The sequence below is a fragment of the Halobacillus litoralis genome, from assembly GCF_009856355.1.
Taxonomy (GTDB): Bacteria; Bacillota; Bacilli; order Bacillales; family Halobacillaceae; genus Halobacillus; species Halobacillus litoralis_B.
In genome coordinates, this window is the sequence record NZ_WMEW01000003.1 from 1 (window position 1) to 57,671 (window position 57,671).

At 48.1% G+C, this 57,671-nt stretch carries 52 protein-coding genes and 2 riboswitches; of the genes, 23 read left to right on the plus strand and 29 right to left on the minus strand.

Annotated elements, in window-relative coordinates:
- Window positions 1–33: 33 nt before the first annotated feature.
- A complete protein-coding gene (locus GLV97_RS06185; RefSeq protein ID WP_160889287.1) occupies window positions 34–945 on the minus strand; it encodes a LysR family transcriptional regulator in 912 nt (303 codons plus the stop codon).
- A 112-nt stretch (window positions 946–1,057) separates the two neighbouring features.
- Between GLV97_RS06185 and GLV97_RS06190 the strand changes: the two genes are divergently transcribed.
- Window positions 1,058–1,612: a flavodoxin family protein gene (locus tag GLV97_RS06190; protein WP_160841378.1), complete on the plus strand. Its 555-nt coding sequence runs from the start codon at window positions 1,058–1,060 to the stop codon at window positions 1,610–1,612.
- Between the two features lie 440 nt (window positions 1,613–2,052).
- Here GLV97_RS06190 and GLV97_RS06195 read toward each other — a convergent pair whose 3' ends face one another.
- A complete protein-coding gene (locus GLV97_RS06195) occupies window positions 2,053–3,345 on the minus strand; it encodes an NCS2 family permease (RefSeq protein ID WP_160889288.1) in 1,293 nt (430 codons plus the stop codon).
- Between the two features lie 59 nt (window positions 3,346–3,404).
- A riboswitch (purine riboswitch) is annotated at window positions 3,405–3,505 on the minus strand.
- Window positions 3,506–3,729: 224 nt separating this feature from the next.
- Between GLV97_RS06195 and GLV97_RS06200 the strand changes: the two genes are divergently transcribed.
- Window positions 3,730–4,524, plus strand: a complete 795-nt coding sequence (locus GLV97_RS06200; RefSeq protein WP_160889289.1) for a helix-turn-helix domain-containing protein — start codon at window positions 3,730–3,732, stop codon at window positions 4,522–4,524.
- A 39-nt stretch (window positions 4,525–4,563) separates the two neighbouring features.
- Here the strand turns inward: GLV97_RS06200 and GLV97_RS06205 are convergent, their stop codons facing one another.
- Window positions 4,564–5,331, minus strand: coding sequence for a SurA N-terminal domain-containing protein (locus tag GLV97_RS06205; RefSeq protein WP_160839184.1), 768 nt, complete (start codon window positions 5,329–5,331; stop codon window positions 4,564–4,566).
- A gap of 404 nt (window positions 5,332–5,735) precedes the next feature.
- Between GLV97_RS06205 and GLV97_RS06210 the strand changes: the two genes are divergently transcribed.
- Entirely contained in the window at window positions 5,736–5,993 is a 258-nt protein-coding gene (locus GLV97_RS06210; protein WP_027955811.1) for a hypothetical protein, read from the plus strand.
- Between the two features lie 37 nt (window positions 5,994–6,030).
- Here the strand turns inward: GLV97_RS06210 and GLV97_RS06215 are convergent, their stop codons facing one another.
- Window positions 6,031–8,232 (minus strand): Z1 domain-containing protein, encoded by a 2,202-nt coding sequence (locus GLV97_RS06215; RefSeq protein WP_160889290.1) that lies wholly within the window; start codon window positions 8,230–8,232, stop codon window positions 6,031–6,033.
- A gap of 71 nt (window positions 8,233–8,303) precedes the next feature.
- On the minus strand, window positions 8,304–8,738 hold the full coding sequence (locus tag GLV97_RS06220) for a YkvA family protein (protein ID WP_160839066.1): 435 nt from the start codon (window positions 8,736–8,738) through the stop codon (window positions 8,304–8,306).
- A gap of 225 nt (window positions 8,739–8,963) precedes the next feature.
- Between GLV97_RS06220 and GLV97_RS06225 the strand changes: the two genes are divergently transcribed.
- Together GLV97_RS06225 and GLV97_RS06230 are read left to right on the plus strand one after the other, a co-directional pair.
- Entirely contained in the window at window positions 8,964–10,223 is a 1,260-nt protein-coding gene (locus GLV97_RS06225; protein WP_160889291.1) for an ATP-grasp domain-containing protein, read from the plus strand.
- A gap of 30 nt (window positions 10,224–10,253) precedes the next feature.
- On the plus strand, window positions 10,254–12,215 hold the full coding sequence (locus GLV97_RS06230) for a hypothetical protein (protein ID WP_160889292.1): 1,962 nt from the start codon (window positions 10,254–10,256) through the stop codon (window positions 12,213–12,215).
- Window positions 12,216–12,261: 46 nt separating this feature from the next.
- Here GLV97_RS06230 and GLV97_RS06235 read toward each other — a convergent pair whose 3' ends face one another.
- Both GLV97_RS06235 and GLV97_RS06240 read right to left on the minus strand, forming a co-directional pair.
- Window positions 12,262–12,573, minus strand: coding sequence for a hypothetical protein (locus GLV97_RS06235; protein WP_160839072.1), 312 nt, complete (start codon window positions 12,571–12,573; stop codon window positions 12,262–12,264).
- Window positions 12,574–12,654: 81 nt separating this feature from the next.
- The gene (locus tag GLV97_RS06240) at window positions 12,655–13,863 is read right to left on the minus strand and encodes a GNAT family N-acetyltransferase (RefSeq protein WP_160889293.1); all 1,209 of its coding nucleotides are present in this window, start codon (window positions 13,861–13,863) and stop codon (window positions 12,655–12,657) included.
- A 117-nt stretch (window positions 13,864–13,980) separates the two neighbouring features.
- On the opposite strand from GLV97_RS06240, the gene GLV97_RS06245 reads away from it, so the two are divergent.
- Window positions 13,981–14,862, plus strand: coding sequence for a dimethylarginine dimethylaminohydrolase family protein (locus GLV97_RS06245; protein ID WP_337194081.1), 882 nt, complete (start codon window positions 13,981–13,983; stop codon window positions 14,860–14,862).
- Window position 14,863: 1 nt separating this feature from the next.
- The gene (locus GLV97_RS06250; protein WP_160889294.1) at window positions 14,864–16,018 is read left to right on the plus strand and encodes a M14 family metallopeptidase; all 1,155 of its coding nucleotides are present in this window, start codon (window positions 14,864–14,866) and stop codon (window positions 16,016–16,018) included.
- 30 nt (window positions 16,019–16,048) lie between these two features.
- Here GLV97_RS06250 and GLV97_RS06255 read toward each other — a convergent pair whose 3' ends face one another.
- Together GLV97_RS06255 and GLV97_RS06260 are read right to left on the minus strand one after the other, a co-directional pair.
- Entirely contained in the window at window positions 16,049–16,900 is an 852-nt protein-coding gene (locus GLV97_RS06255) for a pirin family protein (RefSeq protein WP_160889295.1), read from the minus strand.
- A gap of 59 nt (window positions 16,901–16,959) precedes the next feature.
- Window positions 16,960–17,388 carry a MarR family winged helix-turn-helix transcriptional regulator gene (locus GLV97_RS06260; RefSeq protein ID WP_160889296.1) on the minus strand — a complete coding sequence of 143 codons (429 nt, stop codon included), beginning with the start codon at window positions 17,386–17,388 and terminating at the stop codon, window positions 16,960–16,962.
- 234 nt (window positions 17,389–17,622) lie between these two features.
- Here GLV97_RS06260 and GLV97_RS06265 point away from each other — a divergent pair, with 234 nt between their 5' ends.
- Genes GLV97_RS06265 through GLV97_RS06275 form a run of 3 tightly spaced genes read left to right on the plus strand, consistent with a single transcriptional unit; the run spans window position 17,623 to window position 20,169 of the window.
- A complete protein-coding gene (locus tag GLV97_RS06265) occupies window positions 17,623–18,168 on the plus strand; it encodes a DUF4247 domain-containing protein (RefSeq protein WP_160889297.1) in 546 nt (181 codons plus the stop codon).
- 23 nt (window positions 18,169–18,191) lie between these two features.
- A complete protein-coding gene (locus GLV97_RS06270; RefSeq protein ID WP_160839084.1) occupies window positions 18,192–18,614 on the plus strand; it encodes a DUF350 domain-containing protein in 423 nt (140 codons plus the stop codon).
- A 19-nt stretch (window positions 18,615–18,633) separates the two neighbouring features.
- Complete coding sequence (locus GLV97_RS06275) at window positions 18,634–20,169, plus strand: polyamine aminopropyltransferase (RefSeq protein ID WP_160889298.1); 1,536 nt, start codon at window positions 18,634–18,636, stop codon at window positions 20,167–20,169.
- A 111-nt stretch (window positions 20,170–20,280) separates the two neighbouring features.
- On the opposite strand, the gene GLV97_RS06280 is transcribed toward GLV97_RS06275, so the two are convergent.
- From GLV97_RS06280 to GLV97_RS06335, 13 genes are all read right to left on the minus strand, one after another.
- Window positions 20,281–20,688, minus strand: a complete 408-nt coding sequence (locus GLV97_RS06280) for a nuclear transport factor 2 family protein (RefSeq protein WP_160889299.1) — start codon at window positions 20,686–20,688, stop codon at window positions 20,281–20,283.
- Between the two features lie 293 nt (window positions 20,689–20,981).
- Window positions 20,982–21,587: a sortase gene (locus GLV97_RS06285; protein WP_160889300.1), complete on the minus strand. Its 606-nt coding sequence runs from the start codon at window positions 21,585–21,587 to the stop codon at window positions 20,982–20,984.
- Window positions 21,588–21,614: 27 nt separating this feature from the next.
- Window positions 21,615–23,126, minus strand: a complete 1,512-nt coding sequence (locus tag GLV97_RS06290) for an alkaline phosphatase (RefSeq protein WP_423784963.1) — start codon at window positions 23,124–23,126, stop codon at window positions 21,615–21,617.
- Window positions 23,127–23,325: 199 nt separating this feature from the next.
- Window positions 23,326–23,505, minus strand: a complete 180-nt coding sequence (locus GLV97_RS06295) for a hypothetical protein (protein WP_160889301.1) — start codon at window positions 23,503–23,505, stop codon at window positions 23,326–23,328.
- 70 nt (window positions 23,506–23,575) lie between these two features.
- Complete coding sequence (locus GLV97_RS20260; RefSeq protein WP_160889302.1) at window positions 23,576–24,415, minus strand: cupin domain-containing protein; 840 nt, start codon at window positions 24,413–24,415, stop codon at window positions 23,576–23,578.
- 102 nt (window positions 24,416–24,517) lie between these two features.
- Entirely contained in the window at window positions 24,518–25,966 is a 1,449-nt protein-coding gene (locus tag GLV97_RS06305) for a protein adenylyltransferase SelO (protein ID WP_160889303.1), read from the minus strand.
- A gap of 187 nt (window positions 25,967–26,153) precedes the next feature.
- Entirely contained in the window at window positions 26,154–26,891 is a 738-nt protein-coding gene (locus GLV97_RS06310; protein ID WP_160889304.1) for an amino acid ABC transporter ATP-binding protein, read from the minus strand.
- Window positions 26,892–26,904: 13 nt separating this feature from the next.
- A complete protein-coding gene (locus tag GLV97_RS06315; RefSeq protein ID WP_160839190.1) occupies window positions 26,905–27,606 on the minus strand; it encodes an amino acid ABC transporter permease in 702 nt (233 codons plus the stop codon).
- The gene (locus GLV97_RS06320) at window positions 27,593–28,429 is read right to left on the minus strand and encodes an amino acid ABC transporter substrate-binding protein (RefSeq protein ID WP_160889305.1); all 837 of its coding nucleotides are present in this window, start codon (window positions 28,427–28,429) and stop codon (window positions 27,593–27,595) included. Before GLV97_RS06320 ends, GLV97_RS06315 begins: the two co-directional genes overlap by 14 nt.
- Before the next feature lie 198 nt (window positions 28,430–28,627).
- The gene (locus GLV97_RS06325) at window positions 28,628–29,815 is read right to left on the minus strand and encodes a cation:proton antiporter (RefSeq protein WP_160839102.1); all 1,188 of its coding nucleotides are present in this window, start codon (window positions 29,813–29,815) and stop codon (window positions 28,628–28,630) included.
- A gap of 95 nt (window positions 29,816–29,910) precedes the next feature.
- Complete coding sequence (locus GLV97_RS20125; protein ID WP_263620904.1) at window positions 29,911–30,033, minus strand: hypothetical protein; 123 nt, start codon at window positions 30,031–30,033, stop codon at window positions 29,911–29,913.
- A gap of 31 nt (window positions 30,034–30,064) precedes the next feature.
- Entirely contained in the window at window positions 30,065–30,529 is a 465-nt protein-coding gene (locus tag GLV97_RS06330; protein WP_160839104.1) for a divergent PAP2 family protein, read from the minus strand.
- 73 nt (window positions 30,530–30,602) lie between these two features.
- Window positions 30,603–31,589, minus strand: a complete 987-nt coding sequence (locus GLV97_RS06335; protein ID WP_160839106.1) for a DUF3231 family protein — start codon at window positions 31,587–31,589, stop codon at window positions 30,603–30,605.
- Window positions 31,590–31,892: 303 nt separating this feature from the next.
- Here GLV97_RS06335 and GLV97_RS06340 point away from each other — a divergent pair, with 303 nt between their 5' ends.
- From GLV97_RS06340 to GLV97_RS06350, 3 genes are all read left to right on the plus strand, one after another.
- Entirely contained in the window at window positions 31,893–33,230 is a 1,338-nt protein-coding gene (locus tag GLV97_RS06340; RefSeq protein ID WP_160889306.1) for a sugar porter family MFS transporter, read from the plus strand.
- A gap of 206 nt (window positions 33,231–33,436) precedes the next feature.
- Window positions 33,437–34,957: a BCCT family transporter gene (locus GLV97_RS06345; RefSeq protein ID WP_337194082.1), complete on the plus strand. Its 1,521-nt coding sequence runs from the start codon at window positions 33,437–33,439 to the stop codon at window positions 34,955–34,957.
- Between the two features lie 228 nt (window positions 34,958–35,185).
- Entirely contained in the window at window positions 35,186–35,335 is a 150-nt protein-coding gene (locus tag GLV97_RS06350; protein ID WP_160889307.1) for a hypothetical protein, read from the plus strand.
- Between the two features lie 138 nt (window positions 35,336–35,473).
- On the opposite strand, the gene GLV97_RS06355 is transcribed toward GLV97_RS06350, so the two are convergent.
- The 3 genes from GLV97_RS06355 to GLV97_RS06365 all read right to left on the minus strand — a co-directional run bounded on the left by GLV97_RS06355 (window position 35,474) and on the right by GLV97_RS06365 (window position 37,728).
- Window positions 35,474–36,673 carry a DUF819 domain-containing protein gene (locus tag GLV97_RS06355; protein ID WP_160839110.1) on the minus strand — a complete coding sequence of 400 codons (1,200 nt, stop codon included), beginning with the start codon at window positions 36,671–36,673 and terminating at the stop codon, window positions 35,474–35,476.
- 206 nt (window positions 36,674–36,879) lie between these two features.
- Entirely contained in the window at window positions 36,880–37,341 is a 462-nt protein-coding gene (locus GLV97_RS06360) for a flavodoxin (protein ID WP_160889308.1), read from the minus strand.
- Between the two features lie 3 nt (window positions 37,342–37,344).
- Window positions 37,345–37,728 carry a hypothetical protein gene (locus GLV97_RS06365; RefSeq protein ID WP_160841359.1) on the minus strand — a complete coding sequence of 128 codons (384 nt, stop codon included), beginning with the start codon at window positions 37,726–37,728 and terminating at the stop codon, window positions 37,345–37,347.
- A gap of 193 nt (window positions 37,729–37,921) precedes the next feature.
- Here GLV97_RS06365 and GLV97_RS06370 point away from each other — a divergent pair, with 193 nt between their 5' ends.
- Window positions 37,922–38,230, plus strand: a complete 309-nt coding sequence (locus GLV97_RS06370) for a hypothetical protein (protein WP_160889309.1) — start codon at window positions 37,922–37,924, stop codon at window positions 38,228–38,230.
- Window positions 38,231–38,731: 501 nt separating this feature from the next.
- Here the strand turns inward: GLV97_RS06370 and GLV97_RS06375 are convergent.
- A complete protein-coding gene (locus GLV97_RS06375; RefSeq protein ID WP_160889310.1) occupies window positions 38,732–40,921 on the minus strand; it encodes an ATP-dependent helicase in 2,190 nt (729 codons plus the stop codon).
- Window positions 40,922–41,119: 198 nt separating this feature from the next.
- Between GLV97_RS06375 and GLV97_RS19780 the strand changes: the two genes are divergently transcribed.
- From GLV97_RS19780 to GLV97_RS06385, 3 genes are read left to right on the plus strand one after another with little or no spacing between them, the layout of a single operon-like run.
- Window positions 41,120–41,293 (plus strand): hypothetical protein, encoded by a 174-nt coding sequence (locus tag GLV97_RS19780; protein WP_202409778.1) that lies wholly within the window; start codon window positions 41,120–41,122, stop codon window positions 41,291–41,293.
- A 60-nt stretch (window positions 41,294–41,353) separates the two neighbouring features.
- A complete protein-coding gene (locus GLV97_RS06380; RefSeq protein WP_160889311.1) occupies window positions 41,354–42,676 on the plus strand; it encodes a glycosyl hydrolase family 18 protein in 1,323 nt (440 codons plus the stop codon).
- Between the two features lie 59 nt (window positions 42,677–42,735).
- Window positions 42,736–43,911, plus strand: a complete 1,176-nt coding sequence (locus tag GLV97_RS06385) for a DUF4317 domain-containing protein (protein ID WP_160889312.1) — start codon at window positions 42,736–42,738, stop codon at window positions 43,909–43,911.
- A 595-nt stretch (window positions 43,912–44,506) separates the two neighbouring features.
- Here the strand turns inward: GLV97_RS06385 and galE are convergent.
- Together galE and GLV97_RS06395 are read right to left on the minus strand one after the other, a co-directional pair.
- Window positions 44,507–45,556: a UDP-glucose 4-epimerase GalE gene (gene galE / locus GLV97_RS06390; protein WP_160889313.1), complete on the minus strand. Its 1,050-nt coding sequence runs from the start codon at window positions 45,554–45,556 to the stop codon at window positions 44,507–44,509.
- A 177-nt stretch (window positions 45,557–45,733) separates the two neighbouring features.
- Window positions 45,734–46,576, minus strand: coding sequence for an endo alpha-1,4 polygalactosaminidase (locus tag GLV97_RS06395; protein ID WP_160889314.1), 843 nt, complete (start codon window positions 46,574–46,576; stop codon window positions 45,734–45,736).
- A gap of 35 nt (window positions 46,577–46,611) precedes the next feature.
- Window positions 46,612–46,698: riboswitch (cyclic di-GMP riboswitch) on the minus strand.
- 68 nt (window positions 46,699–46,766) lie between these two features.
- Here GLV97_RS06395 and GLV97_RS06400 point away from each other — a divergent pair.
- From GLV97_RS06400 to pelG, 5 genes are read left to right on the plus strand one after another with little or no spacing between them, the layout of a single operon-like run.
- On the plus strand, window positions 46,767–48,002 hold the full coding sequence (locus GLV97_RS06400) for a hypothetical protein (RefSeq protein WP_160889315.1): 1,236 nt from the start codon (window positions 46,767–46,769) through the stop codon (window positions 48,000–48,002).
- On the plus strand, window positions 47,995–48,921 hold the full coding sequence (locus GLV97_RS06405) for a hypothetical protein (protein WP_160889316.1): 927 nt from the start codon (window positions 47,995–47,997) through the stop codon (window positions 48,919–48,921). Before GLV97_RS06400 ends, GLV97_RS06405 begins: the two co-directional genes overlap by 8 nt.
- Complete coding sequence (locus tag GLV97_RS06410) at window positions 48,918–50,756, plus strand: DUF2194 domain-containing protein (RefSeq protein ID WP_160889317.1); 1,839 nt, start codon at window positions 48,918–48,920, stop codon at window positions 50,754–50,756. The genes GLV97_RS06405 and GLV97_RS06410 overlap by 4 nt, the downstream gene beginning before the upstream one ends.
- A complete protein-coding gene (pelF, locus tag GLV97_RS06415) occupies window positions 50,753–52,171 on the plus strand; it encodes a GT4 family glycosyltransferase PelF (protein WP_160889318.1) in 1,419 nt (472 codons plus the stop codon). Before GLV97_RS06410 ends, pelF begins: the two co-directional genes overlap by 4 nt.
- Window positions 52,152–53,624 (plus strand): exopolysaccharide Pel transporter PelG, encoded by a 1,473-nt coding sequence (gene pelG, locus GLV97_RS06420; RefSeq protein ID WP_160889319.1) that lies wholly within the window; start codon window positions 52,152–52,154, stop codon window positions 53,622–53,624. The genes pelF and pelG overlap by 20 nt, the downstream gene beginning before the upstream one ends.
- 117 nt (window positions 53,625–53,741) lie before the next feature.
- Here the strand turns inward: pelG and GLV97_RS06425 are convergent, their stop codons facing one another.
- Window positions 53,742–54,506: a PAS domain S-box protein gene (locus GLV97_RS06425; protein WP_160889320.1), complete on the minus strand. Its 765-nt coding sequence runs from the start codon at window positions 54,504–54,506 to the stop codon at window positions 53,742–53,744.
- 407 nt (window positions 54,507–54,913) lie between these two features.
- On the opposite strand from GLV97_RS06425, the gene katG reads away from it, so the two are divergent.
- Window positions 54,914–57,160: a catalase/peroxidase HPI gene (gene katG, locus GLV97_RS06430; RefSeq protein ID WP_160889321.1), complete on the plus strand. Its 2,247-nt coding sequence runs from the start codon at window positions 54,914–54,916 to the stop codon at window positions 57,158–57,160.
- Window positions 57,161–57,671: the final 511 nt, after the last annotated feature.

The following is a 57,671-nucleotide window of genomic DNA, read 5'->3' on the forward strand; positions in this document are numbered from 1 at the left end:
TGTCGGAGGCGGGGGTTGAGGCTCCGGGGGTTTTTAAACAAATCCCTCCGTCCTCTCTTGCTTAAGAAATTCTCTTGATATATCTATGAAATCCTTTAATGGGGGTGAAAGCCATTTATCCTTATGCCACGCCAGCTGGGTAAATATTGGTGGCTGGGGGCTCTTCCATCCCAAATCAACAATCTTCCCTTCCGTAAGCTCACGTTCAACAACCATTTGAGGAAGCGCAGCGATCCCAAGGCCGGCGATGACACACTGCTTAATCGCCTCAATACTCCCAAATTCCAGCTTATTGACGGGATAGACCTCTGAAGCGGTACACGTCTGCTCCAGGAGATTTCTGTACGAGCATCCATCTTCTGTAAGAAGAAGAGGCTCGCGTTCAATATCGCTCAGCTGAAAGCCTTTCGATCCTGCTAATGGGTGATCACTGGCAGCCACAAGCTTGATATCCTCCTGAAGCAGCGTTTCAATGGTCAGGGAGTCTCGCGGACTGGACCTGTCCATAATAAAAGCCGCATCCAGGCGTCCGTCCATTAAATCCCTGCGGGCATATTCATCAGAGTGGGCAGGCTTGAAGATTAATTCCACGTGAGGATGACGGCTTTTAAATGCTTTTAAAACAGGAGGAAGTCTGTATGTACATTGACTTTCCTGGGCTCCGATGGTCAGTCTTCCGCCATTTCCCCTTTCCCCGTTAACCGCCATCCGGGCTTCCTCACTGATTTTCACCATCTTTTCAGCATACCCTTTAAACTGATGCCCGGCCTCGGTGAGCACAAGCTTTCTCCCAAGCCGTTCAAATAATGGTCTTCCCAGCTGCGTTTCCAGCGATTTAACCTGCGCTGTCACACTGGATTGAGCAAAATTGAGCATAGAAGCGGTTTTCGTGAAATTCAAGGTTTCTGCTGCCGTTAAAAATGTGAGCAGCTGTTTTTCATCCATTCTGCATCCCTCCATCGTTTTTTTCGATCATAACAATTCAAATCATCCGTTTTTATGATGGATAGCTTTAGTATATGCTAAATGAAGAAGAGAAACAAAAGGAGGTAAAGAAATGAAAATTGCTGTATTGAATGGCGGAAGCCGGCAGGGCGGAAACACACAAATGCTTACTGAAAAGTTGGTTGAAGGGCTGGAAGTCACCACTTTTCACCTCGAAACATATACCATCCTGCCCATCATGGACGGCCGGCATGACGAAGGCGGTTTTCTGCCGGTGGATGATGACTACAAAGCCTTGATGGAACAAGTGATGAGCTATGATCTTCTTATTTTTGCAACACCTGTATACTGGTATTCCATGTCAGCGGCAATGAAGCTGTTCATCGACCGGTGGTCCCAGACGATGAGGGATTCTGAGTACGGGGATTTCCGTGAGCGGATGGCTGAAAAACAAGCGGTTGTACTTGCGGTTGGAGGCGATTCTCCTTATATGAAAGCTCTTCCGCTTCTGCAGCAGTTCCAACATATTTTCCAGTTTGTACACCTGCCCTTTTCCGGTTACGTCCTTGGACAGGCAAACAAACCCGGGGAAATACTAGAGGACTCTCAAGCCTTATTCGCTGCAGAGGAATGGAACAAGAAACTCCATACCTTGATAAAGGCATAAAAAAACCTGGAGCTCACATGCTCCAGGTATTATAGTGTAGAAATATCCTATTTTTCGTCCGATGTCTCAGGAACTGTCAACAGCAGTTGTTCACGAACATGACCTTCCTCACAACAACGACGCGATTGCTGTTCTATTCAGTCTGGAAACCTGTGCTCAGCATTCTCTCTTATACATGGCAGATCTATTTCAGTTCTATCTATTCCGACGTTGGCACGAGGAGCGTTCGGTGGTGACGCCTGCGGGACCAGCACGAGCCGAAGATCCACTTGGTCAAATGGTTTCTTGACCAAGTCAGCTGAGGCCGTGCCCACGGCAAGCATCCACCGGTAAGCGGAACGTCCTCCTCACATGAGACATACGGCCAACTCTAACTGGAAAACGCAGCGTTTTCTAATGACGGAATCCTGGAGCTCACATGCTCCAGGATTATTCGTTTTTTATAGAAAGACGAAATACATGATAAACAATCCGCCCAATGTATACATAATCGGGTGCACCTGCTTCCATTCTCTGCGGGCAATCATCGCAAATGGATAAAGAATGAATCCAAGAGCGATACCTGTAGCTACACTATACGTGAGCGGCATCATAATAATCGTAACAAACGCCGGTATTGTAACTTCCAGACGGCTCCAGTCAATTTCTTTGACTTCTACGGCCATCAGCGCTCCGACAATGATCAACGCCGGCGCCGTGACTTCAGGTGTTACCACACCAAGAAGCGGCGAAAAGAACAATGCGATGAAGAAACAAGCGGAAATGATGACACTTGTAAAACCCGTTCTACCTCCAACCGCGACGCCTGCCGATGACTCCACGAACGATGCCGTCGTCGATGTTCCGAAGATGGCTCCAAGTACACCGGACGATGAATCCGCAAGCAGGGCACGGCCAGCATTCGGGATTTTGTTATCCTTCATCATCCCGGCCTGACTGGCTACCGCGATCAACGCTCCGGCTGTATCAAAGAAAGCTACGAACAGGAACGTGAAAATCACAGCAATGACTTCGGGCTGGAATATATCACCCAGGTGCTGGAATACGACGCCGAATGTGGGAGCCATACTCGGAACTTCCCCGACAATAGAACCCGGCACATCCATAAGACCGAAAACCATACCGATGATGCTTGTCACCACAATGCCGTAGAAAATCCCACCACGTATACCGCGGACAAGCATCATCAACGTCACAACAAAACCAAAGCCTGCCAGAGCTGTTGTTGGTGATGTCAGGTCACCAATGGTCACAAATGTTTCCTCATTAGAAACGACCAGTCCGGCATTTTTCAACCCTACAAAGGCGATGAAAAAACCGATTCCACCCGCAATGGCATGCTTCAAATCCTTAGGAATGACATTGATAATCTTTTCCCGGATCTTAAACAAACTTAAAATCATAAAGATAATGCCTGCAATAAATACCCCGGTCAGGGCAACCTGCCATTCAATTCCCATACCGATGACAACAGAGAAGGTGAAGAATGAATTCAACCCCATACTCGGCGCGATGCCTACTGGGAAGTTAGCCATCAGACCGATCAGCAGAGAACCAAAGATAGCGGATAAAGCCGTTGCTGTGAACAACGCGCCCTGATCCATCCCCGCCTGACTGAGTATGATTGGATTCACAACGAGAATATAAGCCATAGACAAAAACGTGGTCACGCCGGCCATCGTTTCTTTTTTTATCGTTGTCCCTCTTTCTTCAAACTGAAAGAAGTTTTTCATGGTGTTCCCTCCTAAACAAAAAAACACCGGCAGCTGCCGGTGCGTATACCAAGGGAAAGATCCATCTGTTTTCCCCTTGTAGACGAGCTATTTCCGGTAGCTGGTAGAGACGCTCAGGCCGTATTCCTGAACTTATACAAGGTGTTTCGTCAATTAAATTATAGAGAGAATCATAACAACGGAAAAGTAGAGGGTCAATCCTTTTGCAGGATGTTCTATTATTCTCATTTTTCTTATAAATCCAGAGTTTCCAAGGTTAACAGCAGATGTAACCCCCTCATTTCCCATTTGCAACGGTTCGTTGACAAACTTCCACCCTACCGATATAGAAAATAATTCCAATGTTTTCTATACTGGATGTAACAAATATGAAGGAGGCTTTCCATGGAGTTTGGTGAAAAGCTGTTTCAATTAAGAAAAGAAAAAGGGTTGTCGCAGGAAGCGCTCGCTGAGCAGCTGAAGACCTCCCGGCAGGCCGTAAGTAAATGGGAAAATGGACAGGGGTATCCAGAAATGGAGAAACTGCTGTGCATAGGCAGCAGTTTCAATGTATCGATGGACTACCTATTAAAAAAAGAGTCAGAACGAGGACCCGAGGAAGAACAGGGGTATTACGTCAGCCGTGAATTGGCTGAAGCTCATTTGACCTACGTACACTCCATGGGACATTCACTGGCCGTAAGCCTCAGCCTGTTTCTGCTTGGTCTGGTACCATACTTTCTTTTTAAAGGATCTCCCGAAATTCTTGCGGTCATGATTGCAGGCTTCGCTGCTGCAGGGGTGATTTTCTTTATTAAAGCCATGACGACCAAAGGTGCAGAAAACTATGAAATCATAAGCAGCAGGGAATTGATCTTTGACCCCGGATTCAAAACCGAAATCACGGATCGTTTTGAATCTGTCCGAACACGCCTCGTCTCTTTTCTCATGCTTGGGGTAGTTCTTGCCGGTATGGGATTTGTCACCCTGCTTCTTGAAGAAAATGATGTGACCAACGGGGCTCTGTCTGCGTACTATCCCGTGATTACCACATTATCAGCAGCCGGGGTGTTTATCCTTACCCGTGTCATTGCAGCTTTCACAGCATACGACCTGTTGATCCATAGTGAAAAGCATAGTCAGAAGAGAAAGGAAAAATCCGAAAAGAAGCTGCGTAAGAAATGGAAAGAATGGATCTGACCCACACAAAAAAAGCTGTCCACAATGGACAGCTTTTTTTTATAGATTTACAGTAACTTCGCCTTCTTCACGAAGCTTGTCTACAAGCTTTTGAGTTTCCTCAGACTGCTTCTGCGTTTGAAGGTTCTGTTTGATTGTATCTTTCACATCTTCATAGGCAGGAATTTCCTGTTCTGTTTCCGCACTTTCCTGCTGCTCGACAGCTTTGTCGTACTCCGCTTTGACTTCATCATCTGTCGGAGCTTCTACACTGACTTCTTCTTCAAGAAGTTGATCGACTTTCAGCTGGGAACGGACCTGGGAAAGGACTTCGTCTTCTTTCATTCCCTGGTTGGCAAGCTCTTCAAGAAATTTATCCTTGGATTCCATCTGGTTCTGCTCGGCAAGGTCTGTCAGCATTTGATTGACTTCTTCATCGGATACCTCGTAATCACGGCTTTCAGCTTCCTGTACGAGCAGCTCCTGACCGACAAGGTTGTTGGCGACATCTTTCTTCAGCTGTTCCTGATCAAGCTCTGTACCTGTCATTTGTGACTGCATAGCCATCTGTTGGAATTGGCCTTGATACGTCGTTTCGAAATCCTCTTTCGTAATTTTCTCTCCATTGACTTCTGCGACTACGTCCGGAACGTTTTCAAGATCCGGCTCAGGCGTTTCGGCCTGTTCGCCTTCCTGCTGTTCCTCCTGTGTCGTCTCTGTCTCTTCTTTATTATCATCAGAGGCCCCTTCATCTTCCCCGCACGCAGCAAGTAGAGCAACAAAGGCAGCCAGCATTAAACTCAATAACCATTTTTTATTCAATGTCATTTCTCCTTTTTTCATCTGGTTGTGTTAGCCATTGTAACACGCGACCGGCTTCTGTAAATAGAGCGCAGCCGCTCCACTGTCCAGATTGCAGTTTGGTTGCATAACTAAGAACCGGGAATACAGCTTTTACAGGCAGAAGCGTGTTCATGGATGAACAAATGTGGAAAATGTGTAAAAAAACGATGACACGTTGTCACAGACCCGCTGCCTCGTGTATAGAAGCCCGGGTTCATTCGTTCTTCCATAGTTTAACAAGGATTCATATCTCTTAAAAGCCTTCTCTCATAAATAGGTCCTTTTTCACGTTTGATTTTTTCGAATAGTTGAAATTATCGACGACCTCTTATAGTATAATGTCTATAAATGGTTTACTAGTTTTCTGATTTCCGTAGAGGAGTGAGCACATGTTAAAGGAATCTGACTTCCCGACTCAAGAACTAAAAGAGCAGTGGATCAAAGTACGAAACAAAAAACTGGAGGAAATGGCTCAGTATATCCAGCGGTACTTCCACCTGACGAAGGTGAGGGAAAATCCAAGCAGCTATGAGGTTCAAGGCTACTTTTATCAGCCTGGGTTCGGAGAAGTGAGAATGGCGTTTGAGTTCAGCTACGAGAACGTCGCCAAATTCACGGATCTATTCGACGAACCGATTGAAAAATAACAAGCATTAAAAAAGGACCTTCATTCAAGGTCCTTTTTTAATGCTTTCCTTTCACAGTCCGCCCCGCATAAATGGTCGGAGCTGCTTCGGCTGGAGCTACGAGGACCGGCCACCAAAACGGTGATCCCCGCCATCCCTGCTCTTTCTTCCCTTCCTGTCTCAGCATGATTAAAGCTGGAAATTCACGAGCCAGGCGGCGGGCCTCCGCCAGCTCTCCCCGCCCGCGCCCAGGAGTATCCGGAGAATTTTCATAACTGCCATCCTGTTTCCGGCGCTGGATGTTCCTGTTTTTTCTGGCAAGTATCCAGACATACGCCCCTTTTTCTGATCCTGCGCTTAGATAATCCAGCGCACTCTCATACTCATCGATAGAAAAGTCATACCCCTCTTCCATTTCAAGGGTTTCATGAACAAGTCTGAGCATTTGCCGAGCCTCATCGACAGGGACAAGATACGCTCCGTCCCGTTCTTTTACGGCTGTCATTTTCAACTGTTCTACCCGATCATCCAACTGCCGGATCTGCTTTTGTATATGGGTCTTATAACCGGTCTGGAACCCGACAGGCAGCATCCGCTTATGCGGCTTCATCGTCAGGACATTGGATAGCAGGATTTTGTTCGGACTGCAGGGGATGATTTCTTCTGTTCCATCTCTTTGAATGAATACAACCCCCTGATCATGCCCTCCTCTCTCAAACGCGCGCCGCAGCTCTGAGTCAAATTCGTGGATCCGTTTCATCACCGTGTATATCCGGGCCGTCGTATAAAACCGAGTGACCGCAAGATCAGCGGCAGGCCTGGCTCCGTACATCCGTGAATGCTGAAGTACCGTATCCTGCTGAAAGGATTTCGGGTTTCTTCCATAGAAAAATCCGATCAGGTTGTGAATAGTTACTCCCCTGTCCAGAATCTGGCCCCCGATAAATATATTCATTGGTGCACGCAGCTTCAACTCTCCCTTGTAGTCCAGCAGCTCCTGAACATCCTTTTCTGAATTGACGACACTGCTTACGATGTATTCCTCATCAAAGGAACGGCGGACTTCCTCATAAACCTGATTGAAATCCGGGCAAGGCGATTTTTTCAATTTGTTCACCGAGCGTACCAAATCATCATACGATTCACGAACAAGCGTCTGGAATGTCCCGCTTTCCTCCCTGGATGCTTCCGTAAGCAGTGTTTCAAAGCCTACAATCAACTCGGCCTGCCAGGCATGGGCGCTCTTGCCCCGTTCCGTATGAATGATAAAGGAGTACTTCTCCTCACGCTTGCCCATCATGCGCTGCTGACAGCGTCGTATAGACGCCCCCACAATAAAATTCACAACAGCCCTCCGGATGTTGGAGATGTTCTTCTGTTCAAGGAGCTGGTCCATTTTCACCCTGCGGCCGTCCATTTTTTTCATGACTTCCAATTCTTTTTCGTTCACTTCGTGGAAAAGGTACGAAGCCAGGTGGTCTTCCTTTTCACTCATCTCGAAGTAGACCTCCCCGCCGATGTACCGGTTATGAACCGGAACCAGTTCCGTAAAAGACGGCCGGATCGGTTCAAACACCTTCCCCTCGTGAATCGTCATATCCTCCGGCTGCAGGTACAGCGAATACGGAGTCGCGGTCACTTGTAAAAATGCGGTGTGCTTGAGGTTTTTGCGGAGTTCATTGATTTTTGTCGCAATGACACGCATCTGCTTAAGGTTTTGATCCCGCTTATATTCATAAGCGACACTGGCAAAATCCGCTTCATCGTCGATAAAGAGCACCCGTTTCTCCTTTAATTCGGGATATTTCTCTTCCAATGCAGCCCTCAGGCGCTCCAGGTTATTCGTCTCCTTTTTTACGATCAATGCGAGCTTTTGAGACCACTCATATTTTCTAAGATTATCAGGCATCGACATAATGTCATAGACTCGCATCGCATCCTTTTCCACAGCTCCTGAGAATTCCTCCTCCAGACGGGCATATGTCTGGCGGACGAGTGCGTTCGTTCCTTTCGTCAGAAGGATCACGACATCAAAACCGTTATCGTACATCAACCCCATAACCCCGATAAAAGTACGGGTTTTACCAGACTGCACTTTTCCTAAAAGCATCCCCGGCCGCTGCTCGGAAGTGACGGATGACGTAAGCTTGGCAGCTGTACGGACCATCGTCTCACGAACCTGCTGTTTATATTCATTTTTCTTATTCAAATATTTAAAAAAGGCCCCATCGGTTTTGAGGTCCTGTATGCTTCCAGTCATATTGAAGTCTCCTTTTCACAAAAACATCCTTATTATACAAGAGACTTCCACATAAAAAAAGCGGGGATGCCTTATAAGCCGGCTTCCCCGTCTTCTTCCGGATCTTTCAGTTCATCCTTCGACACATGACGTCCGAAAATCGTACTGACTTTCTCTCCCGCCTGTTCTTTCACTTCATCATCGATATGGGAAAGCACCTGATAGACCGCATACAAAATCACAGCACTGTCGTCAGTAAAGCCGACAGCCGGAAGCACATCTGGAACAGCATCCACCGGCAGAATTAAATAACCGAGAGCCCCCGCAATCGTGAGTTTTGCCTTCTTCGGTGTATTCGGACTTTGAAATGCATAGTACAACAGCAGACTGTAATAGACGAACTGAGTTCCCAGCCGGCTGCTGTAGGCTTTCAATTTCTTCAGCGTTTCCTTTTCTGAAAAGTAGCCCCGGCTTCGGGCGATCAACTGCGTCGGTCGTAAATTTTTCCACGAACGCTTCTCAGCCATACTTCTTCCTCCTTTTTGTTTACTATTCACGGATTTCCCTTTCCTCAATCATTTCCCAGGAAATAGATCATTCTCCGACAGGAAATGCGAGTTTTGTAAAACGTTCACTAGTTTTGTCGAAGAGCTATATATCGCTTACAGTTTTCTCTCTACTTTGATACGTTTAACTTACGATTGTCAAAGTTTCCTAAATTTAGATTTTCAATGACAAAGGAGAGGAATCGAATGGAATTGGATCAACTGGAATTGAATACATCAATAGAAGAATCTGAGAAGACAAAGCCTTATTACACAGCGTTGGTGGGCTGGAGTGTCCAAGCCATTGAAGCGGCCGCACGGATGAACCGCCCGTTCATCGTCGTAGGTCCCGCAGAGTTCAAATCATATGCCGAAAAGCATGAGATTCCTTTTGTAGGTTGGGACTTCAATAAGCTGAATGAAGGTTCCGATCAATTGTACAAGCAGCTCCGGGACATGGGAGCCGAGCTGGCAGTCCCTTTGTATGAAGAGTGTGTCGAATGGGCAGGCGCCCTGAACGCCCGGTTCAGGGAAGATCCTAAAGTCTTTAACCGCTCCCTGCTGCTTCGTGATAAAGGAATGATGAAGCGGAAAGCGCAGATCTCCGGTATTAAAGTCGGAGTTTTTGAAGAGGCCAGAGATAAAGATGATGTGGAACGATTCTTAAAAAGAGTGAATGAAGCTTTATTGAAGCTGGAAGGTGACCACTATGACCCCATTCACGTGAAGCCTCTGGACAAAGCCGGGTCCGTCGGCCATTTGACGGTCTATACGAAAGAAGATATCAATCAGATTCAGGAGACGGACTTCCCTCTATTGATGGAAAGCCATCTCGACGGCCAGGAATTCTCCTGCGAAGCGTTCATTCATAAAGGAAAAGTCCGGTTCCTGAATATTACCGAATATGTGCGCCTCGGGTACTCCAATTTCGTTCCTGCCTCTCCTTCTCTGGAAGAAAAACGTCCATTGATTGAAAAGGCCGTTCAGCAGCTGGTCGATGCGTTCGAAATCGAATACGGCGTCATCCACCCGGAATACTTCATTACGCAGGACGGAACGCTCCACTTCGGTGAAGTGGCCGCACGTGTGCCGGGAGGACATATTTTTGAACTGATTGAACGTGCCTACGGGTTCAGTGCTTATGAAGCCCAGATCTTATGCAGTGATCCGGGTACGACGGAGGAAGAGCTTAAAGAATTCTTCCCGGATCCTTATGATTATCAAAATTATGCAGGCTGCCTGATGGTTCATCCAAGTATTGATTATGTCGAAGACTTGAAAATCCCGGAAGAGCTTGAGGACCACCCCTACTTTGAAAAGCATGACATGTTCACACCTCCGCAGGGGAAAGTAGCGGAACGTGTCGGCTTCGGGAACCATTATGGGACCATCTTCTTCTACGGCCGTGAGAGTGAAGAAATGCGTGACCTTCTCGAAACGTACGAAACGTATAATTTCTACATTTAAGTTCTCTCAAAAAGAGAAAGGAGTAGTCACATGCCGCAAACCACAGGTGCTCTTGCTGAACGATTTATTTACGCTCTGGAACAGCTCGACCAGGCTCCTTCCTTTGTGAAACCGAAATACCAGACCGATGTCTATCAGGAGGCCAACCGTCTGATTGATGCGGACGACGGTTTTGAAAACTTATACCAGCATGCCGCGCGATTTGAAGAGGCCGGTGTTTTTCAGGATGGGCCATGGGAATCCGCGGAGAAGCTTCAGCCTCCTCTCGTAGCGGGTTCCTTGAAAGCGAAAGGGCTGCCTATGATCATCGAGGTGCTGAGTGAGCTGCGTATGCTTGCCATTGCTGAAGGAAAAGCGTCCAATCCTGGTGTGACGCGCACGATGGCTGAAGAATTTTTAAATGAAGTCATGGTATTGAACCTGAACCTGCTTTTTCCGGATGCCAGTGAAAGCGCGCGGATGGAGAAACACGAAAATGACGAAAAAGCCGAAAAGCTTTTTACGTTTCTTTCCACACACTTATCGTCGACCGCCCTCATCCAGACCCTTATTGACGAAATCAAGCGCCTGACCGCCCAGCGTCCCATCATGATCAAACGAGTCGTATCGATGATCAAGATGGCTAAAGAGATGGTCAATCTGGACACGGAAAAGAATGACATGTCTGAACTCGTGCAGTTTATATCGGCGATTGAAGGACCGTCACCACTGAGTGACCAATATAAAGATGTCCATGCCTACCGCAGCCAGCTGAAGACGATCCCGAGAGCGGAGCTTATCTCAGAGAGTACAGCACTTGCCAAATCGATGCGCGACACCGGGCTTGTCGCTCCCCATCATGCGACACTGCTACGATTTTTAAGCAAGCAGAACCCCGGCCTGTTATCTTATGCCCTGAGCCTCAACAGCAAAGGCAGTGCCAACCTTGAAGAAAACCGGGAGCTTGTGATCCAGCTGATCCGTTCGTCCATTTTCCCGGGAACGAGACAGTCGGTTTACGGACTTGCCATGATGCTTGAACGCGGGATACTTTCTCATTCACCAGTGGCTCCGGGCCTGCGCAGGCTGATAGAGCTGGATATCCGTCCGGACGTCCGGAACGCCCTTTACTCCACAACCAATACGGGCGAAGGGGTGACAGCCAACAGCATTCTCGTTGCAGGAGCCATCCAGGTCCTCGGTCAGCCGCTGGGCGTCGGCCAGGGATTCAATCCGACGTGCCAGGCCGCACGAGGCATCAGCTTATGGGCCCAGCATGCCCCCGGGTTCCTGCTTGAAATCATTCCAAGGGCAGCCAGGGATGGTGATCTGGATTTCACTTTTGAAGGCGCACAAATCCATTCCAAAGATTTAAAAGGCGGCCTCGCCCCTGACTTGGATAAAGAGCTTGATCCTGTGTCACTCGTCCTCGTCCCGCATCTGGATAAGATTTACAGCGAGATGATGACCCGTGTCGCCCTCCGCGGAGAGGACGGCCACCGCTGGGTAAACCCGGCCTTTTACGGCAACTGGGTGCAGAAAGGATTCAGTTCCGTATTTGATCCGATAACAGGGTATGTCCTGGACTACAACGGATTCCTGAAACTCTTTTATGCCACTCACCACCCGGACTATAATGATGACTATGAGCTGATCTATCCAAACCCCGTCGGCATTTTCATAACCAACGTCCACGGAAAGCTGCTCGGTCTTCATGCTGTTTCCATTACAAGAATTGCAAAAGACCCGCATGGGATGTACCGCATTTACTTTTACAATCCCAATAACGACGGCTCCCAGAACTGGGGACAGAATATTGAGCCGAGCGTCAACGGGAATGGCGAACAAGAAGGAGAAAGCTCCCTGCCTTTTGAGGAATTCACCTCAAGGCTGTACGCTTTTCATTACAACCCTTATGAACAGGGAGACGCTTACGCTGTCGAAAACACGATTGTCCAGAGTATACGAACTCTCGCTCAGGAAAGCTGGGGCAGGGATTATACGTGGGTATAACAAAAAGCCGGACTCATTCTGAATGAGTCCGGCTTTTCATAAGGCTTCACCCATGTTCATCCTGGGCACCCCTGAAATATTCTTCAAGTAAATCCCCTAAGGTTATCCCCCATCGCTCCATGATCCGCCGCTCAAAACGGGAAATGGAAAATTTCCGCTTTAAATCCAGCGCATGCTCGGACATTCCCATGAACTCAGCCAGAGCCAGCAATTCCTTGTAGGCGAGCTTCTCGGTCATGATTGTCCCACCAGCTTTTCCATATGCTTCGTACTTCACGCGGGCCGCTTCCATTACATGAATCAGGGGGCGCATCTTGAAGTAATGAACAGCTTCTGCCAGTCTGCTCTTGTTATTCACTCCCTCCACTCCGTTCCATCATTTTCCTTAATGTACTATATGTATGCAGAGGTTTCTCTGTTCAATCCTTCTAAATATGCTTTAGAAAAAGGTCCAGCACTGCGGTTTTTCCAGTTGATTGAAAAGATCCACCGGCTTCGATACATTTGCTTTTCCGGCTTTTTCGAGTGCAGGTAATGAAACACACCCCATCATTAAGGAAGAAAAGGAACCTATATCAAGTTCAATCTGTACCTCTGCTTCTTCTTTCGTCACAGATGGTCGTCCGGCTGCAAACTGCCACACCTCTTTGTAGGTTTCCCCAAGCAGGCTGTCTTTCACAGTCCACCCTATCCGGATGGTATCTCTGCCGAACGTATGGTGTTTAACAGATTCAAGGAACGCCGGGATATCGATGATCCGGTACATTAGACCACGTCCCTGCTCGGCGGTCTTATGATAAATGGAATGGATCAACCGGTTCTCCACGTGGACAGGGTTATCGAGTGTAAAACTGAAATCTTCGTCGAACGTTGGGAAGCTTACAGACCGAACCTGGTCTTTTTGGTTATGAAGCTGAGTAAGCAGCGCTTGATAGGCGGCTTTTGTTGTATAAAAGAAGTTTCTCACATGCAGATCGTTCTCCAGGAAATGGGACCCTGCCTTGAATTCAAAGGACATGTACCCCTCCAGCTTCCCCTCATTTTGAACCCCGATCGTATGCTGCTCCGGCTTCTCCAGAAAGGCAAAGCCATAAGAGGGGATGTCTGTAGCGCCGTGAGTCTGATCCACCCACGTGTGGTAGCACCTACGAACATCGTCTAAATGGTCCCTCGTAAGCACCTGAACGTCTAAGGTCGTTTCAAAGGTCGGAAGCTGAGAAGGATGGAACTGATACACAGACAGCTCCGGACCGATGCCAAAGCCCATTTTCTGATAAAAACCCGGCTGGAAAGGGTAAAGGTGAGCCAGTATACGGCCGTTCTTTCTGGCATCCAGCAAAAACTTCGTAATGATCCGCTTGGCATGTCCCTGTTTTTTATAAGGAAGGTCTACCGCTACAGTCCCGATCCCCGCTCCTTTCACTTTCGTGTCATAGACCTGGATCTTATGATCGTAAGCAAAATAACCACCGACAAGAGAGCCGCCATCATATAAACCGACCGGGTGGACATCCTTATGGCCGGCCATTTTCCGACGATGCTCTGTATAGCGTTCCTGTTCCTCCGCTGATGTAAGATTCATCCCGGGGTAACAGCGGTGGGACAAACCTGTAAAAGCTTCAAAATCCTTCAACTCTTTAAACTCCATCGAATCCCTCCTTCATTCTCACTCTACCATTTTCTCTCATTTAACGGAGGAATTCTATTGTTTCGCCTGCTCCGAGTTGGGGAAAAATACAGCAACGAAAGAATGGAGGTTTGCCCCGTGAAAGATACGGCTGCTAAAACAGAATTGAACTGCTCCTCTGAATACGGGCAGCTGCTGGATGTTCTCGTCTCGGAGCCCCGTCATATGAGAATCGAAGCCAAAATCAATGAAACGCAGAAGCATTTTGAAGAAATTGAGACGAATATCGCCTTACAGCAGCACCGGGATTTTGTTCATCTTCTAAAGGAAGAAGGGGTTAACGTTCACCAGCTTCCTTCTAAATCTCACCTCCATGAACAAGTCTTCACCCGGGATATTGGATTTGTTATCGGAAGCCGGTTTTACATCTGTCAAATGAAAGAAGAAGTGCGCAAAGGTGAATCCAAGGAGTTAGCGGAGTGGTTGAAAGGTATGGAGACCTATACCTTCCAGTCCCCGATAGAAGGTGGAGACGTCCTTGTTGATCGAAACACGATATGGGTCGGATACAGTGGACGGACTTCAATGGAAGCCATTCAAGAACTCAAACAACAGGAGCCGGAGAAGGACGTGCACCCCCTCCCGCTCGCAGATGGTGTCCTTCACCTTGATTGTGTATTGAACATTCTGGATGCTCATACGGCTCTGGCATTTCCGGAGGCGTTCACGGATGAGGGCTGGCAGATGATTCAAAACCGATTCCGGGTGATTCCTGTTACAAAGGATGAAACGTTCCATATGGGTCCGAACGTTCTTTCCATCGGCTTAAACAAAGTGATCAGCCTCTCCCGGCACACCCGTTTGAATAAGAAACTGGAAGCAGAAGGATTCACAGTGCTTCCCGTTGATTTTTCAGAGATCATTAAATCAGGGGGCGCTTTCCGCTGCTGCACTCTTCCACTGCATCGGAAAGATCCCAGAGACCATATAGATGACATTCCAAAGAAAGGTTGTAGATAGGATGGATACACAGCAGTACTTCAGTAAAACGTATCAGGAGTCCCGCGAACGTTTCCGCGGTCTGCTTCCCCAGGTAAAAGAGTTGTGGCCGGATGCTGCCCTCCATACCGAAAGCATTGGGAATGAAGAAGACTTAACCATCGATTTCATCTATGCCGATGCCCGCGTGTCCAATGATCAGGTCATGTTCATGACGACAGGGGAGCACGGTATTGAAGGGTATGCAGGAGCGGCTGTTGTACAAATGTTTATAGAAAACCACAGCCACGCCGTAGATGCTGATTACACGGGCCTCTGTCTTGTTCACAGCATCAATCCGTGGGGGATGAAGCACTTCCGGCGTGTCACAGGGAACAATGTGGACTTGAACCGGAACTACATTTATAAGACTGAACACGTGCCTGAGGATTTGAACACAAACTATCGTGATGCCAGCCGTCTTTTTCAGCCGAATGGGAGCCTGAAGGAAATCCCAAGAGAAAAGACAGTGCTCTATGAATATTTAACGAAAGGGATGGCTGAACAAGGGTATAAGGCGGTCAAGACCGCCAAAGGCATGGGACAATATGAGTTTGAAAAAGGCGTTTATTATGGCGGGAAAGAGGAAGAACGTTCTGCTTCCATTATGAAATCGTGGCAGAGAAAGATGCTGAGAAATTACAGCCGCGTTATTCATATGGACTGGCACACAGCACTTGGACCGACCAATGAAGTGACGATGGTCATCTCCGATCATGAAGAAAGAGATGTAGACACACTTCGAAACGATTACCATATGGAGAACGTAGAAAAATTCAGCCCTTCAAAAGTCAAAGGAGATTCAACCAATCATTTTTATGAACTGCAGCAACATGAGTTTCCTGACCGTCGTCTTTTATCAGCCCTGTTCGAGTTCGGCACATTCGGAACGGACCGCGAGGCAGAGCTGAGAGAATTCACGACCATCATCCTGGAAAATGAACTGTATTGGGAAGGAGCAGAGCGTGAAGAAGACCGGCGCTGGATCCTGCAGGAACTCCGGAATATGTTCTACCCCGTGGAACAGGAGTGGCGGGAAGCTGTCCTCACAGAGGCGGAAAAAGTGATTGTTTCTGTGATGAAGCATGAAAACATGATGAAGGATGCGTCAGCGGTAAGTTCTATTAGAAAAGCCTGAGAGGCTGTGTCCTCACAGGCTTTTTTCCTTTTACACAGCTGGAGGTCCGAACTTCCCGTTCCGGAAATCTTCAAAGGCCTGATTGATCTCCTCCATGGTATTCATCACGAATGGACCGTGGGGGACGATTTCCTCGCCAATCGGTTGGCCGGAATAAACGAGCACCTTCGTCCGGCGTTTTTTGGACCGGATCGCCAGAGTGCTTTCCCCTTCCCCTGTTTCACGGAAAGTCAGCAGCCCAGCCTCGTGTTTTCTCATTGCCTGTTTTTCAGTCCCGATTTCCGCCTCCCCTGCCAGCATATAAATAAAAGCATTATGGTTTTCAGGGAGATGGATCGTATAAGAACTCCCTTCTCCCATCGTCCATTCCGTTAACGTAATCGGAACGATGGAATCCAGAGGCCCGGCCACCCCAGCGGTATGACCGGAGAACACTTTCAAACGTCCTCCTTCAAAAGAAACAACCGGGACGTCTTCCTGATACACATTCTGGTACACCGTGTCGGAATTCTTTTTATCCTTCGGAAGGTTCAACCATAACTGCAGTGTATGGGCAATATCATTCTCCACACCGTCTTCTGCGTGACGGGCGGCCCAGCCGGCATTCATGTACTGGACATCTCCAGGTTCAAGAATCTCCCGTCCGCCTGCGTTGTCTATGTGCTCAAGCCGGCCATCCACGACGTACGTGACAGTTTGAAAACCTCTGTGGGGATGATCAGGGAACGTGCCCTTTTTGAACCAGTCCTCCGCCATCAGAATGAATGGATCGAGTTCACGCCATCGTTCTACAGGAAGCACCCATCCTTTCTGAATGGCCGGAAACTTCATCTCTGTATATTCGACCCTCCATTTTTCCTTAAGTTCTCTTTGGAATGTCATTCGATCATCCTCCCTCTAATTAGTTGCTACACATACTATACAGGTAAAAAAAGGGGCCCTTACCCTTTTATATTGTTCAGGATTTTCGTCAGCACTTGATCCAGATGTTCCAAATCCTGCGTACTCAGCCCCTCCGTCACATCCGCGTTGAACGCTTCGGAAACAGGGACCACTTCTTCTTTCAGTTTCCGTCCGCTTTCGGTCAGGTACACTTCAAGGGAACGGCGGTCTTTCGGACAGAACTTCCGTTCAATAAAGCCTTTTCCTTCGAGGTTGACGACCATTCTGGCAATATTGGTTTTGTCCTTGCCCAGCTTTTCAGACAACTGGTTCTGCGTCAAGCCATCCTTTTCCCATAACAACATCATGACTAAATTCTGTTCAGGAGCAAGGTTGTAGGGCTGGAGACGCGATTTGATCTCACTGGTCAGCTTCAAGTCTGTCTGGTGGAGCTTAATGCTGATGTAATCCTCTACGCGTAAATTCATACTATCTCTTCTTTCCTTGTCTAGGCTGCAGTTTCTATGTTCAGTATAAAGGGCGGTACTTCTCGAAGTCAAAAGACTTGAAACGAAACATTATTGAGTCCTCGTTCGTACATAAGTATAATAGAAGAGGATGAAATGGGAAATTGTCCCTGGGTCTGCCTTCTTAACCGGGCCTTATAAACACCTGCGGCTTTTTCAACCGATACTTTACTATGGCTTACAGGAGGTGAACCAATGAAGCGATGGATCAGCTACAGCTTTTTTCTTCTCTTGATCATCATGGGCGGCTGTTCCTCTGTCCAGGGAGCCGTTGACAACACGTATCCCCTCGAAGACATCGTGTATGATGACAGGGAAAACAAATCGGAAATCTACCGGGCTTCCAATCAGACGGTGGATACGGTCGCCGATCAGATCATGGATACCAACGAGCCGATGTATGAGGCCTCGAAGAACGGCCGTCACCTTATGATTTATGATGATCTGCTCGTACAGGTTTTTGAAGATCCAAAAGACGCCAATGATTCTCTCGTTGAAATGTCCGGTGAAGAATTTGTACGAAACAACTATTCCACCGCTTTCTTTTCTGATTACGGCATTGCCCGTGAGGCCGAAGAGGAGTTTGATATGGATTTTGAATCCAGAGGTGGAGGATTCATTTACACCGGGTATATCCTTGGCGGCGGTTATGTGAAAAACAGTGGAAAGCTTCCGACCCTGAGATACTCCTCTGATTCACCAGGGGGGATCCGCGGCGGAGGACCAGGAACAGGAAAATAAATAAAGACAGGAGTGAATCACCTATGTTTGCCTTCGAATTTTCAGAGATCCTTGATGCCACAGAGCTGCTGCTTACCCTCGTCTACTGGGTGCTCATGCTTGTTATAGCCGGTATCTGCATGGCCGTTTTTGAAAAATTCACCCCTTACGATGACCGAAAGGAGCTGCTGAATGGGAATGTAGCTGTCGGTACACAGTTTGCTGGTAAATTGATCGGCCTTGGTATCATTACTCAAGCGTCCATTGCCCACAACTTGAGCATCTGGGGCGCAGCCATTTGGATTTTGATCGGCTTTGTATTAATGATTGCCGGGTACTATCTCTTTGAACTGGTCACCCCTTTCAAAGCTGAAGACGAAATCCGCAAAAACAATACAGCTGTCGCTATTGTTGCTGCTGCTGTAAGTATTTTTATCGGCTTCGCCGTGGCCGGCAGCATTACGTAAGCCATTTGGAGGGACCTATATGAACGCCCAGAGATACTTATACTTATCATCAGGAATTGTCTCCATCTGTGGCATTGTCTTTCAAGTTCTCTACGGGGCGGCTGGAAGTTATTTGTTCGGAGACAGCGTTCTTTACTACTGCATTACCATCGGTCTTTTTTTAATGGCCATGGGAATCGGCGCGGCCGTTAGTGAGCGCTTGAAAAACTGGCTCGTGACCCGGTTCGTACAGGCTGAGTTTCTAATCGCCATCATTGGCGGCTTTTCCGTATTCGGTCTTTTCTTTTTCTCTTCCTTTTTCGACCAGGGAACCGCACAGGTCTATTTGTATATCGTCATTTCCCTTACCGGTTTCCTGACCGGACTGGAACTGCCGATCTTAATCAGGCGGGTGCAGGAGATCCGGGCGGATATCAGCAAAAGCACGGCCCGTGTCCTGTTCTTTGACTATGCAGGAAGCTTGATCGGCTCCATCGGGTTCGCCCTTCTTTTAAGGCCTGCACTGGGATTGATCAAGACAGCCTTTTTAGTAGCCGCAATCAACGCTGTAATCGCTTTGTTCCTTACGTTTTATTTTCAAAAGGAAATCCGCCGCCCGACTCTTCATAAGCTGAGCGGTGTTCTTATTCTGCTTCTGCTTGGATGGGGCTTTCTTTACGGTGAAAAATACGCCGCAGCCTTTGAGCAGAGGGTGTATGCCGATCCGGTGATCCATGCCGAGGATACACAATATCAGCGGATCATCCTGACCAAGGAACCGAATGATGTACGTCTTTACTTGAATGGACAGCTGCAGTTCTCAGAAAGTGACGAGTACCGCTACCATGAAGCCCTTGTCCATATCCCAATGGCTCTCGCCGAGCAGAAAAGGAACATCCTTATCCTCGGAGGAGGGGATGGTCTTGCTGTCCGTGAAGTATTAAAGCATGACCAGGTGGAAAACATCACGCTCGTAGACCTGGATCCGGCGATGACGGACCTTGCCAATACGCATCACGAGCTGCTCCGTCTAAATGAAGGTGCCCTTAAGGATGACCGTGTGAAAATCGTTCATGCCGATGCCTTTCAATACTTACAGGAAAATGAAGCCTTCTATGATGTCATTATCGGCGATCTTCCCGACCCGAACAATGAAGGGCTGAATAAACTGTATACTACACAATTTTATTCGCTCGTCCGGAACCATCTTGCTCCCGGCGGGAAGATCAGCATGCAGTCGACAAGCCCGGTTTTTGCACCCAAAGTATTCTGGACGATCCACGAAACGATAAAGGAAACAGGGCTGTTTACAGACAGCTATCACCTGGATGTACCCAGTTTCGGAAACTGGGGGTTCACACTGGCCTCACGGGAGGCCATCGATCTCGACAATCTGCAGGTCTCAGACGACCTTTCCTTTTTGAACGAAGAGACAGCGCGTGCCTTATTCGCGTTCGGAAATGATACCGACGCTGTCATTGAGGAAGAGGACGGGGGCACCTTTGATATCCCCGTCAATACGTTGAACCGCCCGGTCCTCATCCAGTTGTATCAAAAAGCATGGCAGGACTATTGATTTCAATTAAAAGAGGGACGCTGCCTTCCGCAGCGTCCCTCTTTATTTATGGTACAGTTCAGTAGAAGAATATCCTTCTTCCCGGGAAAGATGAAACGCGATGATGGCGGATCAGCTGGAGTTCGAGGGGAGCAGGATTACATAGGAGGTAATCTCCTTCAGTCGAGCCTTTTTCCCAGCCCCTGTAAAAAGATAAACATCGCAGAAGCCATACTTCCGGCCATTCTGCATAAGGACCGTTCCATTCGCGGAACCGGTGCTTCCGTGCGTGATGATCTGATCAAAATGCATCCCGCTGACTTTGTATTGAGTCATGGCCTTCAATTCTTCAGCAAACGCCGTTTTCCCTTGGATCGTATAAGATTCCCCGATGATCCTCCATGTCACATCATCAGCCACCTGGTCCAGAATATAAGTGGTGTCCCCTGTCGCAAAAGCTTCGTTAAACGACTTCAACCATTGCTTCTTAGGAGCATTTCCACAGTCTTCCACACCCGTAATCTGAACTGTATGAGTCATTGCTCATCCCCCTTTTTTACTCAGCACCTTGGAACAGTCGTCTTATATTTCCCCATCTGCTGTCACTCATCGTTGATTTTCTACTTTAATTTTACCATAGAAATCCTCGTTCCATTTCAGAAAAACGAACGGTGGGTTGGCCGCTTGCTTTATTCTATAAGAGAACGTAATTTGGGAAATAACCGCAGAGCATTCTTATAAAAAAACCCTTCCCGTGTATGGTTTTCCACATCTGGAGGATAGAGTATTCAGAAAGATAAGCCCCTTCCCTATGGAAAGAGGCCCCTGTACCCTTAAGGCAGTTTTTGTTTTTTTACAAACTCAGCCTGCACGATCAAGCGTTCAGGAGCCGGGCCGATGAAGTCAAAAGGATAGCACGTCGTTAAGGTTAATGTGGGAGAGACCGTTTTTACAATGACGGACGTATCCCCCTCATCCGTCACCCACGTACGGTTAATCTGATACTCATACTCATAATTTCCTTCCCTCACATAGAGAAAATCGCCGGGAACAAGATCGTCCAGACCGCGGAACATCGTTTCCCTGTGGCCGGCAAGAGCGGTGTGCCCTTTCTCAGAGGGAAGGGTCGTATACGATGTATCATATAGTCCGAGGCCTTCTTTCAGCGTCGTGTCTTCAGTCCCGAAAAAGACAGGATACCTACGTCCAAGTTTGGGAATCGTAAGCTCTCCAACCCGATCCCCTTCCTGATAGCTTTCAACGGTTTCGGCAGCTACGAAGTCTCCCGATTCAGGCTGTTCACTCTCCAGCGAGTAAGCAGATTCCTGCATCTCTGCATCATAAACAGCGACACGGCTCTCCGACCACCAGTTAAATCCATTCCAGAATATAAGCACCAGTCCCAGCAGCAATACGACAACGCCCAGCTTTTGAATCATCGGATCTCTCCTTTACTCCGCAGTTCGTTACGCTTTCACCTGTTTTCTTCTCATAAAAAGAATCGCACCCGCTCCAACGACAATGGCCCCCATGAGCATCCCCAGCGGATAGGAAGTGGCTGTATTGGCGAGCCGAGCTCCTTCTTCATCTTCTGAATCATGCAGCAGTTCAAAAATAATTTCAGCGTTGTCCGTATTATCCATAAATCCGGAAAAGCGTTCAGAGGCTGGGCCGTAAGCATATACAGGGACATCGCCCCCCGTATGTCCGTCAGTCGTCCATCCTGTTCCGGAGCGCTTATTGAAGATGGCTTCAATCGCATTGTCGACCGCGGTGAATGACTCCTCTTCGTTCCCTTTATTCACAGCTTCCTGAACAGACGCAATTTCTTCTTCCGTCAATTCAAAGTCGATGGCATCCGTCAAGGTCCTCTTTACGTCAGCTCCTTCTTCCACAATCTGACCGGCCATGTAATCCGGAGTATGGGAAGCAGCACGAATGACATCCGGATCCCATTGATAAGGGCCGCCTTCTCCAAGGGAAAAACCGCCTGTCGAATGATCCGCTGTTGTGACGACGAGCGTTCTGCCATCCTTTTCTGCAAAAGCCAACGCTTTCTCAAAGGCCCCCTCAAAATCTTCTATCTCACTCATGGCAGCTACGACATCATTGTCATGACCAGCCCAGTCAATCTGGCTTCCTTCCACCATAAGGAAAAAGCCTTCCTCATTGCTTTTCAGCTTTTCAATCGCAGTTTGCGTCATAGCCGCGAGGGAAGGCTGTTCTTCGGGGCGGTCAATGGCTTTATCCAACCCGCCAGGCGCAAACAATCCAAGAATCTGACCGCCGTCTGAGTCCGCCATTTCTTCTGTTGTGGTCACATAATCATAACCGTCTTGTTGGAATTCCTTCGTCAGATCCCGGTCATCACGTATAAAATAATCAGTTCCTCCACCGAGAAGCACATCAATCTTATGCTCCCCGTCAATCTGATCATCGAAATAATCATCCGCAATGGCATCATAGTTCTGACGGGATTCGTTATGAGCTCCGTAAGCCGCAGGTGTAGCATGGTTCACCTGGGCAGTAACAACGAGCCCTGTGGACATCCCTTTTTCCTTAGCCGCTTCCAGTACTGTCTTCGTATCCTCTTTGTCCAGGTCTTTCGCAATCGCCCCGTTGTACGTCTTGATCCCGGAAGACAAGGCTGTACCAGCAGCAGCGGAATCAGTGATATTTTCCCTTTCTTCCTCTTCACCGCCTTCGTGATAAGGGTCATGGGAATAAACGGACTGCATCCCTGCAAGACAGGGGTCAAAAGCTGTCGGTTCCATATGCTTGGTCTCCGGATCGTCTTTATAGTAACGGTAACCCGTTGTATATTCCGGCCCCATGCCGTCACCAATCATGAATATTATGTTTTTGACCCCTCTGCTGTGGTCAGCTGCACTTAAGAAAGATGGATCATCGGCACTTCCAAAAAACAGGCAGGACAACGCTGTCACCGCCAGCAGTTTCTTTGCGAGCTGCTTTTTCAAAAGGATTCCCTCCGTTCACGTGGTTACATGGTTCATACTAGCTGCTCTATGTTAACGACAGAAGAAGTGATGGTAAGAAAGGGTTAAAGGTACGTAATAGTTATGTAAATCCATAGGTCTATTGTGCCCGGAAAACGTCCCCCTACTTTCGAAGTTCCTAAAAAGAAAAAGGTACGCCTCCCTGTGGGAAAACGTACCTTTAATGATCTTCATGGATGGAATCCACCGGTTTCACCGTTAAAGCGGTTGCAGCGATAAGCACACTGGTGTTGACCCAGAGCATCAAACCATTCCAGTCGTTATCCATAAGGGTTACATTTACAAGAGATATCCCCTGCATAATAAAAATAGTCAAGAGTAGAAAATGTGTGAGCTTCATCCAAATCCCCCTTTTCGTATCAATTATTCCAAAAGGAGAGATCAACCTCAAGCTTTTCCAGGAGAAATCTTTACTCTTCAGCTTCCGCAGCCAGCGCGTCGGCCTTTGTATTATGAACCGTGCCGAATGGATGTTCAGGAGGAGCATAAATCGAATACAGCTTCATAGGAACATCCCCTGTGTTGGTTACGTTATGCCAAACCCCTGCAGGAATCATGATGGCATAATCATCAGAAACTTCCCTTTCAAATGTAAGCTGATCTTTTTCAGGTCCTATCTGCACCCGTCCACGTCCCTGCTCCAGACGGAGAAACTGATCGACATCCGGATGAATCTCCAGGCCGATATCCTCACCGACACCAATACTCATCAGGGTGACCTGCAGGTGATCTCCCGTCCATACGGCTGTGCGGAAGGTATCATTATTTACCGTCGCTTTTTCGATATCCAACACAAACGGCCGGCCCCCGAAATCCATCGTCGATGCTGGATTTTCCTGGCGGTTCAGCAGTTCGTACCATTGACCCGCTTCATCGGCATTACTCTGACATGCGCGTTGAAAACACGACTGACAAGAAGAACCCTGAAGTGCCCGGTACGCCTGCTGATCATAATTATAATGATCGAGTTTCATTTTATAGGCTTTCTGCAGGCCGTCCTGATAGGAGCTGAAGGATGGCGGTGCAGCCTGGAAAGATGGCTGTTTTCCTGTCACCTGTGTATAAAGGAGAGACTGCTCATGCAACATGGACGATTCTTTCTCATACGCCTGCCTGATGGCCGGCTGATCAGCAGCCGGAGCATATGGAAAAAGCCGTTGATACAAATGAGCCGCTGACGCTTTGGAAGCGATGCTGTTCTGCAGCATGTCGGCGGCCTGCTGTCTGTTCATAGATGGGTATGGATACACATAGATCTTCCCTTCCTTACAATCTCGACCTATCTTATGCAGAAAGGCCCAGCAACGTACATTCAACAAGAAAACCGGCCCCAGATAAGAGGCCGGTTTCACTCATGTACCGCAATACGTCCGGTACGGAAGATCCGATGGCTCCGGAGGTTGGGCGTAAGGCTCCTGAGCAGCGGAATATTCGTAAGGGTTTTTCAACTGTTCCATAAGATTTTCCATCACCGAATAGTCATCATTCTGTATCACCGCTTCCAACGCTTCTTCCACTCTATGATTCCGGGGAATGATGGCAGGATTGGCCTGCTTCATTTTTGCGAAGGCGAGGTCCAGCGGCTGGTCCTGGCGTTCCAGACGTTTTTTCCATTGATCATACCAGCTGGAAAAAGCTACAGAATTCCACATTGGCAGTTCTTCGGGCCGGTCAAGGGTCAAAGCTCTGAAGGTATTCGTATAATCCGCTTCCTGCTTTTTCATCATATCCAAAAGATCATCCATCAGGGCTTCATCCTGGTTTTCTTCTGTTAAAAAGCCGAGCTTCTCCCTCATACCGTTTACCCAGTGTTTCTGATAATACGATCCGTATCTACCGAGAATCTCCTGAGCTGTTTCGAGCGCAGCGTCTTCCTCCTCATCCAAAATCGGAATTAAGGATTCTGCCAGACGGGCAAGGTTCCACTGGCCGATTGGCGGCTGGTTTTGATAAGCGTAACGCCCCTTCGCATCGATGGAGCTGAAAACTGTTTCCGGGTGATAAACGTCCATAAAGGCGCACGGACCGTAATCGAAGGTCTCTCCGCTGATGGACATGTTATCGGTATTCATCACACCGTGAATAAATCCGACCAGCTGCCATTGAGCAATCAGAGCCGCTTGTTGTTCAACCACCTTTTCGTAAAAAGCCGCATACCGTTTTTCTTCTCCCGCTGCTTCAGGATAGTGGCGCTGAACGGCGTAGTCGGCCAGCAGGCGGAGCGCATCCACGTCACCCAGACCAGCGGCATACTGGAATGTGCCCACACGGAGGTGACTGCTGGAGACACGCGTTAAGACAGCTCCGGGAATTTCAATTTCCCTCTGAATATGTTCCCCGGTTGTCGTTACAGCCAGGGTCCGGTTCGTCGGTATACCGAGCCCATACATGGCTTCGCTGATCATATATTCTCTCAGCATCGGTGCAAGTCCTGCGCGGCCATCCCCCCGTCTCGAAAAAGGTGTACGGCCGGAGCCCTTCAATTGAATATCAAAACGTCTTCCCTTGTTGGTGACCTGTTCACCGATAAGGACGGCCCGGCCGTCGCCGAGCATCGTAAATTGACCGAACTGATGACCGGCATAGGCCTGAGCTACAGGATCCGCCCCCTCCGGAAGCTCGTTCCCACTCAATAATTCCGGGTGGTGTTTCAAATCATCCGGCAGACCGAGTTCAGCAGCCAGACCGCCGTTGAAAACAGCATAGGCCGGGGCTTTTACTGGTGTCGGTTCTACTTTGGCATAAAAATGTTCCGGTAGCAGCTGATAGCTGTGCTTTAAGTTCCATCCTGTCTGTGTCATGGAATCTCCTTTACTGGTAATAGTGTTATCGTTAACCCTAACATAATTCTTCCCTTCATGCTGAGGATCTTGCACGGAGATAATCACCTGGCGGCGGCCCACGGCCCTCCCATTTCATTCAACAAAAAAAGACTGCCGGGCATTTCCCCGACAGTCGGTGGCTTTCCAGGGAAAGCCGCGTTCGTATCTATTGTCCGATTCGCTTTAGAAACTGCTGCGTCCGGGCTTCTTTTGTAGAATGAAACACCTCATCCGGTGTTCCCTCTTCGACAATCGCCCCCTGATCCATGAAAATCACACGGTCTGCTACATCTTCGGCGAACTTCATTTCATGGGTGACGACGACCATGGTCATCCCTTCTTCCGCCAGCCCCTTCATAACGTCAAGAACGTCCGCCACAAGCTCAGGGTCGAGAGCTGACGTCGGCTCATCAAACAAAATAACTTCCACTCCGGTCGCCAGCGCCCGGGCGATGCCGACGCGCTGCTGCTGGCCGCCGGAGAGCTGGTGCGGGTATACATCCAGTTTGTCACCAAGACCAACCTTACCTAAAATCTCCGCTGCTTTCTTCCTTGCTTCTGCTTTCGGCTTTTTTTGAACCGTTATCGGGCCTTCCATGACGTTCTGGAGAGCGGTTAAGTGTGGGAACAGGTTATGGTTTTGAAACACCATCCCCGTCTGCTTCCGGAACTCCACCGTTTCTTTTTTCTTATGGGTGCGTCCGAAATCGAGTGAACGCTCCCCAATGGTGATTTCACCGTACTCCGGCGTTTCCAAAATGTTCAGGGAACGCAGCAGGGTTGTTTTTCCAGACCCTGAAGGTCCGATCACAACAACGACTTCGCCGCGGTTCACGTTCATATCAATATCTTTCAGCACATGTAGATCACCGAAATACTTATTCAATTTATTTACTGTAATCATCGTACCAGACCTCCTACTTGGCGACATATCTTTCCATTCTATTTTCAACACGATCCTGAACGAACGAAAGCGCCACACAAATCATCCAGTAGATAAGGGCTGCTTCGGAATACACAAGCAGGAACTCGTAATTTTGAGCCGCAATCTCCTGTGATTTCCGGAACATTTCCGTATAGGTGATGGTGGAAGCCAGGGACGTATCCTTGATCAGACTGATAAATGAGTTGGACAGCGGCGGAATGGATACCCGTGTCGCCTGGGGGAGAATGACACGCTTCAGCGCCTGTGCTGTCGTCATCCCAATCGACTGGGAAGCTTCCCACTGTCCTTTCGGAATCGATAGAATAGCCGCTCGGATAATCTCAGAATTATACGCTCCCATGTTCAGGGAGAAACCGATGATGGCTGAATAAAAAGGACTGATGGTTACACCAAGAGACGGAAGACCGAAAAAGATAATGAATAACTGCACGAGGAGCGGGGTTCCACGGATGATGGAAACATACGCGCGGGCCACTCCCCTGAAAAATTTCACATTCGATAAACGCATCAATGCTGTGATGACAGCGAGCACGATTCCAATAGCGAATGTGATCAGTGTCAAAGGAATCGTATAATACAAAGCCCCTTTCACCAAAGGGAGAAAAGAGCTTGTAAAAATGTCCAGGTATTTTTCCTGCATGTCAGGGTTGGTGAATAGATTACTTAGATACATCTTCACCAAACCACTTCTCAGAAATTTCAAGATATGTGCCGTCTTCCTTCATTTCTTCCAAGGCGTTATTGACAGCATCCACAAGTTCTTCGTTTCCTTTTCTGAACAACAGACCGCTCTCAGAAGCTTCATCCGCACGCGCGGCAATCTTCACTGGAGCTTCCGGGCGCTGCTGCATGTAGTCCAAAACAGACAGGCGGTCGTTGACGGTCGCTTCAATCCGGTTGCTGGCAATCATCTGCATGGATTCGTTAAACCCTTCCACACCTGTAATTTCAGCATTATTAGCTTCTGCTATATCACGGTAGTTACTCGTCAGCGACTGGGCTGTATTGACTCCTTCGAGATCTTCAAAAGACTGGATCGAATCATTGTTTTCGTTGGTAACCACGACAGCTGATGTTTGAATATAAGGATTGGAGAAATCATACTTCTCCTGTCGGTCTTCACGAATTCCGACCTGGTTGGCCACCATATCAAAACGGCCGGCATTCAACCCTGCGAACATGGAATCCCATTTCGTTTCATTGAATTTAGCTTCTACGCCGAGACGATCGGCGACTTCTCTGGCGATTTCCACATCAAAACCGGTCAGTTCATCATTATCATCATGGAACGTGTACGGGCGGTAGGTTCCCTCTGTTCCAATGACGAGTTCTCCATTGGCTTTAATTTCTTCCAGAAGGTTTTCCTCTCCATCCGCTTCTGTTTCCGAAGACTCGCCGCCTTCTGAGGCACTTTGACTTTCATCCTCACTCGTCCCGCAGGCAGCAAGAACAAGTACCAGGAAACCGATTGAAAACAACCATGTTAATTTCTTCATTTTATTTTCCCTCCGTAAAACCAAGTAAGTTTATATGTTTTAATGACTTCCGTATCATAATCCAGATGATCCGTCGATGTCAATGAATTGAACTCTTCCCTTTATCCTTTTCCAAATTCCATCATTTAACCATCGTACGCATTGGATTCAGCCTGCTTGAAACAGGAAGGGGCTGTACCGGAATATCCCGGACAGCTTTTATGATTTTAATAGTCTTTTGGATATCGGTGCAACGCCGACGCTCTGGAGGACAAGCGATATGATGACGACAGCAAAGGCAAGAGCCGTAAAGGAACCGCCTCCATCCGCTTCCGCTTCAAACGATAAAATAAGAAATATGGACATCGTTCCTTTTAAACCAGCCCATGTCAAAAGAGCGGAATGCCGCCAGCTGATTTTCCTCCGCCAGTGGGGAAAAAGCTGGGTAGAACCGGCAATGACGACAAACCGGACGACGATGGAAAGGAGAAAAACGATGACCGCCAGTCCTAATAGAGGTGCAGCCAGGTAGCCTGCTGCTTCAATACCGATTAGAAGGAACAGTAAAGAAAGGGCTGATGTCTCCACAACTCCCCAGAATCCATCCAGGGTTTCTTTGAAGTGCTCTTCCTTAATCGTTTTCCCGTATTCAAAAGACAACAGTAAACCGGCTGATACTGTAGCGAGCACACCGGAAACTCCGACATATTCGGCCAGATTAAAAATTCCATAAGCCAGTACGATACTCAACATGACTTGGTATTCGCGGTTATGAGTATAGTGAACTCCTTTGCTGATCAACCATCCAAAGGCTGCACCAAGACCCACTCCTCCAAGAGAGACGAGTAAAAATTCCCCGAAAAATGAAAACAGCGAAACATCTGAATGCCCTGTGTACATCCCCATCAGTACAGAAAAGATGACGATGCTTGTTCCGTCATTTAACAGGGATTCCCCTTCCACGACATCCGCCATCCTTTCATCACTTGTCGAGTTCTTCAAAATCGAGACGACAGAAACCGGATCTGTCGGTGTCAAAACAGCCGCCATCACCATGGCTCCGATCAAAGACAAGGAAAGAAAAGGTCCGCTTACCGCATAAATGGCTGCACCAAGGAGCCCCACTGTTAATATGATTCCAATGGTGGCGAGGAAGATAATCAAGTGACTGTTTCTTTTGAACCCTTCCGGTGGGAACCGGTAAGCAGAGACGAACAACAAAGCAGGAAGAAACACATGATAAATCAGATGCTCAGTTACCTCAATAGTTGAAAAGTATGGAAGAAAGGACAAGCCGATACCAATGAACACAAGGATCATCGGGACAGGAAGGTTTTCCTGCTTCTTGTCCAGTGTAAAAATAAGATAACCGATCAATAATAGCAGGATGGTCTGGTTGATGGACATAGGATCCCCCTTTCTTTTCCTTTTCATTTCTCCTCTTTCTTATATCCCTAAACATAAGAGAAGACCCGGCAGGCCGGGCCTCCGGGTCTTCTCTCTTATGATTTCCGGCTCTCAGCCAGACGTTCCTTGATCTGGTTATAAGACAGGCCGGACAACGCATTCAAACGCTTCACTTCATCCACGTTCGTCCCTGAACGTGAAACGGTTGCTTTCCTCACACTCTCCACCTCCTTGAATGTCGAAGAAGGCCTACCCTTCTATTCGGGCGGACGCATAGCCGAGCGCAATCCCTAAAAGGGCTCCTCCAAGTACTTCCACAGGCTGGTGGCCAAGCAGTTCTTTCAGCTCTTTTTCACGTTCGACAAATTCAAGGCTCGGAAAATCACCGGAAATCTGAGCCACATTATCTTCGAGGTCGTTCACCAGCTGGGCGATTTCTCCTGTGTGTCTCCGGATTCCCTGTGCATCGTACATCACGATGACGCCGAAAATAACAGCCAGCGCCGTTTCTGTATGACGGGATCCTTTATTTGCAGCAATATAGGATGCAAGCGCGGCTACACCGGCAGAATGGGAGCTTGGCATGCCCCCGGTGGTCGCCACCTGTTTCACGTCCCATACCCCATGCACACGTTTATGTGTCACAATTTTCAATGCTTGAGCGATTCCGATCGCCGAAAGTGCCGTAGCAATTCCACGGTTCATTTTGTTCATGATTTTCACCCTCCCACTCAGACTACCATGTACCTTCCCGTTCAAAAGGCTGTTTATTCAAATGGGAAGAGGATTAATGTTTTTCTGTCTGAGGAGGCTCTTCCATCCAACCGTGTTTAATCATCAATTTTGCCCCTTTATGGGCATATTCAAAAATATCCTTCATAAATAGGGACAATTTGGCGGGGAGGTCATTCCGCAGACTGAAGGCTGTGCCCAGGGAGTTTCCTCCTAAAGAAAAGCTGCAGAACAGGCTGACGCAGTAAAGCATCATTTTATCCGAAAACGGTGAGAGGTGAGACTGGGTGACATTCCCTCCCGGAGTCATCGGAGCGGGCGTATCATTTTCGAACATGATCGTCGTCAGCTTCTTTACTATCTTTTTAGCCAGTTCGCCGCCTTCATGGAAATAGGCTCTCGCCTCAGGTTCTTTGGCTACCTGGGAAAACCCGTAAATCATCTGCATGCCGATCACATTGGATTCAATCGCATGGTGTATATGGGTCATCTCTACTGTATTCAGTGCACGCCTTCCCTTGATCGGCTTGAACATCTTCAGATAATCCTTATCCTGTACATGCTCAACCGGTTTCTGGATGGAGACATAAGGGGCCTGGGGAAGAAGTCCTTTTTCAATCAGATACTGGGTGCACTTTTCATAATACTTTTGTGTTAAATAGGTGAGTTCCCGGTATATCTCGATAATCTCCTTCTGGTAGGACATGGTCAGGTTCAGCGTATGCATGCCCATACCAATTTCATTCACCAGCCGGACGAACATGATGTCAAACCCGTTATCATAAAGCTTTGGAACTTCTTTGGTCACATCATCCTCCGTAAATCCAACCGGCACTTCAAGGCCGTGTTTTTCAAATATTTTCTTCATTTTCTCCACATAGGGTTCAATGTCTTTCTGAAGATGAACCATAATCTGTTTGGACTCCCGGTCATCTGCTTTTTCAATAAAATAGTCCAGCATCCTAAGGATTAAGGTCTTTTCCTGATAGGTCATCCATAATGTCCCGATTTCGGCAGAAGAAAGGTGTGAATTGGCTGCCATAACGACTCCTCCAATTTGGATTGCACTATATCGGCATCATCCGTGCTTTTCTTCTAGTCTGAGCCAAATCCTGTTTTTCATCCGGCTTTCCTGCAAAGATGACACTTATGACAGTCTGCTTCCCCTTAAACCTCGATGATTAGAGTCCTCATCTATTTCCAACAATAAATTTTGCTGCATCTAAATCCCCACCACACAGCCATGTGGGATCGTTTTCAATTGTATGGTGACAGATCTTCTTGTTTTTAAGCCGGGATTTCGTGGTAGAACCCATCTAGCACATATAAAAAAGGTGGTCATGATATGAATCGTTCAATTAGCAAAGGGTGGATTTTCTTTTTCGGCGCCCTTGGTGGATTATTATATGGATATGATACCGGTGTCATTTCCGGAGCCCTTTTATTCATCAGCGATGATATTCCCCTTACAGACTTTCTGGAAGGCCTTGTCGTCAGTTCACTGCTCGTTGGTGCCATTGTTGGTGCGGGGCTGAGCGGCTACGTTTCCGACCGGTTCGGACGAAGGAAAGTGGTCTTCACCATTGCGTTGATTTACATAGCCGGATCCTTTGTCCTTGCGTTTGCACCAAACGTTCCGTTCCTCGTCACAGGACGGGTCATACTCGGACTGGCGGTCGGCGGCTCAACAGCCATCGTACCGGTCTACCTATCCGAAATGGCTCCTACCGATTCCCGCGGGGCCCTTGGGTCATTGAACCAGTTGATGATTACCATCGGGATCGTCCTTGCATACCTCGTGAACTATGCCTTCGTACCTGTGGAAGGCTGGCGTTGGATGCTCGGGCTGGCGGCGGTTCCTGCCGTCGTACTTGCGGTCGGTGTCATGTTCATGCCGGAAAGCCCGAAATGGCTGCTCAAACAGAATCGGGAAAAAGAAGCCCGTAAGGTAATGGGACTGACCAGAGACGAGCAGGAAATTGAAAAAGAAATGGAGCAGATGAAGAAAATTGAAGCAGAAAAAGAAGGGACATGGGATGTCCTGAAAGCGAAATGGGTCCGCCCCATGCTCCTTGTGGGAAGCGGAATCGCCATATTCCAGCAATTAATCGGCATTAACGCGGTCATTTATTATGCTCCCACAATCTTTACCGAAGCAGGACTGGCTGATTCAGCTTCAATTCTCGGAACCGTCGGAATCGGTATATTGAACGTACTGATGACGCTCGTGGCTATTGCGACGATTGATAAACTCGGAAGGAAAAAGCTGCTGCTGATCGGTAACGCCGGCATGGTCACAAGCCTTGCCGTCCTGGCTGCCATCTTGTTTACAGCAGAGCTTACCACAGCCGTCGCCTGGCTGACCGTTGTTTTCCTTGGTTTGTTTATTATCTTCTTCTCTGCTACATGGGGGCCTGTCGTCTGGGTCATGCTGCCCGAATTGTTCCCGACCAAAGCCAGAGGGGCTGCGACCGGTTTTACGACGCTGTTGTTATCCGCAGCCAACCTTGTCGTGTCCCTTTTCTTTCCAATCCTCCTCGGTGCCATCGGAACCGCCTGGGTTTTCGTATTATTCGCCGTGATTGGTATCCTGGCTTTCCTATTCGTTTACACCTATGTACCAGAAACAAAAGGACGCAGCCTGGAAGAAATCGAGAACGATCTGCGGGGAACCACAAGCTGAGCCCCCCAGCATAGATCGATCCATACAAAAGGCCAACAAAAACTCCCCGTCCTGCGACAGGGAGTTTTAATATTTTAAATATTCCATCTTTTTGAGAACTTCTGGATTTTATGTTTCCCGTCGTATATAATGCTGTTTATGCACTTTTTATAAAGTTTTTTCTGAACGAACTATACGAACGAGATAAACATTTCAGGAGGAATAACGTGAATAAACTGTCACCCATGTATTGGATTGCTTTAGCAATAGGAATTGTGTTTGTAAGCTGGGGAGCGATTTTCCCTGATCACCTTTTAAATACGATGATGACCATTCGGAACGGAATTCTTGACCGCTTTGGCTGGTTCTATCAATTCGCCGTCACCTTCATGCTCATTATTGCCTTCATCATTGCCTTCAGTAAATACGGGAAAATCAAGCTTGGAAAAAAAGATGATAAACCCGAATACACTACACCGACCTGGTTCGCTATGCTGTTCAGTGCCGGTATGGGAATCACCCTTCTCTTCTACGGACTGACAGAACCGGTCACCCACTATGCCAACCCGCCTGTGGGAGATGCCCAGACAATCGAATCGGCGAAGCTTGGACTTGAAATCAGCTATCTGCACTACGGACTGCACGCCTGGGTCATTTATGCGATTGTTTCCCTCGTCTTAGCGTACTTTAAGTTTAAAAAAGATAAACCCGGTCTGATGAGTGCTACGCTCACTCCTCTGTTCGGTAACCGTATGAACGGCACGGCCGGTTATATTGTTGATATCATCGCTGTTTTCGCTACCATCTTCGGTGTTGCCATCTCTCTTGGGGTCGGCGCCCAGCAGATCAACAGCGGACTGGCGTATCTCTGGGGAGTACCGAACAACTACGGTGTTCAACTCATCATTATGGGTATTACGGCTGTACTGTTCATTTACTCCGCCGCTTCCGGACTATCTAAAGGAATCAAGTACATCAGTAACATCAACTTGATTCTGACCGTTGTGCTGTTTGCAGCTTTCCTGCTGCTCGGACCGACAGGGTTTGTACTGGAAACGTATTCCACAACCCTTGGCAACTATATGCAGAACTTCGTTCAAATGGGTATGCGTTTCAGCCCGTTTGATGCGGAAAACAACCAATGGGTAAAAGACTGGACGATTTTCTACTGGGCCTGGTGGATTTCCTGGACACCATTCGTGAGTTCCTTTATTGCCCGTGTATCCAAAGGACGTACCGTACGTGAATTTATCGTAGCCGTTGTAATTGCACCTGCTCTTGTCTGTACTCTTTGGTTCGGCGTCTTCGGTGGAGCCGGTATCTACTTCGACTTTGTAGAAGGTGTCAATGTTGCCGGTCAGTCTATGGAATCTTCCTTGTTCTATGTCTTTGACCAGCTTCCATTCAGCGGGCTGCTTTCCTTTGTAGCGGTGATTCTGATCATGACGTTCTTCATCACATCCGGAGACTCCGCCACATTCGTCCTTGCGATGCAGACGTCCCGCGGAAGCTTGAACCCTCCATTCTTTATGAAATTGAGCTGGGGAATCATCCTGACAGCGATCGCCATGATCCTCATGGGGGCCGGAGGACTGGATGGTCTGCAGGCCGCAGCGATCATCAGCGGGTTCCCGTTAACGATTATACTGCTGTTGATGATCGTCAGTCTGCTCAAGTCGTTTAGAGAAGAATTTAATGAAGCGGCTGGATCTGATTCTGAAGAAGAACAAGATGAAAAGTCTGCTTAACGAAAAGAAGCTGCCGAAATGGCAGCTTCTTTGGTTGTAGAGAAACCCCTGTTTCTTTACAAGCTTTTTTCTTTCTTACCGCCAGGAGTGGAAGGGGAGTCGCTCCTTGGGGATTCTTTAAAATCGAAAAAGACTGCCCTTCACCCAGCTCACCCTTGCTGGATGGAGGGCAGTCTTTTTTTTATTCCGGGAAGCAGCCGTCATCAACGCCTGCACGAGGAGTGTTCGGTGGTGACGCCTGCGGGAACAGCGAGCCGAAGATCCACTTGGTCAAATGGTTTCTTGACCAAGTCAGCTGAGGCCGTGCCGCGGCAAGCATCCGCCGATAAACGGAACGTGCCCTCTCCACACGACAAATGGACAACTCTAACTGGTTAACATAAGCTTCTCTGGCTGGGTCATAAAATTGTGTACTGAAAGGTATCCGGGTAAAACAGCTGGACACAAAGCATGCCCTTCCCCCTCTTCATAAAAAAAGCCCGCCTTTCCTGAACAATCAGAAAAGCGGGCTTTTGCTCATCCCCCGGCGATCAACTGGGCGAGCTGTCCACATAGAAGGGCGGCGTATGTTCCGACGACGTTACCCAGTATCCCCATTAAAAGACCGACAGGCGCAAGGGCCGGCTGGAATACGGAGGCTACAATCGGTGCAGAACTGGTTCCGCCAATGTTCCCCTGTGATCCGACAGCTACGAAAAACAGCGGAGCACGCAGCAGACGGGCAGCGATGAAAATAAAGAGTACGTGTATCGCAAGCCATACTATTCCCATCAGGATGAATTGAGGAGCCTGGACGATATCTACAAGGTTCGCCTGGGCACCAATGGCTGTGAGGAACAGATAGATCCCCATATACCCAATCTTGCTGGCCCCATAGTATTCAAGCTTCCGGACCTTCGTAAAGGAAAGCAGAATACCGACAGCCGTAATAATCAGGAACGTCCAAGTCGATGTATTCATGACGTCCGATTTTGGAATGAACGACAAATCCGCAAATAAACGGATCAGGTAGGAACCGGCAAATCCAATGGCAAGAATACCGAACAGCTGCGGCAGCTGAAGCGGCTTGGCATTGCGCTCCACATCGGTTGCAATTTCTTCATTGATTCGTTTGATCGTAGAGTTATCAGCCTTGTTCCATTTGTTGAAACGGTCCTGGAAGTTGGCCAGGGAAATCATGACACCCATCCAGCCAATGCCGACGAGTGTATCAGTCAAAATGATCGGACTTAATATATCATCCGGGGTGTTAAAGGCAGCCATCATCGCTCCCATGTTACCGGATCCACCGATCCAGCTTCCGGCAAGCGCTCCGACTCCACGCCACGCTTCATCAGGAAGCACACCTTGGAACAGGGCGAAAGCAACCGGACCGCCGATGACGACGCCGAGTGTTCCTGCCAGGAAAACGAGGACCGCTTTTCCGCCGAGTTTCAAAGTGGCCGGAACGTTCGTACTGATCATAAGAAGCAGCAGACCCGCTGGAAGCATATAAGTACTTAAGAAACTGTAAAGGTCTGAACTCTGCGGGATGATGCCGAATGTCGTCGACAGCATCGGAAGAAAATACATCCAGATCAACGGCGGCAGATAGCCGAAGAATTTTTTCAGTGGTGCATAGTCAACCGTCGCTAACATGAAGACAATGCCGACGATGGCTATTAGATAGGCGAAGACCGCCATAGGCTCTTGTATAAGGGCTTGAGTGAAAATCATGATGATACTCCTTTTCTGCGTAATCCTTTGAATTATCAAACAATTTATGGTCTATAAAAGCCACATTGAGGGAGTATAGCACAGGAACCCCCCGTGAGAAATAAAAAAGTTCTGCCATTATTTTTCCATTCCAAACTATAAAAAAGCAGCTTCCCACAACGGCGCTTATGTAAACGCTCCCTAGTGAAAAGCCACTTTTGTAAATTTTATTTCAATTGTATCAAATGCCCAAGATGTTCCATAATCTCAGCTGTAAATCTTTGGAGGTGCTCGATATCCTCTTCATTATCCGGGTGCATATCCACTTTCCAAGCTCCAGTCATCCGTTCACCACCAACGGCTGTTAACCGCTCTTCAAATGTATGGACAGCTTCACAGAACTGTGGGTAAGAGGTATCTCCTGATCCGAAGACAGCAATCCCTTTCCCCGTCAGATCGATATCTTCCAGATCCTCATAAAAATCTTCCACTTCATATGGCAGATCCCCATCATTCCATGTATAGGAACCCAGAATGACCGCATCGAAATCCATCAGGAATCCAGGCTCTATTTCCTCCAGTTCATCCATGTGGATCTTGTGATCCTCTTCCAGACGTTCCTTGATCAGATCAGCCATTTCTTCTGTATTGCCGGACATGCTGGCAAAACCTATCAAAATTCGTGCCATGGGTCACACACCTTTGACGAGTCTGTCTTCAAGATAACCGGAAAACCGAGCGTGGAGACCCGCATGGATCCGGAAACTCTGCTCGTCTTTACTTTCCAGTGCCTGATTGATTTTATATGTGTAATAGTTGAGAGCCAGCTGGACATCCATCTTCGTATACACAGCCCTTTTGTCGTAAAGATCCTGGACAAACCGGGCGGACATCGGGAATGCGCCCTCTTCGTTCCTGCGCACAAGGACATACCATCCGCGGTTCGCTACAGCGTAGGGGTTTTGAACAATATGTAAACGATCTCCCTTTTCAAACCGGATCGTTTGATGACATGAGCACTCGCGACTTCCTTTTTCGTACGTAAAGGATTTGACAACAAATAAGCATTCCTGCATTGCCTTCTCTCCCTTCCTGATTCACATCTACATCATAATTGATAACGATTATCATTGTCAATGAAAATCATACACACAGATTTGCTGTGCGTTCTCTTCGATATGAAACCGGTCTTCCCGCAGCTTCCTTTTCAAGGAACGATTTCCATTAATGTCAAGTTACGCTACACTTATATGGATAGGAGGGGTCTTCGTGAAATCCATGACACTCATGTTCCTTGAACTCATTCGTATCCTGGTGATGCTCCCTCTCATCGGAGGGCTGCTCTGGTATACCGTGTTCGGCCCGCTTTATGAAGTTTTTCAAGTTCCCGAAGGATACCGGGTCATCGGCGCTGCCGGCATCTGGGTCTTTTTGTTTATCTTATACAGGAACTTCCTCCAATTCACAGGATGGTATAAGGGAAAAGAAAACCGGAAGCTTCCACGCTTAGCTGTGATCAGTCTGACGGTTGTCTCCTTGATCATGACTGTCGGTCCACTGTTCGCTCGTTTTCTTTAGGAAATGGAACGGATTGTGTAGGAAGAGTAAAAAAAAAGGACACCCACTGCCGGGTATCCTCAGCTTGTAGAGAAACCCCTGTTTCTTTACAAGCTTTTTTCTTTCTTACCGCCAGGAGCGTAAGCTCCCTCCCCTTTCCGCGGACACGGGAGCCCGAGCTTCCTCGCAAACCCCACGCTCGGCGATCTCGGACCACTCGTTCTTCCGCAGGAGTGGAAGGGTTTCCGCTCCTTGGGCGTTCTTTAAAATTGAAAAGACCTACCTTCACCCAGCGCAGCCCATGCCGTTCTTTTGATTCTGCGAACTTGGGCAGGCGGTCTTCCTGACCAAGTCAGCGGAGGGCGTGCCCGCGGCAGGCATCCGCCGATAAGTGGAACGTGCCCTCTCAACACAACATGCGGACAACTCTAACTGGTTAACTCAGGCTGATGCAGAAAAGAAGAAGTCCTTCTTTTGAAACAAAGGGATTTCCCTTTCTGCCTTTGTGAGCCTCTCCTGTATTTACTCTTTTTTCAACAATCCATTCTCCAGACAGAACGCCAGCAGCAGTTCCTTGTATCCGTGTTCCTCAAATTGAATGCCTATGTGATCCCCGCCGTATTCAGAAATCACGCCTGTACCGAATTTCCGGTGGGACACTTTCAATCCAAGCTCCATATCTTCTTCTTTTAATAACGACTCGTCCGACAAATCAACAGCCGGGCGGATCGGTGCCTTTTTCTTCTTCGCGCCCTCCGGCTGGATAATGCGGCGGACGTTCATGTGAAAAATCGATTCCGTGACCCGCTCGCTGCCTTTATAGTTGTAGGAAAGCAGCTCAAGGTGAGAGCGTGCCCGCGTCATACCAACGTAAAACAATCGCACCGCTTCCTCCATGGCTGCCTTGTCTTCACTACGATACCGCTCCATATCATCTTTAGATGGAACCACTCCGTTGATAAGATCGATCATATATACGTTATCGTATTCCAGACCTTTGGCGCTGTGGAACGTGGTTAAAGTCAGCGGCGCTTTATTTTTGTTATGCTTCGACGTCTGAATCAGCCGCTCCAGGTGTTTCAATCTGTCTGCAAACCCCTTCAAAGAACCAAGACCGTGAGCGATTTCCTCAAGAGTATCAAGAATTCCAAACAAGTGCTCCGCATTAAAACCGAAGTTCTCACACATCTTCGTCACCGCTTTGTCATAGCCGAGCTTATCGCGGATCATGCGGAGGGCCTTATCAGGCTCCATGCCATTCATTTCATGGAACATCTTTTTTGCCTGGGCCAGGTTTTTGTCCTGATAGGATGGAATATCCTCTTCCCTCAACAGATCAAAAATAGAGGCTGTGATGGCCGTTCGTTTCAAAAAGGCCATCTGCTTTTTCGTAATGTAACCGTTGAACTTCGTATGAATCCGCTCCAGAATATCCACCCGCTGATCGTTGTAGCTGAAACGCATAAAGTTCAACATATCCTCAACAATCCAGTGTTTGAAGAACTTGGCGTCGATATCCTTCATATAAAAATCGATGCCCGCCTTATCCAGCTTGTCTGCCAGTGGAACGGCTGATGAATTGTTCCGGTACAACACAGCCGTCTCCTCTTCTGGAGACGCTGTTTTTACAGCTTCTGCGACATAGGTCAGCTGCTGGTCATAGTTACTGAATGTCTGCATCTGGATGGGAGCATTGGACGGGTTTTCTGTAAACATCTGCTTTGGGTAGCGTTTTTTGTTGCGTTTAATAAACTGATTGGAGGCTTCCACAATTTCCTTCGACGACCGGTAGTTCTGGGACATCGTCATTACGGTCGCATCCGGGTACACCTTCTCGAATTGCAGCAGCTTCGTTACATCGGACCCCCGCCACATGAAGATCGACTGATCATCATCTGCCACGACACATAAATTGTTGTGCGGACGAGCCAGAAGCTCCACGATTTCATGCTGGACTACACTGTTGTCCTGACTTTCATCTGTAAGTACATACTCGAAGCGGCGCTGATACTTTCCAAGCAGTTGTGGATCTTCTAACATAAACTGATGGGCATACGTGAGCATATCGTCAAAGTCAAGCAGGCGTCTGTCCGGCAGCTGTTGTTTTTTAAACTGTTCATAAGCCTTATAGATATCGGCCGCCCGCTTGACGGTGCAGGAAACCTTCTCCAGCTCTTTCCCTGTAATCATCCGGTTTTTCACAAAACTGATGTAAGTCATGAGTTCATCCATTTCATCCTCTGACATCTGCTTCTGATGAATGTCCTCATAGATCTTTTTCAAAATAAACTTTTTGTGGAGCGGTACGTCCGGGCCATGAAAACCCTTTTTGAGTTCTTCATCACTGACACTCCCCTCGACCAGCTGGAAGGCCTCCCCTCTTTTCTGAAGAGTTTCCCGGACGACTTGAAAAGCAAAGCTGTGAATCGTTGAGAAATGGACTTTTTCGTTTGTGAGAGAGGAGAAAAACCGGTCAAAACGCTCTGACATATCCCGGGCGGAGGCTTTACTGAAGGTGATCGCCATGATCCGCTCCGGCTTCACCTTTTTCTCGAGCAGCAGGTAGCCGATCTTCATATTCAGTGTGGTCGTCTTCCCTGATCCCGGAGAAGCCAGCAGAAGCAGCGGCCCATCTGTGTGAAGGACCGCCTGCTTTTGGACATCATTCAGCTTTACTCCGGTCTGTTGTTCCATGGTTGTAAAGAAATCCATACGTTCGTCCCTTTCTATTCAGGAAAGAAAAAATAGATGGAAAAAGGCCTGCGCCCCTTTTCCATCTACATTTTCCATCATCATTGTTGTTCCATTATACCTGCTTCACCCAAACGATTCCAGATGATTTTCTTCCCTCTTTTTACATGAGATGACCGAAGAAGAACCATACTAACAGGGACAAGGAGGTGGAGAACGATGGCGAAGAAAACAAAGAAAAACCAAGCGGAGCAGAAGAACCAAAAAGGGTTTGCTCCAAAACAGGCGGATGTAGAGTTTTCTGAGGAGTTTGGCAGCGCGGCTGCAAATGAAGCTCATCAGAAAGAAGCGAAAAAAGCCCGCAAATCCAAAAAAGCAAAACAAGATAACTAAATGAATGCAGGGGATTTTCCCATTTCAGGGAAAATCCCCTTTCTATTGCTGGAGGTCACTATGAAACGTATAGGTCTACTCACCATATTCATTTTTTTCTTCCTTCACACCGGTCCGGTCTCTGCAAGCGTCCTCTATACCGTAAAACCCGGGGACAGTTTATGGAAAATCGCAGATCAGTATGAAACAAGCACCGACGTTTTAAAGAAAGTCAACGGCATTACGAACGGCGCACGGATTATGCCGGGGCAGTCTGTGATCATCCCGGGAAATACGTATCATGTAACGGACGGAGATACGCTCTGGAAGGTCGCACGAATGCACCAGACATCGATGGCGAATTTAAAAGAACGGAACAGGTTGACCAGCGACATCATTGTCCCTGGTCAAACCCTGCACATCCCTGAAAGCAGGAAGAAGCCCATTACAGCAGGGGCGTTTTTCATTCCGGGAAGCCCAGTGAAAAACCAGCAGTCCATCGACTATTATGGGGATTATTTATCTGCCCTCGGCATGTTCGAATACCGGCCGGATGAGAACGGAACACTCAGCCGGATGAGCGGAGAAGATTCCATCTCACGCACATGGAAGAAAGGCTTGGTCCCCCATGCCACCATCACCAATTTAACAGAGGAAGGCTTCGATCCAGACCTGGCCCACCGCCTGCTTTCCAATGAGACGAAACGGAAGGATTTGATTGAGCATATTGCCGGACTCGTAGACGAAAAACAGTACAAAGGGGTGATCATCGACTTTGAAAGCCTGCACCAGAAGGACCGATCCCATTTCAATACATTTATCCAAGATCTTTCCGGACGTCTCCATAAAATAGGAGGAGAAGTCGGGACTGCCCTGCCGCCCATGACAGGCGCCTACGCCCCGGCCCACCACCAAGCCTACGACTACAAAACCATCGGTGAGGCTGTCGACTTCGTTTTTCTTATGACGTACAACTGGCACTGGCTCGGAGGTGTTCCCGGCGCGATTGCTCCGATCAAAAAGGTCGATGCTGTCATGAACTATGCGGTAACAGCCATCCCAAAAGAAAAAATCTTCTTAGGAATTGCCATGTACGCCTATGACTGGAACACAGCCAAGCCTGAAGACGTTAAAGCCTATTCCCAGCAGCAGGCTGTCGATACGGCCGTGGAGCATCAACGCCCGATCCAATATGATTACGAAAAGGGCAGCCCCTGGTTCACCTACACCGATCAACAGGGGGATCTCCATGAAGTCTGGTTTGAGGACGCCCGATCGATACTGGCCAAATACCGGCTTGTAAAAAAATACGACATCCAAGGGGTGGGTGGATGGAAGACAGGCCTTGATTTCCCTCAAGCCGGTTTCCTGCTGAAAGAAGAATTCATCATAAAAAAACGATGAGCCGGCACGCTCCCCAGCTATGATAAAATGAAAGAATCATAGAGGTAGGAGTGGGATCGATGGACAAAAAAGACATAGCCGGTATCCGGAAACAACTGAAGGTCGACAATGATCTGATGAAGATATCGAATATATTCAACGTCTATATTATGAAAGAATCAACGGACATATATCACCATCAGAGCCAGCCGTTTGAAATGCTGGACCGTGACCAGCAGGAGCTCTTTATGACCAACTTCAAGAAAGTCCTTACCGGGCAGCTGGACGAGAAGCTGTTCGAGCTGAAATTCAAACAGGAGGCGGAGGACTCCAGTCAGTTCATTCTGCACCGCGGCCTCTTAAGCCGTAACGTAGAAGACTGGAAACAGGAAATGCTTGCGATGACGGAAAAAATGATCAAGGATCACCCCTATGAGAAGGATGTCGTCATCACCTTCATCCGCGCCGAATACTTAAAACCGACGAGACGACGCAGTGAAGATTCGGAAGAAAGTGACCGCGATGCGGTATATTCCAACCCGTTTATTCTCTGCAGCGTCAACCAGACCGAAGAGCCTAAAAAGGAAATCCAGTTCGACTATGTTGAAAAGGAATTCAAATACAACATCCAGGTCGACCCGGTCATCGATTTGAAGCATCCGCTGACAGGATTCATGTTCCCGAGCATTACGGAAGGAACCTCCGACGTCAACCACGTGCTGTACGCTGCCGGTAAAGCCAACGAACCGGATTACTGGTTTATCGAAGATGTATTAAACGGCGAAGAAATAATGACAGCGAAAGAAGACAAAGCGGTATTCGAAGAAGTCATCAGGGGTGTCGTCGGTGACCAGCTGAGTCCTTCAACGCTCGCGAGTGTATACGGTGAAATCAACAAAGTGGTGGAGGAAAATGAGGACGATGCGCCGCCGAAGCTCGACTACCGCGACGTAGAACGCGTATTGAACCAAAGCGGCGAGCAGGTCGAAGGCGATCAAGTCAAACATGCTTTTCAAATGATTACAGACAACGAAGGATATGAGCTGAAAGCCAGCAGCATCGTTCCTAAATACAAAACGAAATCGATTAAAATCAACACGAAAGTGGCCAACATCTCCATCAGTCCCCAGGACCTGGAGTTTGTCAGACAGGTCAACTACAAAGGGAAACGCTGCATCATGATCGAAATTGAAGAAGATGCAGAAATCGACGGATTTAAAATGCTGCCGGAGGCCTTCGGAAACGAACCCTCCTGAAAAAAAGGAGTGGACACACGTGTCCACTCCTTTGGCTGTAGAAAAACCCTGTGTTAACCAGTTAGAGCTGCCCTTTCGTCATGTGAAGGGTTACTTTTCGCTTATCGGCGGATGCTTGCCGCGGGCACGGCCTCAGCTAACTTGGTCAAGAAACCATTTGACCAAGTGGATCTTCGGCTCGCGCTGTTCCCGCAGGCGTCACCGCCGAACGCTCCTCGTGCCGACGTTAGAATATATAGGAGAGAGGTTGTGCACTAAGCAGGTTCGCTGATTCAAAAGCACGGCACGGGCTGCGCACTTGCCGCGTGCATGGAAAAGAAAAAGGGAAAGCACAGTCGCTGATGACGACTGCCTGCCGGAATATGAAAAAGACTGCCCACCATCCATCAAGGGTGTGCTGGGTGAAGCGTCTTTTTCGATTTTAAAAGAACCCCCAAGAAGCGGTGCCCTTTCCACTCCTGCGGAAGAACGAGTGGGCCGAGATCGCTGAGCGTGGGTTTTGCGAGGAAGCTCGGGCGCTCGTCCGCGGAAAGGGAAGGGGCTTACGCTCCTGGCGGTAAAAAAAGGAGTGGACACGCGTGTCCACTCTTCCTTTTTATTTCTGCCCGGCAAGCTCCCGCTTGGAAGCATTCTTCTCTCCTGTATAACCTTCCGGATTCTGCTTCCGCCAGTTCCAGGAATCCACGCACATGTCATCAATTGTTTTCTCTGCCTGCCAGCCCAGTTTCAAATGAGCTTTGGCCGGGTCTGCGAAGCACTCTGCAATATCGCCGGGGCGGCGGTCCTCGATGGCATAGGGAACTCTGCGCCCGGATGCTTTTTCGAAAGCCTTCACGAGCTGAAGGACACTGTAGCCTTCTCCCGTACCGAGGTTGTACGTTTCGATCCCGGATTCTCCTGCTGTTTTTTCAAGTGCATGCACGTGACCTCTTGCCAGGTCGACGACATGAATGTAATCTCTCACTCCTGTGCCGTCCACGGTCGGATAATCATCACCAAATACTTTCAGCTCAGGGAAATGACCGACAGCAACTTTTGTAATATAAGGCATCAGGTTGTTCGGAATCCCTGCCGGGTCTTCACCGATGCGGCCACTCGGATGAGAACCGATGGGATTAAAGTAGCGGAGGATGGATAGGCTCCACTCTTTATCAGAGACATATAAATCCTGAAGAATTTCCTCAAGCATGAGCTTCGTACGGCCATAAGGATTGGTGGCCCCGACCGATGCACTCTCCGTAAGAGGAAGAGAGTCAGGTGTACCATAAACAGTAGCGGAGGATGAAAAGATCAGTTGTTTTACATCAAATTCCATCATCACTTCACACAACATCAAAGTCCCTGTAATGTTGTTATGATAGTACGTGAGCGGCATAGAAACCGATTCACCGACCGCTTTCAGTCCTGCCAGATGAATGACAGCTGTAATGTCGTAATCCTCGAAAATCTTACGCAATAGATCCTGATTCAAGAGATCCCCTTCTACAAACGTCAACGTCTTCCCCGTCAGCTCCTGCACACGAATCAGTGATTCAGGATGGCTGTTCGATAAGTTATCTATCACGATCACCTCATGATCCCGCTCCAGTAACTCAAGACAAATGTGGCTGCCTATGTATCCGGCTCCGCCTGTAACTAAGATCATTGCCTCTCCTCCTCTATCATTATCTTACTTTGGAATGTACAGGAAAATTAAGGATATGTCTACTGTAAAAGGGAAGGAGCCCTTCTTTAGGCTCCCCTCGAAAAGTCCTTGATCTGTTCGTTTTTCGACATTTTTGCGCCATTCAGCCCAATTTCCAAGAAAATTTTTGTATAATTATTACCAAGCATTATAGTGGCTGGATTCATGATAATGCTTGAAGTTTTTTGATGCTGCATAGTTCGTGCTCTTTGTTTTTTCGGTAAAAGAGACCGTTAATACTTCCAGGCCCGTTTCTGTTTGCAGCTGTTGGAGATCCTCTATACGATTCTGGGACCATTGGTTGGTAGAAACCGTTGAGTAATTAAAATTCTCCCACATAATGCCGTCTACATAAGGATACGTTGTGGTGGACAGGGTGCCAAACCCCCAGTTTTGGATAAGGGACAAGGAGGGGTGCTGGCGCCGGATTTCCTGCAGGAACACAGCCATACCCGCACGCTGGTCATCCAGCACATCGGATCCGCAGTGTTCGTTATCGATATTGCCGACGGTATCCAGGAACACCCCATCCAGACCTTTAGCTGTAATCTGCTTCTCAATTTCAGCCAGCAGCACCTGCTGATAATGGTCCGAGGTGATATCGGTGAGGTAAGAGTCCCATTCCGGATAATAGACACGCTCCCCGTCACGGTGGAAGAAGTCGGACTCTTCCAGCTGACTGATCAGCGCGGTATTCCAGTTATCGGCTTCCATCGTGTTGATATACCCATACACCAAGGTACCGGACTGCTGAATGGTTTCAATTTGATCCTTGGTATAGAGGACAGGTTCAATCATGACGGCGTCGTACGCCTGCATTTGATTCAAAATCGCATCGGTCGGGTAATCATAATAAATTTTGTAGGACTGGACATTGGAAAGTGGATTGGAAGATTGTGCAAAAGCAGGAAAAGGGGAAAATACGAGACCAGCGGTCAAAACAACAAGAAGACTCCATTTCATCTTTGAAAAAATACCCATCATACGCCTCCTGATTTTTCAGAGAGCGGCTGCGGCATTGCAGACTGGCGATCGGCTCCCGGAGGGAACTACGACCCATGTCTTTGCGCCCTTACCTTTCGATAAGTTTGCCGGCTCTATTCAATTTTATCGACATTATACCACATATTTAACATGTTAAAGTACTCTAAATCCTTATGGAGGTGATTGAATGTTCTACCAACAATCCAGTTTTATCCGAAAATTTATTGAACTGATCCTCGTCTTTTTAGTATTAGGATTCCTTGATCAAACCCTGGAGTGGAATATGCTCGAATGGCTGTTCAACCCCGTCTTCTTTGCTGTTCTCTTATTTTCACTTCGTTACGGTCTTCATTTGGCCCTGCTCAGCTTTGCAGCTGCCTTCATCTATCATGTATATGACATCTATCAGCGGGACGGGGATTTATTTCTATTATTCTATGATTCCAGTAATTATTTATCGCTCCTCTTCCTATTGGTGACGGCCGTAATCAGCGGTCTATACAGCACTTCTTTCCGGGAGAGGTACGAAAGTCAGCAGTATGTACTCGAGGAGACGAGAGATGAAAATGAAGAATTAAAATCGTCTCTAAGTGTATTGGAGCGTTCCCAAAGAGTGATGCAGGCGAAAGTGCTGGATTCCGAGTACACCCTTTCCAGAATTTACGAAGTCGGAAAAACACTGGATCAGCCGTCTCCTGAACTTGTCCGGAACGAAGCAGTTACGATCATCGGGGACCTGTTTGACGCAGAAGACCTGGCCATCTATCATGTGGATTCGTCTAAAAAATCACTGCGGCTCCGCGTCCGGAAAGGAAATACCGAGCGGCTCCCGCAGACCATTTTCATCGATGATGCGGCTTCTATTTTCTCACGCAGTCTGCGGAACAAAACGATTACTTTAAAGACAGTTGAAGATGAAGCCACTGCCCCCGTGTTGATCGGGCCGGTTGTTTATAACCAGGATGTACGGGAAGTTCTCGTCATCGATCAGCTTGATTTTGCCAAACTGACAAAATACGAAGTTCAGATCCTCTCTCTCGTGCTTGACTGGATGGGCAACCGGATTGAAAGAGCCGGGGAATACCTCCGTAAGGAAGAAGAGCAGAAGATGTATCCGGGAACGAACATCTATTATAAAGAAGCCTTCGATGAGCTCGTACAAATGCAGGAGAAGCGCGAGGAAAAATACGGCGTTCCTTACAGTGTCGTCTCTATCGATGTCAGCCCTTACAGGGAAATGTCTGTAGTTGAAGCAGAAATCATCCTCCGGGCCTATTTGAGAGAGCTGGACATCATGGGGTACGACCAATCTAACCAGTATTTCTATTTCCTACTTCCAGGGACAAGCACACAGAATGCGTCCATCGTCGAAGAGCGGATTTACAAAGCACTTGAAACTAAAGGCGGGATTCACATTGGTTAATTTCCAAGAACCTTACTGGCTGATTTTTTTCTATGTGATTCACGCTCTTATTGTTCTGATTGTTTCCTTTCTGCTCCGAAAAAGAATGGATGATGACAACAAGGGAACGATCACATGGCTTGCCATCACAAGCGTTTTTCTTCCGGTTATCGGAGAACTTCTCGGGCTTGCCGCCTGGTTCGCGGCTAAACTGGCAGGGACAAACCATATGATTGATGAGTATGACGACTATGTGAATTTCACACCGTTGAACTTGGAATACCTCCGCTATGAAGCATCCAGCAGCATGGATTTATCACCGATCAGTGATGCTCTTTTGAGAAATGACGGCGTCAATCAGAAGGAATTGATTGTAAGCTTGATCAATTCGGACATCGCCAATAAAGGCCGGCACTTAAACCTCGGCCTGACCAACAACAACTCCGAAACCGTTCACTATGCCGCAACGACCATGAATGTGCTCTCCACCCGGTTCGAGAAAGAGCTGGAGCATGCCAGAAACGAACTGGACCCGGAAGCACCGATGTCTTTTGAACGTTTATGCAACGTATACGAACGTTATTTAGAAAGCGGCATTCTGGATGAGAACGGACAGGAGCGGCTTGAGAAACAATATGAACAACTGCTTGAAGAGGCTGTTCCCAAGCTTGATAAAGAACCGTGGATGTACCGCAGCCTCGGTGATATTTACGTACGCCGGTACAAAACAGATGAAGCAGAGCGCGCCTATCATGAAATGACGGATCAGTTCCCCTCCCATCCTGGAGGCTATTTGAAACTGATTGAATTGTATTATGCCCGCCGCGACTGGAAAAACATCAAGCCGGTACTCACGGATCTTTTCCAATATGTCAAAGAAGAGGACATCCCTGAGAACCAACGCTTTATCATCCAACAGATGGGAGGAAAAGCGCTTTGAAAAAACAAATCATCATTTATGCATCGGTTCTGTTTTTATTTTTCACTGCAGCCATTATCGTTCTTCAGTTTATGCGGCTCGACATGTTCCATCAGTGGTTTCCTGCTGAAACGGCGCAGGGAACACCTGTAGAAACGATGAGCACAGACCAGGACTTACCAGAAGGAGAACAGTTGAACGTTTACGTTCATAAAAATGATACACCTTTGTCCAAAGACGCTGTTGAAAATCTGGAATATGCCATGGACTACGCAAAAATCTCCTATAAGGAAATAACGAAAGAGGAAATCAAAAACCTCAGCGCTTCTCCCTATTCGGTACTTGTGCTTGGAGGCGAGCACTCAGAAGAATGGCCGTATGAAGAGATCCGCTCCTACGTTGAAAAAGGAGGAAACCTGTATATTGCCTCACGCTTCATCAACCCCGATTGGAATGAACTTATCGGTTTGAAAGACGTAGAAGATTTCATTGACGACATCTACGGGTTAACTTTCGTAAAAGAAGTATTCCCAGGCTATATGGATTTAGGCAGTGACTCCGAATTGTTTTCCCACAGCATTGCGGACGTCGAGCTTGCAGAATCAGCTGAAGTGTACATCGAAGCGGAAGACCACCCGATCCTATGGTCCAACACTTACGGAGAAGGAAACGTCATGTTCTGGAACACCACTTCTGTCACAGAAAAAAGTTCGCGGGGGTTAATGCTGCAGGCTCTTTCCTTCCTGCCTCCAACATTTGTTTCCTCACAGGCAGGCATTAAGGTGATGCACATTGATGACTTCCCTGCACCTGTCCCAAGCGGCACGACGGATGTGATCCAGCGGGACTACGATTTAGATGTAGAGGATTTTTATTCGGACGTCTGGTGGGAGGATATGAAACGGATCGGGGAAGAAGAAGATGTGATTTATACCGGATACTTAATTGGTACCTATCAGGACACGATGGACCTGACATCCGAAGAACTGATTGAGACGAGACGTTTTCCGATGCTGTATTTCGGACGCAAGGTCTTGAAGGAGGACGGTGAGATTGGCATCCATGGATATAACCACCAGTCTCTTGTTACCGCAGATGAACCGATCGATCCTGAATACGGCTATCGGCCATGGAAGAATCAGGCCGAGATGGAAGACTCTCTACACCGTGTGGACGACCTGTTCGATTATTACTTCAAGGAAGAAGACATCCATTCCTACGTCCCTCCTTCCAATGTATTAAATAAAACCGGAGTACGCGCTCTGCACGAAGTATTTCCGGACCTTGAGGCTGTATCCGGCTTATATACAGGCAACAAAGAGACGGGAGCCTTCTTACAGGAATATGAACCAAACAGTGAGTTCCCCTCCCTCTACCATTTCCCAAGGATATCAAGCGGATACGGGGAAACCGATGAAGAGCGTTTCGTCCAGATTGACGCCATTGCCAACTTCGGAGTGTTCGCCCACTTTATCCATCCGGATGATGTCCTCGATCCATACCGGGCCGGAGACAGCGGATGGCCGGAAATGAGACAGTCCTATGAAGACATGCTCCATTATATTCACGATCACTACACACACCTGAAAGGGATGCGGCAGACGGACGCAACGAAAAAGATGAAACAGTATCAAGCTTCCGATATAACGGTCACCTACCAGGACAGTCAAATCATTGTACAGGGTGACGAGCTGCTTTCGCCTTCCACCATTTTAATAAGGGTGAACGACGGAAGTCTGGAAACCGGTTCTTTTGAGGCCGGAGATGTCAAAGCCTTTGGTGAATCAGGAACGCTGTATCAGGTGACTCTGAAACAACCGTACGCTGAATTTAAGATAAAGGATGAAGCCTTGTGAAAATAGGAATGGTCGTCGAAGGAAGCTATCCATACGTAAGCGGCGGTGTGGCAAGCTGGGTTCAGATGCTGACCACTCAGCTTCCCCGGCATGAGTTCGTCATTATTGCCATTACACCGGAGGAAATGACCGCCGACGATTACCGCTATGAGCTTCCTTCCAATATCTCAGAGGTGATCAACCTCCCATTAAACATAAAACCCGCCGCAAAAAAGCGGCGCGTCAAGCTTACCGAAGAAGAACAGCACATGCTGACGGATTGGATGATGTTCCGCGGTCTTCCACCGGATGTCCTGGACATCTTCAAGAAAAAAATCGGTTCAACCGAAGCACTGTTTTCAAGTGAACTGTTCTGGAACATGGTCCAGGAAAGCTACCGGATTGAAGAACAGTCGGGTTCCTTCATCGATTACTTCTGGATGTGGCGCGGCATGTTCACTCCTGTCCTGGAACTGCTGCAGGCGGACTTCCCGGACCTTGATCTGATCCATTCTGCCTCCACGGGCTATGCCGGACTGATTGCTGCCGCTATCAAACAGCGGCAGGGGATTCCTTATCTTTTGACGGAACACGGGATCTATTCCCGGGAACGGGAGGAGGAAATCCTGCAGGCTGGATGGATTCCTGAGTATTATAAAAAACGCTGGGTCCAGTTTTTCCACCATTTATCCAAGCAGGCCTATACGGAAGCGGATGATGTCATCACGCTGTTCGACCGTAACAGCCGGCTTCAACATGAACTTGGCGCTGATGAAGACAAGCTGTCCGTCATTCCGAACGGCATTCATTATGACCGGTTATCAGGAATCGTGAAGCTCCCTAAAACAGATGTGCTTAAGATCGGTGCCATCGTCCGCGTTGTTCCAATCAAGGATATTAAGACGATGATCAATGCCGCCAAAGTCCTCGATGATAAAGGGGTCCCTTTTGAACTGACGATTATGGGCCCGCTCGATGAAGAGGAGGAATATGCCGAGGAATGCCGGTTGATGATCGAACAGCTGAGTCTGGAACACTGCGTCACTCTCGCCGGGAAAGTCAATATCATTGAATACCTCCCCCACTTTGACGTCTGCCTGCTCACAAGTATCTCAGAGGGACAGCCGCTCGCGGTGCTGGAAGGCATGGCAGCAGGCGTTCCTTATGTGGTTACAGACGTCGGATCCTGCTCAGAGCTTATGTACGGCCGGGAAGATGACCCGTATGGACCGGCCGGCTTTGTTGTACCGCCTGTGAATCCGAAAGCCATAGCTGAGCACTGCCAATGGTATTATGAGCATCCTCAGGAAGCGGAGAAGTTCGGAAAAAACGGACAGAAACGGGCAGAAACCTATTACCAAGTGCATCAATTCATCGACCAGTATGCAGATTTGTACACAGAAAGGGGGCTCGCTTATGGCCGGCATCGGGTTTAAGCTGCAGAAATTATTCCAGGAGGACTATTTTTCCTCCCGGATTAAAGCCTACGCATTTGCAGGGCTGGTCACTTCCGGCCCATGGCTTGTCGTCATTGCGACCATTGCTGTGATTCAGTGGATGACCTCGTTCTTCTCCCTGCTTGATCTGCAGGAGAGGGAACTGTTCAACCTTTCTGTGGCCTACTGCTTCATTTTTTCCCAGGTCCTCTTCGGAGTGCAGCAGTTGGTCGTCACACGGTACACCGCCGACCTTTTTTATGAACGGCGGACGGAGGCCATTTTCCCGACATTTATCGGGATGACAAAAGTAACACTCGCCCTGGCCTTTATAGGATGGTTGATCTTCTTCTGGATTTCACCGCTTCCTTACTACTTTAAATGGCTCATGCTGATTCTATTTGTAACCGTCAACCTGATCTGGGTGCTGTTTTTATTTCTGAGCGCTGCGAAGTTCTATCAGGCCGTTGCCTACAGCTTCCTCGCCGGAGGCGGGGCTGCTCTGCTCCTCGTCTTCCTGTTTGGAAAAAATGCCGCATGGTTTCCGATATTCGAGCATTCCAACAGCTTCTTCCTGCTCGCCGGATTTACGTCCGGAATGCTTGTTACACTGTTCGGATTGTTCATGTCGATGCTCATGACGTTCCCGAACCGGTCGAAGGAGAACCAGTTCAGTTACCTGAACTATTTCGATCGTTTTCCTTCCTTGTTCTGGACAGGTTTTTTGTATAATGTCGGCATCTGGGTCTGTAACTGGGTGATCTGGTTCGGTGAGGGACACGGGTTTCTGTTGGAATCTTTTTTATACCACCGCATTTATGATACGGCGATTTTCTGGTCGTACTTAACCATCATCCCAACCCTCATCATATTTGTCGTGTCCGTTGAAACCCGCTTCTACGAGCGGTACCGGGTCTTTTACGGCTATATCAATGAAGGGGGAACACTTTCGCAGATCAAAAATGCCAAAGCAGCGATGCAGCGCGTGTTGAAACAGGAGATGGAGCGTCTGATCCGCAGCCAGGGACTCTTTTCCCTGCTGATCCTTCTGACTATCGGAAGTCTTGCCTCCTTCCTGTCGTTGGAGCCTGAAATTGCGTCGATTTTCCGATTTACGACCATCGGTGCTTTTGCAAATGCGATGGTTCTTGTCATAACACTGATCCTTCTTTACTTTGAAGACCGGAGAGGAGCGATGTGGACATCGATCACCTTCTTCCTATTGAATTTGGGTCTGTCCCTGCTGTTTCTCCCCTTCGGCTATGATGGCTATGGGTTAAGCTTTTCCATCGGGTCCACGCTTGCTTTTCTGTTTGCTTTAGCAAGATTGATTCTCTTTATTGAAAAAGTAGATTACCAGGCCTTCTGTCAGCCGCAGGCGCTCACTTATACGAAAAAGCGCACCCCTTTTACAAAGCTGGGGGCATGGATGAACAAACGCACACTCTTCTAATAAAAAGGTCCGTTTCCAAGTGGAAACGGACCTTTTTGCGGAATCTTTTTTATGAAAGACAGGGCATCAGCTGGTGAGTATGGAGTGATCCAAGAAGCAGGAAAGTTGAAAGCCTTGTTAAAAGGCGATTTTGCTGAGAGCCGAACTGACCGAAGCCATCGTCGGAATGAGGCCCTTTCCATCACGATTGAGAAATTTTAATGTATTTCTTACCATATCCGGACGGATGCCTGTACAAATCGGTTGAATACCGAGAAGCTTGAGAACACCCGTCAGTTCATATAATAATTTACCCGCGTGTTCATCCACGTCATACAAGCCCGATACATCGATAATTAAGTAGTGGAGACGGTGCCGGGGGATTTCCTCACAAATCTGCTGGATCATATGCTCTGTCCTTGTCCGATTGATGGTGCCGATCAGCGGAAGAACGGCCACTCCCTCCTTGAGTGGAACGATGGGAGTCATCACCTTGATCAGTTCGCGCTCCGCTTCTTTCTGCGCGGTCATATCACGGAGAATGGATTGAATCGCCTTCGTTTCCTCATATTTGATTGGATGACAGAAGAGTTCCACCTCCACAACCGAGCCGTCTCCGCGATACACGGTTGTTTCCACCAGCTCACCGATCCTGCCCTGCTCCTCTCCTTTCTTAATCCGGTCGCGGATAAACGACCTGAAGTCTTCTGTAAACACATCGACGACATTCCTTCCAATAATCTGCTCCTTCTCCATTCCAAAAAATTCAGAAGCTGCTTCATTAATATGAAGAATTTCATGGCTGCAGTGAATGACCGTCGGCTCCATCGAATACTCGGTGATCTCCCTGTGCAGAATTTCCTTCTCTTCATTAAACAGGGCACGCCCTGTCGATTCCCTCATCCCGCTCACTCCCCTTTGAATGGATCATATCGAGATTACTTTTCACTATAGTAGCATACAGGGAGAGATTTTTTTGTCGTATGTTGACGAGAAAGAAAGAAAATCATTGAGAATGAAAGCGCTGTACTTGAAAATATTCCATGCAGATTTAACCCTTAAAATATACTATATTTTCTGATATTTTGTTACAATAAGACTTACAAGCTTCATAAAAACCTCAAAAAACCGCATAACACCGCTTTTTGTCGAATGGTGACAATCGTCTCCTTTCCATGAACACGAACACCTGTTCACAAATCTTTCAAAATATTTAAGGGTTCACCCTTTTCATTCTTGTCCTTTTTTATTATAATTATAATCTGAGATGGGTTATAAAATAACATAAATTCTGAAGGGAGAATTGTTATATGCATAAAGATGATCTTCACGGAAGCCAGGGCGGACAGTGCCCGTTCACTGGTAAGACGACAGGTGGTACAGAGGAAGAAACAGCCATTACGACACAAAAAGTAGGAACGACCAATAAAGATTGGTGGCCGAATATGCTGAACTTGAATATTCTGCACCAGCACGATAAGAAAACAACGCCTATGGGCGATGACTTTGATTATGAAGAAGAATTCAGCAAGATTGACTATGACCAATTGAAACAGGATCTCCATGACCTGATGACGGACAGTCAGGATTGGTGGCCGGCGGATTACGGTCATTACGGCCCCCTTTTCATCCGTATGTCCTGGCACGCAGCCGGAACCTACCGTACCGGGGACGGACGCGGTGGTGGTGCAACAGGAAACCAGCGTTTCGCTCCATTGAACAGCTGGCCGGATAACGCCAACATCGATAAGGCCCGCCGTCTGCTCTGGCCGATCAAACAGAAATATGGCAACAAGCTTTCCTGGGCTGACCTGCTCGTCTTGACGGGTAACGTTGCTCTCGAATCCATGGGATTGAAAACGTTCGGCTTCGGAGCCGGCCGTGAAGACATCTATCACCCGGAAGAGGACGTCTACTGGGGTACAGAAAAAGAATGGCTGGCGGATAACCGTTATTCCGGCGACCGTGACCTTGAAAATCCACTGGCTGCTGTCCAGATGGGATTGATTTACGTCAACCCTGAAGGACCGAACGGCAACCCGGATCCACTTGGCAGTGCCCGCGATATCCGCGATACATTCGGACGTATGGGAATGAACGATGAGGAAACAGTTGCTTTGATTGCCGGTGGACACACCTTCGGTAAAGCCCACGGCGCCGGAGATGCCGAAGCTCATGTCGGACCTGATCCGGAAGCGGCACCGATTGAAAACCAGGGACTTGGCTGGCAGAGCACGCACGGCAGCGGAAAAGGCCGCGATGCGATCACAAGTGGCGTAGAAGGCGCATGGACAGCGAACCCGACAACATGGGACAACGGCTTCTTTGATCTTCTATTCGGCTATGAGTGGGAGCTTTCCAAGAGCCCGGCTGGTGCCAACCAATGGGCTCCTGTCAACCAGCAGGAAGAACACATGGCTCCTGACGCCGAGGATGCATCCATGAAAGTCCCAACCTTCATGACGACAGCGGATATGGCCCTTCGCATGGATCCGGATTATGAGAAGATTTCCCGCCGTTATCATGAAAATCCGGACGAATTCGCAGATGCATTCGCCCGTGCATGGTTCAAGCTTCTTCACCGTGATATGGGACCAAAAGCAAGATACCTTGGACCTGAAGTACCTGAAGAAGATTTGATCTGGCAGGACCCTGTACCTGAAGGAAACTACGACCTGTCTGATGCAGATATTGAAGACATCAAGTCCCACATTCTTGATTCTGAACTGACCATCAGCGAGCTTGTCAAAACCGCCTGGGCTTCAGCGAGCACGTTCCGCGGGTCTGACAACCGTGGTGGAGCCAACGGAGCGCGCATCCGTCTGGAACCGCAGAAAAGCTGGGAAGTCAACGAGCCGGAGCAGCTGGCCAAAGCTCTTGAGGTGTACGACCGCATCCAGGATGAGCTGGATCATGAGATCAGCCTGGCTGACTTGATCGTCCTTGGCGGTTCTGCAGCGATCGAACAGGCAGCGAAGGATGCAGGTGTCCACATCACTGTACCATTCGCACCTGGTCGCGGAGATGCTTCGGAAGAACAAACCGACGCTGAAAGCTTTGAGGTATTAGAGCCGATGGCTGACGGTTTCCGTAACTACGAGAAGAAAAAATACACGCTCAGTCCAGAAGAACTGCTTGTCGACAAAGCGCAGCTGCTCGGACTGACGGCTCCTGAAATGACCGTTCTTATCGGTGGTATGCGTGTTCTTGGAGCGAACTATGAGGATACGGATCTTGGTGTATTCACGAACCGTGTCGGCTCGTTGACCAACGACTTCTTCGTCAACCTGCTTGATATGGGCATCGAGTGGAAGCCGGTCGATTACAACCGCTACGAAGGCCGTGACCGCCAGAGTGGCGAGCTTGTCCGCACTGCTTCCCGCGTAGACCTTGTCTTCGGTTCAAACTCTGTGCTTCGTTCCATTGCAGAGGTCTATGCCACAGAGGACAACAAAGAGAAATTCGTCCATGATTTCGTATCCGCATGGGTAAAAATCATGAACGCCGATCGTTTTGATCTGAAAAAGAATAAAAACCTGGCTTATAACCAGGCGTAACCATTAATCATCAACGACCCCGACCCCAAAAACCCTGGAAGCGGCACTGCTGCTTCCAGGGTTTTTTATATGCATCCTGAGTCAGGACAGCCGTCCGCACAATTAGTTACACTTCCCGGACGGCAGGGGTTCACCTCATCTATCGGAATAGTAGTTCTACCATCTACCAAAAGAAACCCCGGCGCGAAAAAGCGCCGGGGAAAAATATAAACAACTTAGGTGACCCAACCATGTAAGAATCATCCTTGATTCTATACATTTCGATTGATTTTTTAAGACTTCCCCGAAGGACAATTCTACCAGGCATTCGTTTCCTTATCCCATTAATTCCCGTTTTATTCCAACCCGGAAAGGAGAAAGCAGCAGCTATGGAAGCGGCCAATGTTTCTTTCATCCACTGCCCATACAGCTTCGTAAAGAAACCTTCCCTGTATCCTTCTGCGGCCGGCTGGATCACAGCCCGGATGTCCATTCTCTCCACAGCTGTGATTTTGTTCGCTCGGAAACGAAC

Coding starts and splice junctions, on each gene's coding strand:
- GLV97_RS06185 (WP_160889287.1), bottom strand. CDS start 945: ATGGATGAAAAACAGCTGCTCACATTTTTAACGGCAGCAGAAACCTTG.
- GLV97_RS06190 (WP_160841378.1), top strand. CDS start 1,058: ATGAAAATTGCTGTATTGAATGGCGGAAGCCGGCAGGGCGGAAACACA.
- GLV97_RS06195 (WP_160889288.1), bottom strand. CDS start 3,345: ATGAAAAACTTCTTTCAGTTTGAAGAAAGAGGGACAACGATAAAAAAA.
- GLV97_RS06200 (WP_160889289.1), top strand. CDS start 3,730: ATGGAGTTTGGTGAAAAGCTGTTTCAATTAAGAAAAGAAAAAGGGTTG.
- GLV97_RS06205 (WP_160839184.1), bottom strand. CDS start 5,331: ATGACATTGAATAAAAAATGGTTATTGAGTTTAATGCTGGCTGCCTTT.
- GLV97_RS06210 (WP_027955811.1), top strand. CDS start 5,736: ATGTTAAAGGAATCTGACTTCCCGACTCAAGAACTAAAAGAGCAGTGG.
- GLV97_RS06215 (WP_160889290.1), bottom strand. CDS start 8,232: ATGACTGGAAGCATACAGGACCTCAAAACCGATGGGGCCTTTTTTAAA.
- GLV97_RS06220 (WP_160839066.1), bottom strand. CDS start 8,738: ATGGCTGAGAAGCGTTCGTGGAAAAATTTACGACCGACGCAGTTGATC.
- GLV97_RS06225 (WP_160889291.1), top strand. CDS start 8,964: ATGGAATTGGATCAACTGGAATTGAATACATCAATAGAAGAATCTGAG.
- GLV97_RS06230 (WP_160889292.1), top strand. CDS start 10,254: ATGCCGCAAACCACAGGTGCTCTTGCTGAACGATTTATTTACGCTCTG.
- GLV97_RS06240 (WP_160889293.1), bottom strand. CDS start 13,863: ATGGAGTTTAAAGAGTTGAAGGATTTTGAAGCTTTTACAGGTTTGTCC.
- GLV97_RS06250 (WP_160889294.1), top strand. CDS start 14,864: ATGGATACACAGCAGTACTTCAGTAAAACGTATCAGGAGTCCCGCGAA.
- GLV97_RS06255 (WP_160889295.1), bottom strand. CDS start 16,900: ATGACATTCCAAAGAGAACTTAAGGAAAAATGGAGGGTCGAATATACA.
- GLV97_RS06260 (WP_160889296.1), bottom strand. CDS start 17,388: ATGAATTTACGCGTAGAGGATTACATCAGCATTAAGCTCCACCAGACA.
- GLV97_RS06265 (WP_160889297.1), top strand. CDS start 17,623: ATGAAGCGATGGATCAGCTACAGCTTTTTTCTTCTCTTGATCATCATG.
- GLV97_RS06270 (WP_160839084.1), top strand. CDS start 18,192: ATGTTTGCCTTCGAATTTTCAGAGATCCTTGATGCCACAGAGCTGCTG.
- GLV97_RS06275 (WP_160889298.1), top strand. CDS start 18,634: ATGAACGCCCAGAGATACTTATACTTATCATCAGGAATTGTCTCCATC.
- GLV97_RS06280 (WP_160889299.1), bottom strand. CDS start 20,688: ATGACTCATACAGTTCAGATTACGGGTGTGGAAGACTGTGGAAATGCT.
- GLV97_RS06285 (WP_160889300.1), bottom strand. CDS start 21,587: ATGATTCAAAAGCTGGGCGTTGTCGTATTGCTGCTGGGACTGGTGCTT.
- GLV97_RS06295 (WP_160889301.1), bottom strand. CDS start 23,505: ATGAAGCTCACACATTTTCTACTCTTGACTATTTTTATTATGCAGGGG.
- GLV97_RS06305 (WP_160889303.1), bottom strand. CDS start 25,966: ATGACACAGACAGGATGGAACTTAAAGCACAGCTATCAGCTGCTACCG.
- GLV97_RS06310 (WP_160889304.1), bottom strand. CDS start 26,891: ATGATTACAGTAAATAAATTGAATAAGTATTTCGGTGATCTACATGTG.
- GLV97_RS06315 (WP_160839190.1), bottom strand. CDS start 27,606: ATGTATCTAAGTAATCTATTCACCAACCCTGACATGCAGGAAAAATAC.
- GLV97_RS06320 (WP_160889305.1), bottom strand. CDS start 28,429: ATGAAGAAATTAACATGGTTGTTTTCAATCGGTTTCCTGGTACTTGTT.
- GLV97_RS06325 (WP_160839102.1), bottom strand. CDS start 29,815: ATGTCCATCAACCAGACCATCCTGCTATTATTGATCGGTTATCTTATT.
- GLV97_RS06330 (WP_160839104.1), bottom strand. CDS start 30,529: ATGAACAAAATGAACCGTGGAATTGCTACGGCACTTTCGGCGATCGGA.
- GLV97_RS06335 (WP_160839106.1), bottom strand. CDS start 31,589: ATGGCAGCCAATTCACACCTTTCTTCTGCCGAAATCGGGACATTATGG.
- GLV97_RS06340 (WP_160889306.1), top strand. CDS start 31,893: ATGAATCGTTCAATTAGCAAAGGGTGGATTTTCTTTTTCGGCGCCCTT.
- GLV97_RS06355 (WP_160839110.1), bottom strand. CDS start 36,673: ATGATTTTCACTCAAGCCCTTATACAAGAGCCTATGGCGGTCTTCGCC.
- GLV97_RS06360 (WP_160889308.1), bottom strand. CDS start 37,341: ATGGCACGAATTTTGATAGGTTTTGCCAGCATGTCCGGCAATACAGAA.
- GLV97_RS06365 (WP_160841359.1), bottom strand. CDS start 37,728: ATGCAGGAATGCTTATTTGTTGTCAAATCCTTTACGTACGAAAAAGGA.
- GLV97_RS06375 (WP_160889310.1), bottom strand. CDS start 40,921: ATGGATTTCTTTACAACCATGGAACAACAGACCGGAGTAAAGCTGAAT.
- GLV97_RS19780 (WP_202409778.1), top strand. CDS start 41,120: ATGGCGAAGAAAACAAAGAAAAACCAAGCGGAGCAGAAGAACCAAAAA.
- GLV97_RS06380 (WP_160889311.1), top strand. CDS start 41,354: ATGAAACGTATAGGTCTACTCACCATATTCATTTTTTTCTTCCTTCAC.
- GLV97_RS06385 (WP_160889312.1), top strand. CDS start 42,736: ATGGACAAAAAAGACATAGCCGGTATCCGGAAACAACTGAAGGTCGAC.
- galE (WP_160889313.1), bottom strand. CDS start 45,556: ATGATCTTAGTTACAGGCGGAGCCGGATACATAGGCAGCCACATTTGT.
- GLV97_RS06395 (WP_160889314.1), bottom strand. CDS start 46,576: ATGGGTATTTTTTCAAAGATGAAATGGAGTCTTCTTGTTGTTTTGACC.
- GLV97_RS06400 (WP_160889315.1), top strand. CDS start 46,767: ATGTTCTACCAACAATCCAGTTTTATCCGAAAATTTATTGAACTGATC.
- pelG (WP_160889319.1), top strand. CDS start 52,152: ATGGCCGGCATCGGGTTTAAGCTGCAGAAATTATTCCAGGAGGACTAT.
- GLV97_RS06425 (WP_160889320.1), bottom strand. CDS start 54,506: ATGAGGGAATCGACAGGGCGTGCCCTGTTTAATGAAGAGAAGGAAATT.
- katG (WP_160889321.1), top strand. CDS start 54,914: ATGCATAAAGATGATCTTCACGGAAGCCAGGGCGGACAGTGCCCGTTC.